The 57,671-nt window shown below is 48.9% G+C and carries 55 protein-coding genes and 4 pseudogenes (1 of these 59 cut by a window edge); 29 read left to right on the forward strand and 30 right to left on the reverse strand.

Going from position 1 to position 57,671, the window contains the following annotated elements; genetic code table 11:
- The first annotated feature begins 63 nt into the window (after window positions 1-63).
- A complete protein-coding gene (locus NA330_RS05435) occupies window positions 64-258 on the forward strand; it encodes a hypothetical protein (RefSeq protein ID WP_000525382.1) in 195 nt (64 codons plus the stop codon).
- Between the two features lie 157 nt (window positions 259-415).
- On the opposite strand, the gene NA330_RS05440 is transcribed toward NA330_RS05435, so the two are convergent.
- The 4 genes and pseudogenes from NA330_RS05440 to yqhD form a co-directional block, all read right to left on the reverse strand.
- The gene (locus NA330_RS05440) at window positions 416-871 is read right to left on the reverse strand and encodes an HIT family protein (protein ID WP_023242511.1); all 456 of its coding nucleotides are present in this window, start codon (window positions 869-871) and stop codon (window positions 416-418) included.
- A 43-nt stretch (window positions 872-914) separates the two neighbouring features.
- Window positions 915-2,379, reverse strand: a pseudogene (locus tag NA330_RS05445) (DASS family sodium-coupled anion symporter).
- Between the two features lie 186 nt (window positions 2,380-2,565).
- Entirely contained in the window at window positions 2,566-3,393 is an 828-nt protein-coding gene (gene dkgA / locus NA330_RS05450) for a 2,5-didehydrogluconate reductase DkgA (RefSeq protein ID WP_000013100.1), read from the reverse strand.
- 105 nt (window positions 3,394-3,498) lie between these two features.
- Complete coding sequence (gene yqhD / locus NA330_RS05455) at window positions 3,499-4,662, reverse strand: alcohol dehydrogenase (protein WP_052894778.1); 1,164 nt, start codon at window positions 4,660-4,662, stop codon at window positions 3,499-3,501.
- Between the two features lie 192 nt (window positions 4,663-4,854).
- On the opposite strand from yqhD, the gene NA330_RS05460 reads away from it, so the two are divergent.
- Complete coding sequence (locus NA330_RS05460; protein ID WP_001078198.1) at window positions 4,855-5,754, forward strand: AraC family transcriptional regulator; 900 nt, start codon at window positions 4,855-4,857, stop codon at window positions 5,752-5,754.
- Window positions 5,755-5,817: 63 nt separating this feature from the next.
- On the opposite strand, the gene yghB is transcribed toward NA330_RS05460, so the two are convergent.
- Complete coding sequence (gene yghB / locus NA330_RS05465; protein WP_000268444.1) at window positions 5,818-6,477, reverse strand: DedA family general envelope maintenance protein YghB; 660 nt, start codon at window positions 6,475-6,477, stop codon at window positions 5,818-5,820.
- A gap of 139 nt (window positions 6,478-6,616) precedes the next feature.
- Window positions 6,617-7,804 (reverse strand): cystathionine beta-lyase, encoded by a 1,188-nt coding sequence (gene metC, locus NA330_RS05470; RefSeq protein ID WP_000130270.1) that lies wholly within the window; start codon window positions 7,802-7,804, stop codon window positions 6,617-6,619.
- Window positions 7,805-8,055: 251 nt separating this feature from the next.
- Here metC and exbB point away from each other — a divergent pair, with 251 nt between their 5' ends.
- Entirely contained in the window at window positions 8,056-8,790 is a 735-nt protein-coding gene (gene exbB / locus NA330_RS05475) for a tol-pal system-associated acyl-CoA thioesterase (protein WP_000527859.1), read from the forward strand.
- A 6-nt stretch (window positions 8,791-8,796) separates the two neighbouring features.
- On the forward strand, window positions 8,797-9,222 hold the full coding sequence (gene exbD / locus NA330_RS05480) for a TonB system transport protein ExbD (RefSeq protein WP_001251476.1): 426 nt from the start codon (window positions 8,797-8,799) through the stop codon (window positions 9,220-9,222).
- Between the two features lie 111 nt (window positions 9,223-9,333).
- On the opposite strand, the gene NA330_RS05485 is transcribed toward exbD, so the two are convergent.
- The 3 genes from NA330_RS05485 to NA330_RS05495 form a co-directional block, all read right to left on the reverse strand.
- Complete coding sequence (locus NA330_RS05485) at window positions 9,334-10,218, reverse strand: SDR family oxidoreductase (protein ID WP_000019032.1); 885 nt, start codon at window positions 10,216-10,218, stop codon at window positions 9,334-9,336.
- A 123-nt stretch (window positions 10,219-10,341) separates the two neighbouring features.
- Window positions 10,342-10,746 carry a hypothetical protein gene (locus tag NA330_RS05490; protein ID WP_000665656.1) on the reverse strand — a complete coding sequence of 135 codons (405 nt, stop codon included), beginning with the start codon at window positions 10,744-10,746 and terminating at the stop codon, window positions 10,342-10,344.
- Window positions 10,733-11,143 carry a hypothetical protein gene (locus NA330_RS05495; protein ID WP_000936447.1) on the reverse strand — a complete coding sequence of 137 codons (411 nt, stop codon included), beginning with the start codon at window positions 11,141-11,143 and terminating at the stop codon, window positions 10,733-10,735. The genes NA330_RS05490 and NA330_RS05495 overlap by 14 nt, the downstream gene beginning before the upstream one ends.
- A 103-nt stretch (window positions 11,144-11,246) precedes the next feature.
- On the opposite strand from NA330_RS05495, the gene NA330_RS05500 reads away from it, so the two are divergent.
- The 14 genes from NA330_RS05500 (at window position 11,247) to NA330_RS05565 (ending at window position 23,433) form a co-directional block, all read left to right on the forward strand.
- Window positions 11,247-11,750, forward strand: a complete 504-nt coding sequence (locus NA330_RS05500) for an ESA_00282 family adhesion-associated protein (protein WP_001534190.1) — start codon at window positions 11,247-11,249, stop codon at window positions 11,748-11,750.
- Window positions 11,751-12,028: 278 nt separating this feature from the next.
- A complete protein-coding gene (locus NA330_RS05505; RefSeq protein WP_000439335.1) occupies window positions 12,029-12,523 on the forward strand; it encodes a TIGR00645 family protein in 495 nt (164 codons plus the stop codon).
- Between the two features lie 306 nt (window positions 12,524-12,829).
- A complete protein-coding gene (locus tag NA330_RS05510; protein WP_001238430.1) occupies window positions 12,830-14,473 on the forward strand; it encodes a methyl-accepting chemotaxis protein in 1,644 nt (547 codons plus the stop codon).
- Window positions 14,474-14,557: 84 nt separating this feature from the next.
- On the forward strand, window positions 14,558-14,845 hold the full coding sequence (locus tag NA330_RS05515) for a DUF2623 family protein (protein WP_001059119.1): 288 nt from the start codon (window positions 14,558-14,560) through the stop codon (window positions 14,843-14,845).
- Window positions 14,846-15,034: 189 nt separating this feature from the next.
- Window positions 15,035-16,153, forward strand: a complete 1,119-nt coding sequence (gene hybO, locus NA330_RS05520) for a hydrogenase 2 small subunit (RefSeq protein ID WP_000145429.1) — start codon at window positions 15,035-15,037, stop codon at window positions 16,151-16,153.
- Between the two features lie 2 nt (window positions 16,154-16,155).
- Window positions 16,156-17,142: a hydrogenase 2 operon protein HybA gene (hybA, locus tag NA330_RS05525; protein WP_001081721.1), complete on the forward strand. Its 987-nt coding sequence runs from the start codon at window positions 16,156-16,158 to the stop codon at window positions 17,140-17,142.
- Window positions 17,132-18,310 (forward strand): Ni/Fe-hydrogenase cytochrome b subunit, encoded by a 1,179-nt coding sequence (gene hybB / locus NA330_RS05530; protein ID WP_000017678.1) that lies wholly within the window; start codon window positions 17,132-17,134, stop codon window positions 18,308-18,310. Before hybA ends, hybB begins: the two co-directional genes overlap by 11 nt.
- Window positions 18,307-20,010: a hydrogenase 2 large subunit gene (hybC, locus tag NA330_RS05535; protein ID WP_000083045.1), complete on the forward strand. Its 1,704-nt coding sequence runs from the start codon at window positions 18,307-18,309 to the stop codon at window positions 20,008-20,010. The genes hybB and hybC overlap by 4 nt, the downstream gene beginning before the upstream one ends.
- On the forward strand, window positions 20,010-20,504 hold the full coding sequence (locus NA330_RS05540) for a HyaD/HybD family hydrogenase maturation endopeptidase (protein ID WP_001221960.1): 495 nt from the start codon (window positions 20,010-20,012) through the stop codon (window positions 20,502-20,504). Before hybC ends, NA330_RS05540 begins: the two co-directional genes overlap by 1 nt.
- Window positions 20,497-20,985, forward strand: coding sequence for a hydrogenase-2 assembly chaperone (hybE, locus tag NA330_RS05545; RefSeq protein ID WP_023203800.1), 489 nt, complete (start codon window positions 20,497-20,499; stop codon window positions 20,983-20,985). Before NA330_RS05540 ends, hybE begins: the two co-directional genes overlap by 8 nt.
- Complete coding sequence (gene hypA, locus NA330_RS05550) at window positions 20,978-21,319, forward strand: hydrogenase maturation nickel metallochaperone HypA (RefSeq protein ID WP_000544945.1); 342 nt, start codon at window positions 20,978-20,980, stop codon at window positions 21,317-21,319. Before hybE ends, hypA begins: the two co-directional genes overlap by 8 nt.
- Before the next feature lie 27 nt (window positions 21,320-21,346).
- Window positions 21,347-21,595, forward strand: a complete 249-nt coding sequence (hybG, locus tag NA330_RS05555) for a hydrogenase maturation factor HybG (RefSeq protein ID WP_000334887.1) — start codon at window positions 21,347-21,349, stop codon at window positions 21,593-21,595.
- A gap of 75 nt (window positions 21,596-21,670) precedes the next feature.
- On the forward strand, window positions 21,671-22,723 hold the full coding sequence (locus NA330_RS05560) for an ABC transporter substrate-binding protein (RefSeq protein ID WP_001650699.1): 1,053 nt from the start codon (window positions 21,671-21,673) through the stop codon (window positions 22,721-22,723).
- The gene (locus NA330_RS05565; protein WP_023241588.1) at window positions 22,723-23,433 is read left to right on the forward strand and encodes a molybdate ABC transporter substrate-binding protein; all 711 of its coding nucleotides are present in this window, start codon (window positions 22,723-22,725) and stop codon (window positions 23,431-23,433) included. Before NA330_RS05560 ends, NA330_RS05565 begins: the two co-directional genes overlap by 1 nt.
- Window positions 23,434-23,500: 67 nt before the next feature.
- Here the strand turns inward: NA330_RS05565 and yghU are convergent, their stop codons facing one another.
- Complete coding sequence (yghU, locus tag NA330_RS05570) at window positions 23,501-24,367, reverse strand: glutathione-dependent disulfide-bond oxidoreductase (RefSeq protein ID WP_000774852.1); 867 nt, start codon at window positions 24,365-24,367, stop codon at window positions 23,501-23,503.
- A gap of 226 nt (window positions 24,368-24,593) precedes the next feature.
- Here yghU and gss point away from each other — a divergent pair, with 226 nt between their 5' ends.
- Window positions 24,594-26,450: a bifunctional glutathionylspermidine amidase/synthase gene (gene gss, locus NA330_RS05575; RefSeq protein WP_000033690.1), complete on the forward strand. Its 1,857-nt coding sequence runs from the start codon at window positions 24,594-24,596 to the stop codon at window positions 26,448-26,450.
- A gap of 669 nt (window positions 26,451-27,119) precedes the next feature.
- The gene (locus NA330_RS05580; protein ID WP_000475254.1) at window positions 27,120-28,175 is read left to right on the forward strand and encodes a methyl-accepting chemotaxis protein; all 1,056 of its coding nucleotides are present in this window, start codon (window positions 27,120-27,122) and stop codon (window positions 28,173-28,175) included.
- A 299-nt stretch (window positions 28,176-28,474) separates the two neighbouring features.
- On the opposite strand, the gene uxaC is transcribed toward NA330_RS05580, so the two are convergent.
- The 3 genes from uxaC to uxuA all read right to left on the reverse strand — a co-directional run bounded on the left by uxaC (window position 28,475) and on the right by uxuA (window position 32,666).
- Entirely contained in the window at window positions 28,475-29,887 is a 1,413-nt protein-coding gene (gene uxaC / locus NA330_RS05585; RefSeq protein ID WP_023241587.1) for a glucuronate isomerase, read from the reverse strand.
- Window positions 29,888-29,898: 11 nt separating this feature from the next.
- Window positions 29,899-31,371, reverse strand: coding sequence for a fructuronate reductase (locus tag NA330_RS05590; RefSeq protein ID WP_000437132.1), 1,473 nt, complete (start codon window positions 31,369-31,371; stop codon window positions 29,899-29,901).
- 110 nt (window positions 31,372-31,481) lie between these two features.
- The gene (gene uxuA / locus NA330_RS05595) at window positions 31,482-32,666 is read right to left on the reverse strand and encodes a mannonate dehydratase (protein ID WP_000815487.1); all 1,185 of its coding nucleotides are present in this window, start codon (window positions 32,664-32,666) and stop codon (window positions 31,482-31,484) included.
- A gap of 404 nt (window positions 32,667-33,070) precedes the next feature.
- Between uxuA and NA330_RS05600 the strand changes: the two genes are divergently transcribed.
- The 5 genes from NA330_RS05600 to iraD all read left to right on the forward strand — a co-directional run bounded on the left by NA330_RS05600 (window position 33,071) and on the right by iraD (window position 38,211).
- A complete protein-coding gene (locus tag NA330_RS05600; protein WP_000784371.1) occupies window positions 33,071-34,375 on the forward strand; it encodes an MFS transporter in 1,305 nt (434 codons plus the stop codon).
- 404 nt (window positions 34,376-34,779) lie between these two features.
- Window positions 34,780-35,658 (forward strand): carbon-nitrogen hydrolase family protein, encoded by an 879-nt coding sequence (locus NA330_RS05605; protein ID WP_000089254.1) that lies wholly within the window; start codon window positions 34,780-34,782, stop codon window positions 35,656-35,658.
- Between the two features lie 38 nt (window positions 35,659-35,696).
- The gene (locus NA330_RS05610; protein WP_000540892.1) at window positions 35,697-36,620 is read left to right on the forward strand and encodes a polysaccharide deacetylase family protein; all 924 of its coding nucleotides are present in this window, start codon (window positions 35,697-35,699) and stop codon (window positions 36,618-36,620) included.
- Window positions 36,621-37,345: 725 nt separating this feature from the next.
- On the forward strand, window positions 37,346-37,831 hold the full coding sequence (locus NA330_RS05615) for an Hcp family type VI secretion system effector (protein ID WP_000338745.1): 486 nt from the start codon (window positions 37,346-37,348) through the stop codon (window positions 37,829-37,831).
- A complete protein-coding gene (gene iraD, locus NA330_RS05620; RefSeq protein ID WP_023205443.1) occupies window positions 37,831-38,211 on the forward strand; it encodes an anti-adapter protein IraD in 381 nt (126 codons plus the stop codon). The genes NA330_RS05615 and iraD overlap by 1 nt, the downstream gene beginning before the upstream one ends.
- Window positions 38,212-38,346: 135 nt before the next feature.
- On the opposite strand, the gene NA330_RS05625 is transcribed toward iraD, so the two are convergent.
- The gene (locus NA330_RS05625) at window positions 38,347-39,831 is read right to left on the reverse strand and encodes an NAD-dependent phenylacetaldehyde dehydrogenase (RefSeq protein WP_023241585.1); all 1,485 of its coding nucleotides are present in this window, start codon (window positions 39,829-39,831) and stop codon (window positions 38,347-38,349) included.
- Between the two features lie 161 nt (window positions 39,832-39,992).
- Between NA330_RS05625 and NA330_RS05630 the strand changes: the two genes are divergently transcribed.
- The 4 genes from NA330_RS05630 to NA330_RS05645 all read left to right on the forward strand — a co-directional run bounded on the left by NA330_RS05630 (window position 39,993) and on the right by NA330_RS05645 (window position 43,926).
- Window positions 39,993-41,294 carry an NAD(P)/FAD-dependent oxidoreductase gene (locus tag NA330_RS05630; protein WP_001092825.1) on the forward strand — a complete coding sequence of 434 codons (1,302 nt, stop codon included), beginning with the start codon at window positions 39,993-39,995 and terminating at the stop codon, window positions 41,292-41,294.
- Between the two features lie 14 nt (window positions 41,295-41,308).
- Window positions 41,309-41,683: a cupin domain-containing protein gene (locus NA330_RS05635; protein WP_000542984.1), complete on the forward strand. Its 375-nt coding sequence runs from the start codon at window positions 41,309-41,311 to the stop codon at window positions 41,681-41,683.
- 208 nt (window positions 41,684-41,891) lie between these two features.
- Window positions 41,892-43,391, forward strand: coding sequence for an APC family permease (locus tag NA330_RS05640; protein WP_023241584.1), 1,500 nt, complete (start codon window positions 41,892-41,894; stop codon window positions 43,389-43,391).
- Window positions 43,369-43,926: a DUF3156 family protein gene (locus tag NA330_RS05645; RefSeq protein ID WP_023194454.1), complete on the forward strand. Its 558-nt coding sequence runs from the start codon at window positions 43,369-43,371 to the stop codon at window positions 43,924-43,926. Before NA330_RS05640 ends, NA330_RS05645 begins: the two co-directional genes overlap by 23 nt.
- A gap of 104 nt (window positions 43,927-44,030) precedes the next feature.
- On the opposite strand, the gene NA330_RS05650 is transcribed toward NA330_RS05645, so the two are convergent.
- The 16 genes and pseudogenes from NA330_RS05650 to NA330_RS05725 all read right to left on the reverse strand — a co-directional run.
- On the reverse strand, window positions 44,031-44,714 hold the full coding sequence (locus NA330_RS05650; protein ID WP_001275358.1) for a helix-turn-helix transcriptional regulator: 684 nt from the start codon (window positions 44,712-44,714) through the stop codon (window positions 44,031-44,033).
- Between the two features lie 1,433 nt (window positions 44,715-46,147).
- Entirely contained in the window at window positions 46,148-46,792 is a 645-nt protein-coding gene (locus NA330_RS05655) for a hypothetical protein (RefSeq protein ID WP_023194456.1), read from the reverse strand.
- Window positions 46,770-47,294 (reverse strand): DUF943 family protein, encoded by a 525-nt coding sequence (locus NA330_RS05660; protein ID WP_023205439.1) that lies wholly within the window; start codon window positions 47,292-47,294, stop codon window positions 46,770-46,772. The genes NA330_RS05655 and NA330_RS05660 overlap by 23 nt, the downstream gene beginning before the upstream one ends.
- A 202-nt stretch (window positions 47,295-47,496) precedes the next feature.
- Window positions 47,497-47,730, reverse strand: a complete 234-nt coding sequence (locus NA330_RS05665; RefSeq protein ID WP_371063964.1) for a DUF3289 family protein — start codon at window positions 47,728-47,730, stop codon at window positions 47,497-47,499.
- Between the two features lie 210 nt (window positions 47,731-47,940).
- Window positions 47,941-48,444 carry a hypothetical protein gene (locus NA330_RS05670; RefSeq protein ID WP_001151810.1) on the reverse strand — a complete coding sequence of 168 codons (504 nt, stop codon included), beginning with the start codon at window positions 48,442-48,444 and terminating at the stop codon, window positions 47,941-47,943.
- Window positions 48,445-48,576: 132 nt separating this feature from the next.
- Window positions 48,577-48,861 carry a type VI secretion system PAAR protein gene (locus NA330_RS05675; RefSeq protein WP_024134298.1) on the reverse strand — a complete coding sequence of 95 codons (285 nt, stop codon included), beginning with the start codon at window positions 48,859-48,861 and terminating at the stop codon, window positions 48,577-48,579.
- Window positions 48,862-49,117: 256 nt separating this feature from the next.
- The gene (locus NA330_RS05680; RefSeq protein ID WP_001662987.1) at window positions 49,118-49,510 is read right to left on the reverse strand and encodes a hypothetical protein; all 393 of its coding nucleotides are present in this window, start codon (window positions 49,508-49,510) and stop codon (window positions 49,118-49,120) included.
- Between the two features lie 384 nt (window positions 49,511-49,894).
- Window positions 49,895-50,173, reverse strand: coding sequence for a bacteriocin immunity protein (locus tag NA330_RS05685; protein WP_000421096.1), 279 nt, complete (start codon window positions 50,171-50,173; stop codon window positions 49,895-49,897).
- Window positions 50,174-50,187: 14 nt separating this feature from the next.
- A pseudogene (locus NA330_RS05690) lies at window positions 50,188-50,394 on the reverse strand (type VI secretion system tube protein TssD); the annotation flags it as partial.
- A 21-nt stretch (window positions 50,395-50,415) separates the two neighbouring features.
- Window positions 50,416-50,682 (reverse strand): STY3281 family bacteriocin immunity protein, encoded by a 267-nt coding sequence (locus tag NA330_RS05695; RefSeq protein WP_001650677.1) that lies wholly within the window; start codon window positions 50,680-50,682, stop codon window positions 50,416-50,418.
- Window positions 50,679-50,996 carry a PAAR domain-containing protein gene (locus NA330_RS05700; RefSeq protein WP_023202715.1) on the reverse strand — a complete coding sequence of 106 codons (318 nt, stop codon included), beginning with the start codon at window positions 50,994-50,996 and terminating at the stop codon, window positions 50,679-50,681. The genes NA330_RS05695 and NA330_RS05700 overlap by 4 nt, the downstream gene beginning before the upstream one ends.
- Before the next feature lie 355 nt (window positions 50,997-51,351).
- Window positions 51,352-51,543 carry a T6SS immunity protein Tdi1 domain-containing protein gene (locus NA330_RS05705; protein ID WP_000342571.1) on the reverse strand — a complete coding sequence of 64 codons (192 nt, stop codon included), beginning with the start codon at window positions 51,541-51,543 and terminating at the stop codon, window positions 51,352-51,354.
- Window positions 51,544-52,094: 551 nt separating this feature from the next.
- Window positions 52,095-52,235: pseudogene (locus NA330_RS05710) on the reverse strand (type VI secretion system tube protein Hcp); the annotation flags it as partial.
- A gap of 1 nt (window position 52,236) precedes the next feature.
- Window positions 52,237-52,897, reverse strand: a pseudogene (locus NA330_RS05715) (tyrosine-type recombinase/integrase); the annotation flags it as partial.
- A gap of 373 nt (window positions 52,898-53,270) precedes the next feature.
- The gene (locus NA330_RS05720; protein ID WP_001650670.1) at window positions 53,271-55,499 is read right to left on the reverse strand and encodes a hypothetical protein; all 2,229 of its coding nucleotides are present in this window, start codon (window positions 55,497-55,499) and stop codon (window positions 53,271-53,273) included.
- Window positions 55,496-57,671 carry the 3' portion of a hypothetical protein gene (locus NA330_RS05725; protein WP_024149218.1) on the reverse strand. It continues 2,540 nt past the right edge of the window, so 2,176 of the gene's 4,716 nt are visible here — the last part of the coding sequence; its start codon lies off the right edge, out of view; the stop codon is at window positions 55,496-55,498. The genes NA330_RS05720 and NA330_RS05725 overlap by 4 nt, the downstream gene beginning before the upstream one ends.

Here is a 57,671-nt window from a genome sequence, read left to right on the forward strand (position 1 = left end):
ATTATATATTACCTTAATGATTAAGGCATGATGCTTGTATACAGCCCCAGAGGAGGGGATATCATGGGTATGATTATTATTCCCTGTTTTATCGTAATTGCTATAATAGCTGTTGTTATATTCATAATGGCTATTAAAGCATGTAATATGGAAAAACGTGAAGACAGGCAAATGACTCTTGCAGGGATAATTTTAATGGGTGTTATTGCCGCTATTCCTGGATGGTTTTTGTACGAAATATTTAGCCACGCGCCGTAATATTTAACCTACCAGGGTCGATATATTAAAATAGATAAGAAGTATATAATCTAAGGTATAATGCCTGATGGCGCTGCGCTTATCAGGTCTATGAATAGCACAGTTTTGTAGGCCGGATAAGGTGCTTACACCGCCATCCGGCAGAAGTGCTCCGTATTTATGCCGCACGAATTCTGGCCGCCAGCGCGGCCAGTTTTTCATCATCAGCCCGTTCATGATCGTGCGACGACAGATATCCTTCATACTGTTCGAAAAATTTATTCTGCCGCGATTCAATCGGTTTCCAGTGGGTTAAATCGCCAGTACCGTGCATGGGGCTTAATTTACTGTGCACATGGTCTACGCCGAAACCTTCGAAGAACATTCCCGTACGACTGACATCCGGGAAAGCCTTATCCAGTTTCTTAGCCACTTTTTGGGTCGCCAGCATCAGGTCCGCTAACGCCTGCGGCGGTAGATCGAACGCGTAGCTGGGGTAATGTTTTTTCGGGATCACTACGGTAAACCCATCGGTATTCGGAAAAATCGACAAAAAAGCCAGGTGATGCTCATCTTCCCAAACTTTATGACAAGGTGCTTTATCTTCAACTATTTGACAGAAAATGCAGGTCATTCCATTTCTCCGTTAACCGAGGGCTTATCGATGCGTTAAGCGTTTAATACAACCCTAACACTTTCCACCATGCGAGGCCGACTGTCAAAAAGACCGCCTGATTAAAGAGGCTGATAATAAATCCCGTTCGCCACCAGACGCCCGTCGGTACATAGCCGGCGCCAAAAAGAATGGGGCCGCGTGCGTGGGTATACTGCGTAAGAGAGCAGTACAGGCTGCTGGTAAACGCCAGCATAAGCGCCATCGGCGCTGCCGGTATATTCAGATGCAGACCGACACCCAGAAATACCGCATACAGCGCGGCGATTTGCGCGTTGCCGCTGGCGAAAAAATAGTGGGTATAAAAATAGGCTGCGTTAAGCAGCAGCAGGATGATTATCCAACTGGTTCCATGCATCGTACTGCCGATGCTGTCGCCAATCAGGTTGCCAAACCAGCTGGTGAATCCTAGTTTCTTCAACTGGTTAGCCATCATCAGCAGCGCGGCAAACCAAATCAACGTATCCCAGGCGCCTTTTTCGCTTTTAACGTCTTCCCAGGTGAGTACGCCGCTCAGTAATAAAATCGAGAGACCGACAAAAGAGGCCGTCGTGGCATCCACGCCGAGCGAGCTGCCAAAAATCCATAGCACCAGCAACACGCCGACGGTCGCCAGCATGAGCCACTCGCCGCGCGTCATACTGCCCATTTGCGCCAGCTCTTTGCGCGCCAAATCCGGCGCATCCGGCGTATGTTTAATTTCCGGACGCGTCAGCCAGTAGACCAGCAGCGGGACGATAAGAAAAGAGACCAGGCAAGGCAGGAGCGCGGCGATAAACCAGCTTCCCCAGCTCAACGTAACGCCGGCGTTCGCCGCCAGTTTTACCGCCAGCAGGTTACCCGTATAACCGGTCATAAACAGTGCGGCGGTGACGTCGTTAACATTGCCAATACAGGTGATCAGAAAGGTGCCGATTTTGCTGCGAGACTCATCTTCCGGATGTGAATCAAAGCTGCGCGCCAGCGAGTCGGCGATCGGGTAAATCACGCCGCCGCAGCGCGCGGTGTTACTGGGCATCGCGGGGGAGAGGATCAGATCGGCAAACGCCAGGCCATAAGCCAGGCCCAGCGTTCGTTTACCTAACAGACGGATCATTTGTAGGGCGATACGCCGACCCAGCCCGGTTTTGATAAACCCACGAGCAATCATAAAGGCGACGACGATAAGCCAGATCAGTGAACTGTTCAGCTCGCTCAAGGCCGTGGTAATCGCGCCGCTGGCCGTTTTGTCGCCGGCAGCATAGGCGAGCGCAAAGACGGTGATGCCGATAATACCGACCGCGCCAATAGGCAGCACTTTCGCCACGATAGAGGCGATCGTCGCGACAAAAATAATCGCGGAATGCCAGGCCGGCGCGCTTAACCCGGAAGGAGGCGTTAGCTGCCACAGTCCGGCGGCGATAACCAGAATAAGAATAAATGGGAGCCATTTGACGCCCTGAGATTTTTTTTCCGCCACAATCACACATCCATAAATATTTTATATACGTTAAGTAAATTGATAATAATCATGAATAAATATTCATAAAATCAGAATAATTCTGCGCTTGTGTGTGGGGGAAATATACTGTTAAATGCGCGTAATTGTTTCTTAATATTTCGAAATGAAAAAAAGCCCGACGACATCGTCGGGCATGGCGTGCGATAAATCCGGCTTAACCGCCGAACTGATCCGGATCGGGGCCGAGGCGTTTTCCTTGATCCAGTTTTGCGATCTCGCCTAATTCATCTTTATCGAGACGGAAATCCCAGACAGCAAAGTTTTCCGCGATACGGGAAGGGGTGACGGATTTCGGAATGACGACCAGCCCGCAGTCCAGATGCCAGCGAATAACAATCTGGGCGGGCGTTTTGCCGTATTTATCCGCCAGTTCGCGAATCACTTTCTGATCGAATACGCCTTCGCCGCCCTGCGCCAGCGGGCTCCAGGACTCGGTCTGGATTTTATGCGTCGCATTCCACGCATGTAGCTGGCGCTGTTGCATCAAGGGGTGAAGCTCGATCTGGTTGATCACAGGGGTAACGCCGGTTTCATCGATCAGACGCTGGAGGTGATGGATCTGAAAGTTACAGACCCCGATACTCTTTACCAGCCCCTCTTTTTGCAGCGCGATCATGCCTTTCCAGGCGTCGACATAGTGATCGATAGCCGGTACGGGCCAGTGCATCAGATAGAGATCGAGATAATCAAGCTGCAGTTTTTTCAGGCTCTCCTGCAGGGCTTCGCGGGGACGTTTTTGATCGTCATTCCACAACTTGGTGGTGATAAACAGCTCTTCCCGCGCTACGCTCGCTGCTTTTAGCGCTTTGCCGACGCCTTCTTCATTCTGATATGCTGTGGCGGTATCAATCGATCGATAGCCCACCTCCAGCGCTTTATGAATCGCCGCGATCACCTCTTCATTGCTTGCTTTCCAGACTCCCAGCCCAAGTTGTGGCATTACGTTGCCATCCTGTAGCCTGATAATGGTTGGATTAGCCATGATGTGTTCCTCTTTTAATTGGCTCGCCGGAGTCGGGTCCGGCGAGACTAAGTGACTTAAGTCTGGACGAAATGGCCAAAAACGAAAGTCAGAGGCGAAAAAACCTTAGCGCGCCGCTTCATAAATCCGACGGCTGACATCCAGCGTAATATCCTGATTTTCACCTAAATTTGTGCATCCATGCGCCTCAAGTTTAGCCAGTAGCGCCGGAATAGTGCTGCCATCCAGACCGTAATCGGACAGACGGGTAGGCACGCCCATCTGTTCAAAGAAACGGCGGGTGGCGGCAATGGCGGCATCAATACGCTCGTCGTCGGAACCGTCGGTGATATTCCATACACGTTCAGCATATTGCAGGAGTTTTGCACGTTTAACGTCTCGTTTTTCGTTCCATAGCGCAGGCAGAATGATAGCCAGCGTTTGGGCATGATCGAGACCGTGCATCGCGGTAAGCTCATGGCCCAGCATATGCGTCGCCCAGTCCTGCGGAACCCCAGCGCCAATCAGGCCATTTAACGCCTGAGTAGCGGCCCACATCACGTTAGCGCGGACGTCATAGTTTTCAGTCACTTGCAGCGCTTTGGGACCTTCTTCGATCAGTGTGAGTAAAATGCCTTCGGCGAAACGATCCTGAATTTTGCCGTTAACCGGGTAAGTGACGTACTGCTCAACGGTATGGACGAAAGCATCCACGACGCCGTTCGCAACCTGGCGCGGCGGCAATGTATAGGTGTAGACCGGATCCAGTACGGCAAACACCGGTTGCACGAACGAGGAGTGGAAGGCCTGTTTGTCGCCAGTGGTTTTACGGGAAATGACTGCGCCGGCGTTCGATTCTGAGCCGGTTGCCGGTAGGGTCAGCACAGACCCCATCGGGATTGCGCCACGAATCTCAGTACCGCCGGTTTCCAGAATGTGCCACGGATCGACGCCGTCCGTATACTGCGCCGCTGCGGCGATAAATTTGGTGCCGTCCAGTACGGAACCGCCGCCAACGGCCAGCAGGAAGGTAATATTTTCGTCGCGCACAAGCTGCACGGCCTTCATCAGCGTTTCATAGGACGGGTTCGGTTCAATACCGCCAAACTCCCGAACATCCAGTCCTTTTAACGCTTCCTGAACTTGCGCCAGTACGCCGGTCTTTTTCACGCTACCGCCGCCATAGGTAATCAGCACGCGGGCGTCCTGCGGGATTTGATCGCGAAGATCGACGATAGCGCCTTTACCAAACAGAATGCGGGTAGGGGTATGTAATTTGAAATTGTTCATTGCTCATTCCCTTATGTGGGTAAAAAGAGGGCAGGCGGCTGTCTGCCTGATGGTCATCATTGTGGTCTTGTGAGGGATGTCTCTCAATGCACATTTCTGCCAATGTTTTGCCTATTTCTCCAGAATGCTGGAGAAAATCGCTAAAAATGCGCACAATCCAGCGGAGTGGATTTGATGAAAAAATGGCGCGTTATGAATCGTGAAGCAATTTGCTTACAGTTGGCTGATAAAATTAATCATTTAAAAAATAATGATAAAATAATCAGCGAGCGGCTGGCGGGCATTCGTCTGTTGTATGGTGTTGAACCGGGGCCGCGCACGCCGGTCATGTATCAGCCTGGCATCATATTTCTCTTTTCCGGCCATAAAATTGGCTATATTAACAAGCGCAAGTTTCGTTATGACGCTAATGAATATCTCTTACTGACCGTGCCGCTCCCTTTTGAATGCGAGACCTGGGCGACGCCGGAGGTACCGCTGGCCGGTATTCGGCTCGATATTGATGTGCTGCAACTGCAAGAGTTGCTCATGGACATTGGCGAAGATGAGCGTTTCCAGTTGCCGATGGCGGCCAGTGGGATTAACTCCGCCACGCTGTCGGACGAGATTTTATGTGCAGTGGAAAGATTGCTGGATGTGATGGAGCGCCCGCTGGATGCGCGGATTCTGGGAAAACAGATTATTCGCGAAATTCTTTATCATGTGCTGATGGGGCCGCGCGGCGGGGCGCTGCTTGCACTGGTTAGTCGCCAGACGCACTTTAGCCTGATCAGTCGCGTACTTAAACAGATCGAAATGAAATACACCGAGAACCTGAATGTTGAGCAACTGGCGGCAGAAGCGAACATGAGCGTGTCGGCGTTTCACCATAATTTTAAGGCGGTCACCAGCACCTCGCCGTTGCAGTATTTAAAAAGCTACCGACTGCATAAAGCGCGAATGATGATGATTCACGACGGTATGAAGGCCAGCGCCGCGGCGATGCGGGTCGGCTATGAGAGCGCATCGCAGTTTAGCCGGGAGTTTAAACGTTATTTTGGCGTTACGCCGGGCGAAGATGCGGCAAGAATGCGGACAATGCAAGGGAGCTAAGTGGGGCATCCCGCCACGGGTCAACGAAGCGTAACCGGGCCATCCTGGCCGATTATGGATACGTCAGGCGTTACAGTATTTCTTTTTAATCACCACGACCAGCGTACCTAACAGTCCGGCGACCAGTAGCGCGACGGGAAGGATCATTAAAAATGTCATTACCTGGTCTTCATGGCGCTTAACAAACGGGATCATACTGAGCGCGTAGCCGAAGCTGGTCACGACAGTCACCCACAACAGGCCGCTTAACCAGTTAAAAAACTGAAACCGGCGGTTGGACAGGCCGGAAATACCCGCCATTGTTGGCAGCAGAGTGCGGACAAACGCCAGAAAGCGCCCGGCAAGCAACGCTAACAAACCGTGGCGGTCAAACATGCAGGTGGCGCGCTGATGATATTTTGCCGGAAGCTGCGCCAGCCAGCCTTTGACGGTACGCGTATTACCGAGCCAGCGTCCCTGGATATAACTTAGCCAGCAGCCGAGACTGGCCGCGGTGGTGAGAATGCCAATCGTCGGCAAAAAATGCATCACATCCTGGGCGATCAACGCGCCTGCCAGTAGCAGCAGACTATCGCCAGGTAAGAATGACGCTGGCAGCAGACCGTTTTCTAAAAATAGCGTGGCGAACATGACAAAGTAGACGACGCTAACAACGTGTGGATTCGCCAGCGCGGCAAAATCATGTTGCCAGAGCGCAGCGATAATATCTTGAATGACAGCCATGAACTTTCCTGTGGAACAGCATTTATGCTTTTATTCGCCTATTGTACTCCTGAATCGTCCGGGATGCCTTGATCCCGGACGCAACAAACGCAGACTTTTCCACGGAAATTGTCTGCATATGTGTCCATCCCCGGCAACTTTACACAATTCTGGCGAAGCCGGCGGCTAAATCAGCGATCAAATCATCAACACTCTCTAAACCAATATGCACCCGAACCAGCGTACCGGTAAAATCTACGCCGCCTGCGGGACGAATCGCGGCGATCTGTTCCGGCTGATTAGCAATAATCAGCGATTCGTAGCCTCCCCAGGAGTAGGCCATACTGAACAGCGAAAAGTTATCCAGATAGGCTGATAATTCTGCCTCGGTCAGCTTTTTATTGAGCACAAAGGAGAACAGGCCGCTGCTGCCTGTAAAGTCTCGTTTCCAGAACGCATGACCTTTGCTACCCGGCAGGGCCGGATGATTAACGCGTGCGACCTGAGGATGGTTCGCCAGCCACGCGGCGATTTTGAGGCTGCTTTCTTGATGCTGGCGCAGTCGGACGCCGAGCGTGCGCAGCCCGCGGCTGGTCATATAAGCCGTGTCGGCGTCGAGCATTTGCCCCATCAGATAGGCGTTTTCCCGCAATTGTTCCCAGCAGCGCGCATTTGCAACGGCAGTCCCGACCATCGCATCAGAATGACCAATCAGATACTTAGTGCCCGCCTGGATAGAGATATCAATATCGAATTCCAGAGCTTTGAACAGAACGCCAGCCGCCCAGGTATTATCAATCATGATGACGGCTTCTGGCGCGACGCGTCTGACCGCACTGACAATGGTCGGAATATCATGTACTTCCATGGTAATAGAACCGGGGGATTCCAGAAATACGACTTTCGTGTTCGGCTGAATATGTTGCGTGATATCAGCGCCGATGAGCGGGTCGAACCAGCTTGTCGTCACGCCCAGTTTGCCGAGAATTTTGCTGCAGAAATCCTGGCTGGGTTCATAGGCTGTGTTGGTCATCAGGATGTGGTCGCCCTGCTCAACGAATGCCAGAATGGTGTTGGCGACCGCCGCCGCGCCGCACGGGAAGAGCGCGCATCCGGCGCCGCCTTCCAGTTCACACATGGCTTCCTGGAGCGAAAAGTGGGTCAGCGTTCCCCGGCGTCCGTAAAATAATTCGCCGTTGGCGCGATTGCGGGTAGCGTGTTTTTTGGCCTCGACGGTGTCAAACACCAGTGAAGAAGCGCGTTGAATCACACTATTCACTGAGCCAAGCGTGTATTTTTTGCTGCGTCCTGCGTTTACCAGTTTGGTATCCAACTGTTTATCCGTCATGTTGCGTTTCCTGATTTTAACCGTCTGGATGTCTAAACTAGCATGAATATAACCATCTGCACCCTGGCGACGTGTGATACAGATGAAAATTTTGCCAAAATAAAAACAGGTGGCTTTTTTAATGCGTAAGCGCAAAGAAAAAGCAGTAAAGGTGCGGCAGTATGTAAATAGTAATGAGAACGACTATCAATTCGACGTTGTTTTGATATTATTATGCTCAGATTTTGTGATTTGCGTCCTGGAGATACAGAGTGGGTAATAATTTGATGCAGACGGATCTTTCCGTCTGGGGCATGTATCAGCACGCCGATATTGTCGTGAAGTGCGTGATGATTGGTTTGATTCTGGCGTCAGTCGTCACCTGGGCTATCTTCTTCAGTAAAAGCGTTGAATTTTTCACGCAAAAGCGCCGCTTAAAGCGCGAACAACTGCAATTAGCCGATGCGCGCTCCTTAGATCAGGCTTCCGACATTGCGGCAGGTTTCAGCGCAAAAAGCCTCAGCGCACAGCTCATCAATGAAGCGCAGAATGAACTGGAACTCTCTCAGGGCAGCGAAGATAACGAAGGGATTAAAGAACGTACCGGCTTCCGTCTGGAACGTCGCGTCGCGGCAGTTGGCCGCTACATGGGACGAGGCAACGGTTATCTGGCGACGATCGGCGCCATTTCCCCCTTCGTCGGGTTGTTTGGCACCGTATGGGGCATTATGAATAGCTTCATCGGTATTGCGCAAACGCAGACCACCAACCTGGCGGTGGTTGCTCCTGGTATTGCGGAAGCGCTGCTGGCGACGGCGATTGGGCTGGTGGCTGCGATCCCGGCGGTTGTCATTTACAACATCTTCGCACGTCAGATAGGCAGTTACAAAGCGACGCTGGGCGACGTGGCGGCGCAGGTATTGCTGCTGCAAAGCCGCGATCTCGATCTGAATGCGAGCGCCAGTGCGCAGCCGGTACGCGCCGCGCAGAAATTACGGGTAGGGTAATGCGTCATGGCAATGCGTCTTAACGAGAACCTGGATGACAACGGCGAAATGCATGAAATCAACGTGACGCCGTTTATCGATGTCATGTTGGTTCTGCTGATTATCTTTATGGTGGCTGCGCCGCTGGCGACGGTAGACGTCAAGGTGAATCTGCCCGCTTCTACCAGTACGCCACAGCCGCGTCCGGAAAAACCGGTTTATCTGTCGGTGAAAGCGGATAACACCATGTTTATCGGTAACGATCCGGTGACGGATGATACGATGATTGCCGAGCTAACGGCCCTGACGGAAGGGAAAAAGGATACTACGATTTTCTTCCGCGCGGATAAAACCGTAGAGTATGAAACCCTGATGAAAGTGATGGATATGCTGCATCAGGCGGGCTATCTCAAGATTGGTTTGGTCGGCGAAGAGACCGCGAAAGCGAAATAAATATTCTGCTGATGCTGTAGGCCGGGTAAGGCGAAGTCGCCACCCGGCTTTTTTATTGCCTAAGATGGCGCCTTGCTTAACAGAAGTGCGCCATCGTAATCGACTTCATCGTTAGCCTAAATGTTCCCCGCCGCACACGCCGTGCACTTCTGCGGTAACGTAACTGGATTCCTGGCTTGCCAGATAGACATACACCGGCGCCAGCTCTGCCGGTTGGCCGGCCCGCTTCATTGGCGTCTGCTGACCAAACTGCGGAATTTTATCCTGGGTTTGACCGCCGGAAATTTGCAGCGCTGTCCAGATAGGGCCAGGCGCGACAATATTCACGCGAATTCCTTTTTCCGCCACCTGTTTCGCCAGGCCACGGCTGTAATTGAGGATTGCCGCCTTGGTTGCCGCATAATCCAGCAGGTGCGGACTGGGCTGATACGCCTGGATAGACGACGTCGTGATAATACTGGCGCCTTTTGGCAGCAGCGGAATCGCTTCCTGGGTTATCCAGAAGAGGGCAAAAACGTTAACGGCGAAGGTTTGCTGAAATTGCTCGCTGGTCAGATCTTTTATCTCCGGGATTGCCGTCTGTTTACCGGCCACCAGCGCCAGAATGTCCAGCCCGCCTAGCGCTTCACGCGCCTTATGGACCAGCGAACGGGCGAAAGATTCGTCGCTAAGATCGCCTGGCAATAACACCGCTTTACGGCCGCACTCCTCAATCAGCGCTTTAACCTGCTGGGCGTCCTCTTCTTCCGCTGGCAGATAGTTGATCGCGACATCGGCGCCTTCACGCGCGTAAGCGATAGCGGCAGCGCGCCCAATCCCGGAGTCGCCCCCTGTCACCAGCGCCTTACGATCTTTAAGGCGACCACTGCCGACATAACTTTTTTCACCACAGTCAGGAACAGGCGTCATTTTCGCCTGGACGCCGGGCGCCGGCTGTTTTTGCTTAGGATACTCGCCGGTGTAATACTGCGTGGTAGGGTCGTATAGATGAGACATTGAGCTTCTCCCTTCAGGTTGAACACCCTTTAAGCGTAGACACTTTTACTACCGTAAGAGGGAGAATCAGAACGATCCTTATGCTTCGCCCGTATTCACAACAGAGTTAACTAGCCATGAAGGTTATTTTTCTTGCCGTGCGACGGTGGTGACGTTGCGCGTCCGGTAGTCGCCATCGGAAAGCTTACGCATCAGACGTAAGGTTGCCGTCTCGCGAGCCAGCAGATGCTGCCAGTCACTTTCAAGACGAGACATAATTTTGTCTCGTAATTCAGGATGCTGCTCGATAATGGCATTGATGGTCGCGCCATAAATCTCCTCTTTGACCTGTAACGCATACATCTCCCGTCGGTTTTGCCACTTCAGGCGTACTAACGCCGCCGGTATGGATACCACCTCCTGAGTTACCTTTTCCAGGGTGGCATTTTTACTGGCGATTAGCGCTGCAAGATTTTGCTTTAAGATAAATTCATCACTTTTATGGTTGTCTAAAGCCAAATAAACGTTATTGTCTTCAACTTCTTTCATCTTTATCTTCCAGTGAATAAAATAGCGGCATATTGGTTTCGCGAGTGATTAAATTAAGCCAAATGGCATTGCCTTTTTCATTTATCATTGCGGTTTTATCCGCCAGTATTTTACTTAGCGTTTGGGCATCAATATCGCCTTCTGCCTGTAGTGCGTTTATCAGGCGGGCAAACGTTTCAATTTTAGCCACGCAATACAGACGTTCTTTAATATGACGGTCGCGTTCTTCAAATAATACGTTTCTGTGTTGCCCGGCAGCGTTAGCGCTAATTAAAATATCGGGCTCGAAATCGCTGAGTTTTGTCTTTCCCTGAGGCAAATTTTTACTGTTTTCTGTGGCTTCAGGGGGCGGCGATGACAGGCGAAAATGAGAGGAAACCAGATGCTCAGGAAGCATGACTAAATATCCTTTACGATCAGTGGTATACTATTTTTAATAGTGTAGGTTTCGTTGACAATAACATGGTGTAATTTTAAAATCAAAAAAAATGGAGCCTGCTATGAACAGTATTTTTTATTCTGTTATTATATTGCTATTACTGACCGGCGCGATACTCTTCCTGATGTGGGAGGTTAATAAAAAACGTCCTGGTGGAAAAGTCGTAAATTTAAATCAAACTGAACCCATGACAAAGGAAGAGGGCGAAGATCATTTCTCAGTATTAATGAATTCGATAACGCCGGTATGGTACTGGCGCGTTAACCATGAATATATCGATTTCCTTCATGCAACGATAAAACGAATGACAATGACTGAGTTGAATGAAACGCCTGGATTATTTGACGCACAGCGTCGTTGCAGCGACCTTAACTCTGCCGTTTATAAGTATTACGACAATATTAAGAAGCGTTGTCTGAACGGAGAAAAGGTGCCGTATTCGGATTTGGACGTCCTTAATTTACGCCAGTGTTTTCGTGAGTTCAGTCTTGAAGCCTACCCGGCGTTGGTCGCGCTGGTATGGCCGGAATATCAGCGCCCACAGGTTAAACCGGATGAGATTTAGAGCCTATCCCATTAGGGCTATTTTACTTGCCATTTTGGACCTGGGCAGTGCTCGCCAAAACGCGTTAGCGTTTTGAACGCCGCTAGCGGCGGCCCGAAGGGCGAGCGTAGCGAGTCAAACCTCACGTACTACGTGTACGCTCCGGTTTTTGCGCGCTGTCCGTGTCCAAACTGGCTGCGCCAATAACGCCTGGTGGGATAGGCTCTTAACTGCATGTTGATCTGATGTTGCATGGTTGAGATATACTGTTGCTGGTTTTAGTTACCTGACAGGTCCCTATGGAACGCTTTCTTGAAAATGTAATGTATGCGTCTCGCTGGCTGCTCGCGCCGGTGTATTTTGGCCTCTCTTTGGCGCTGATCGCTTTAGCGCTAAAATTTTTCCAGGAAATTCTACACGTTCTACCGAACGTTTTTGCCCTGGCGGAAGCCGATCTGATTCTGGTGCTGTTATCGCTGGTTGATATGACGCTGGTCGGCGGATTGCTGGTAATGGTCATGTTCTCCGGGTATGAGAATTTTGTCTCTCAGCTGGATATCTCTGCGGGCAAGGAGAAGCTGAACTGGCTGGGGAAAATGGATGCGACTTCGCTAAAAAATAAGGTGGCGGCATCGATAGTCGCTATCTCTTCCATTCACCTGTTACGCGTGTTTATGGACGCGAAAAACGTCCCGGATAACAAATTAATGTGGTATGTCATCATCCATCTGACCTTTGTCCTGTCGGCGTTCGTGATGGGCTATCTGGACAGATTGACGCGGCATAACCATTGAGCCGCCGTCAACGGCGGGGCAGTCGGGCAAAGGACGCTGAGCCCGGCTGTAAAACAGCGCTTCTTTAACGGCGGATAACCGCCTCCCTGCAGCCTTACGCAATATTTTTACTACATCTATTCATTTACCCAGTAATAAGACTAAAAGATTTTCTCTGCGTTCACAGATATATAACATCTGCGGGTACGTGAACGGCGATAACTGTAAAAAAATGGAGAATGCATTATATATTCTCCGCGCCTTGCCGATAACGAGAGTGCGTCATCGTCTGATGACTAATCTCTTATATTCAGCAAGGAAATTCATATGCGTTTGCTGCAAAACTTTACTATTCGTATGGTCATGCTGACGATACTGGGACTTTTTTGTCTACTCTGGTCGGGGGTGGGGTTATACAGCGTCCATGCTTTATCCGAAGTTTCGGAAGGAAATGATATTGACCGGCATCTTGTGCGGCAAATGACGGTGCTAAGCCAGGGTAACGATCAATATTTCCGCTTTGTTACCCGCCTTAGCCGCGCGATGGATGTAAAAATCGGCGGCGGCACGCCCGATTTTGCGCCCGCCCGACAGTCGCTCGAGAATATGCGTCAGAAGCTGGAGGAGATGAAAGCGCTATCGCCAGGGCCGATGAACCCTGATATCTCAAGGGAGGTCTTGTCCAACTGGCAGGCCTTGCTGGAGAAAGGCGTCGTTCCTCAAATGCAACTGGCGCAGCAAGGATCGCTGACCGCCTGGAGCGAACATGCCAGTACGGTCACGCCCGCACTCAGTCGCGCGTTCGGCGCCAGCGCGGAACGGTTTAGTCATGAAGCTGGCGCCATGCTGGATAACACACGTGTGATGGTCGATGGTAAAACCTATACCATCCGCATCCTGCTTATCACGGCGGTGATTCTGGGCATTGCTATCCTGATTTTTACCGATCGCTATCTGGTTGCAATGATGGTGAAACCGCTGGAGCGCATCCGTCAGCAATTTCAGCGCATCGCGCAAGGCGATCTTAGCCAGCCGATTGAAGCGTTGGGGCGTAACTGCGTAGGCCGGTTGGTGCCGCTACTGCGCGCGATGCAGGACAGTTTACGCGAAGCCGTGAGTACGATCCGCGCCGGAAGCGACAATATCTGGCGCGGCGCGACGGAAATTTCTACCGGTAATAACGATCTCTCTTCCCGAACGGAAGAACAGGCCGCTGCGCTGGAAGAGACGGCCGCCAGCATGGAACAGCTTACCGCAACGGTGAAAATGAACGCCGAACACGCTCGCCAGGCGAGTCAGCTTGCGGATGCCGCCTCGCTAACGGCAGGAAAAGGCGGTGAACTGGTTTCCGATGTGGTAGAAACAATGAACGGTATTTCCGCCAGTTCGCAGCAGATCGCCGAAATTACTACCGTGATTAATAGTATTGCTTTCCAGACCAATATTCTGGCCTTGAACGCAGCGGTAGAAGCGGCCAGAGCGGGCGAGCAGGGACGCGGCTTCGCAGTGGTCGCCGGTGAGGTACGTAACCTGGCCAGCCGCAGCGCGGGGGCGGCGAAAGAAATTGAAGCTTTAATTGGCGAATCGGTACGTCGCGTAGCGCAGGGCGCGCAGTTGGTCCAGGAGACCGGCGCGACGATGGACGCCATCCTGCGCGGCGTCACGGAAGTGACGACGATTATGAAACAGATCGCGTCCGCCTCCGAAGAACAGAGTAAAGGTATTTCTCAGGTTGGCGTGGCGATCACGCAAATGGATAGCGTTACGCAACAAAACGCCGCGCTGGTTGAGCAGGTTTCCGCGGCGGCGGCGGCGCTGGAACGGCAGACGGAGGATTTGCAACGCTCCGTACAGCAGTTCCGGCTTTCCGCTAGTGAGCCGCAACAATGCGTAACGGCGAAAGCGGCGCCTGGCGTTCAGAGAATGGCGTCGGCTCCCGCACAGTCTACTGATGAATGGGTTTCCTTCTGATGTGAAGCAAAAAAGCGCGTAATGCGCTGGCCTTCATTTAACTAGTCGCTATATAATTTATTATATAGCGACTAAGGAGGTCAGATGAATAATCATTTTGGGAAAGGGTTAATGGCCGGGTTGCACGCGCCTTATGCATATAGCGCGCATCATGCGGTGAATTTCTGTTCTGAGTATAAACGTGGCTTTGTATTGGGTTTTACACACCGTATGTTCGAAAAGACCGGCGATCGTCAACTTAGCGCGTGGGAGGCTGGAATTCTGACGCGTCGCTATGGTCTGGATAAAGAAATGGTGATGGATTTCTTTAAAGAGAATCATTCCGGGATGGCGGTTCGCTTCTTTATGGCCGGTTATCGACTCGAAGGTTGATCCAACAGGGGTATTATCTTGCTTTAATTAATTACACTATCGCCTCTTCCCTTCGTTTTACTGTTCCGTCGAAGTATTATGGCGCACATAACCATAAAAAAAGTGTGGTAAATGGCGTACCGATCGCAATAACTTCTTCGCGAACAGTGCAAAATAAAAGCCAGGTCTTCGTAACGGAATAACTATAAAATGACTGGAGATAATACTCTCATCACTTCTCACGGCATTAACCGTCGTGATTTCATGAAGCTTTGTGCAGCACTGGCCGCTACTATGGGGCTCAGTAGCAAAGCCGCCGCAGAAATGGCAGAATCGGTATCCAATCCACAGCGTCCGCCCGTTATCTGGATTGGCGCTCAGGAGTGTACCGGTTGTACCGAATCACTGCTTCGTGCTACACACCCAACCGTTGAAAACCTCGTTCTGGAGACTATCTCTCTGGAATACCACGAGGTGCTTTCCGCCGCATTCGGTCACCAGGTCGAAGAAAACAAACATAACGCTCTGGAGAAGTATAAAGGGCAATATGTTCTGGTGGTGGATGGTTCTATCCCACTAAAAGATAACGGTATCTACTGCATGGTTGCCGGCGAGCCGATCGTGGATCACATCCGCAAAGCCGCCGACGGCGCAGCCGCGATTATCGCTATCGGTTCCTGCTCGGCATGGGGCGGCGTTGCTGCGGCTGGCGTAAACCCAACCGGCGCTGTCAGTCTGCAGGAAGTCTTACCGGGCAAAACGGTTATCAATATTCCAGGTTGTCCGCCAAACCCGCATAACTTCCTGGCGACCGTCGCGCATATCATCACTTACGGCACGCCGCCGAAGCTAGATGCGAAAAATCGTCCAACCTTTGCCTATGGCCGTCTGATTCATGAGCATTGCGAACGTCGTCCACACTTCGACGCAGGCCGTTTTGCCAAAGAATTTGGCGACGAAGGCCACCGTCAGGGCTGGTGTCTCTACCATCTTGGCTGTAAAGGGCCGGAAACCTGGGGCAACTGTTCTACGTTACAGTTCTGTGACGTTGGCGGCGTCTGGCCAGTGGCGATCGGTCATCCTTGCTATGGCTGTAACGAAGAAGGTATCGGCTTCCATAAGGGCATTCACCAGCTTGCTCATGTCGAAAACCAAACTCCGCGTTCAGAGAAACCTGACGTCAATATGAAAGAAGGCGGCAATATCTCTGCGGGCGCTGTCGGTCTGCTTGGCGGCGTAGTCGGTCTGGTTGCCGGCGTCAGCGTGATGGCGGTACGTGAACTGGGGCGTCAGCAAAAGAAAGATAACGCTGACTCACGGGGAGAATAACCGTGAACAGACGTGACTTTATTAAAGCAGCCTCCGGTGGAGCATTGCTGTTGGGCGCCGCGCCGTCTGTCAGCCATGCGGCTGCAGAAAACCGTCCGCCGATTCCAGGTTCGCTGGGCATGCTGTATGACTCCACTCTGTGCGTGGGCTGTCAGGCCTGCGTCACAAAGTGTCAGGATATCAACTTCCCGGCGCGTAACCCGGAAGGGGAGCAGACCTGGTCGAACAACGACAAACTGTCGCCGTATACCAATAACATTATCCAGGTATGGCGTAGCGGCACGGGCGTGAACAAAGATCAGGAAGAGAACGGCTATGCCTACATCAAAAAACAGTGTATGCACTGCGTCGATCCTAACTGCGTTTCCGTTTGTCCGGTGTCGGCGCTGAAAAAAGATCCGAAAACCGGCATCGTCCACTATGACAAAGATGTCTGCACCGGCTGCCGTTACTGTATGGTCGCCTGTCCGTACAACGTACCTAAGTACGACTACAACAACCCGTTTGGCGCGCTTCACAAGTGTGAGCTGTGTAACCAGAAAGGCGTTGAGCGTCTGGATAAAGGCGGTTTGCCAGGGTGTGTGGAAGTTTGTCCGGCAGGGGCCGTCATTTTCGGTACTCGTGAAGAGCTGATGGCGGAAGCGAAAAAACGTCTGGCCCTCAAACCAGGCAGTGAATATCACTATCCGCGCCAGACGTTGAAAACGGACGACACCTATCTGCATACGGTGCCTAAATACTACCCACACCTCTACGGTGAAAAAGAGGGCGGTGGTACTCAGGTGCTGGTGCTGACAGGCGTTCCTTATGAAGATCTGGATCTGCCGAAGCTGGATGACCTTTCAACCGGAGCGCGCTCCGAGCATGTTCAACACACGCTTTATAAAGGCATGATACTACCCCTGGCTGCGCTGGCGGGCTTAACCGTGCTGGTTCGTCGTAATAGCAAAAACGACCATCACGATGGAGGAGACGATCATGAGTCATGATCCAAAACCGCTGGGCGGAAAAATCATCAGTAAACCGGTCATTATTTTTGGACCGTTAATCGTCCTGTGTATGCTCCTTATCGTGAAGCGTCTGGTCTTCGGGTTGGGCTCCGTTTCCGACCTGAACGGCGGTTTCCCGTGGGGCGTCTGGATTGCCTTTGACCTGTTGATCGGCACCGGCTTTGCCTGCGGCGGTTGGGCGTTGGCATGGGCGGTGTATGTCTTTAACCGTGGGCAATACCATCCGTTGGTGCGCCCGGCGTTGCTGGCAAGCTTGTTTGGTTACTCGCTGGGCGGCCTGTCGATCACTATCGACGTCGGTCGTTACTGGAACCTGCCGTACTTCTACATTCCAGGTCACTTCAACGTGAACTCGGTACTGTTTGAGACGGCGGTCTGTATGACCATCTACATCGGCGTGATGGCGCTGGAGTTTGCGCCTGCCCTGTTTGAACGTCTGGGCTGGAAAGTGTCGCTCAAGCGTCTGAATAAGGTGATGTTCTTTATTATCGCGCTGGGCGCGCTGCTGCCGACGATGCACCAGTCCTCAATGGGGTCATTGATGATCTCGGCGGGCTATAAAGTGCATCCGCTATGGCAAAGCTATGAAATGCTGCCGCTGTTCTCGGTTCTGACCGCGTTTATCATGGGCTTCTCCATTGTCATATTTGAGGGGTCGCTGGTTCAGGCTGGCCTGAAAGGAAACGGTCCGGATGAGAAAAATTTGTTTGTTAAGCTGACGAATACCATCAGCGTGCTGCTGGCGATTTTCGTCGTCCTGCGCTTTGGCGAACTGATTTATCGCGACAAGCTGTCCTATGCGTTTGCCGGCGATTTTTACTCCGCTATGTTCTGGATTGAAGTCGTCCTGATGGTCTTCCCGTTAGTGGTGCTGCGTGTGGCGAAACTGCGTAATGACTCTCGTATGCTGTACCTGTCGGCGCTGAGCGCGCTGTTGGGCTGCGCGACGTGGCGTCTGACCTATTCGCTGGTGGCATTCAACCCGGGTGGCGGCTACCACTACTTCCCAACCTGGGAAGAATTGTTGATTTCTATTGGTTTTGTGGCTATTGAGATTTGTGCATACATCGTACTCATTCGTCTACTGCCGATACTTCCTCCTTTAAAACAAAACGATCATAATCGTCATGAGGCGAGCAAAGCATGAGCCAGAGAATTACTATTGATCCGGTAACCCGTATTGAGGGTCATTTACGCATTGACTGCGAAATTGAGAACGGCGTCGTATCCAAAGCATGGGCGTCCGGCACCATGTGGCGCGGTATGGAAGAGATCGTGAAGAACCGCGATCCGCGCGATGCGTGGATGATTGTGCAGCGTATTTGCGGCGTTTGTACGACAACTCACGCGATCTCCTCCGTTCGTGCGGCAGAAAGCGCGCTGAATATTGATGTTCCCGTCAACGCGCAGTATATCCGTAATATTATTCTGGCGGCGCATACTACCCATGACCATATTGTCCATTTCTACCAGCTCTCTGCGCTGGACTGGGTGGACATTACCTCTGCGCTGAAAGCCGATCCGGAAAAAGCCTCCGCGATGCTGGATGGCGTGTCGAGTTGGCACCTGAACAGCGCGCAAGAGTTCACGAAAGTTCAGAACAAGATCAAGGATCTTGTCGCCAGCGGTCAGTTAGGTATTTTCGCCAATGGCTACTGGGGGCACCCGGCAATGCAGTTACCGCCGGAGGTCAACCTGATTGCGGTCGCCCACTATCTGCAGGCGCTGGAATGTCAGCGTGACGCTAACCGCGTGGTGGCGTTGCTGGGCGGTAAATCGCCGCATATCCAGAACCTGGCGGTCGGTGGGGTGGCGAACCCGATCAATCTCGACAGTATCGGTACGTTGAACCTTGAACGCCTGATGTACATCAAATCGTTTATCGATAAGCTGAGCGATTTTGTCGAGCAGGTGTATAAAGTGGATACCGCAGTCATCGCGGCCTACTATCCGGAATGGCTGGAGCGCGGCAAAGGCGCGGTGAACTACCTGAGCGCGCCGGAATTCCCGACCGACGGTAAAAACGGCAGTTTCCTGTTCCCGGGCGGTTACATTACCAATGCCGATCTGTCGACATACCGTCCGATCACCTCTCACTCCGACGAGTTCCTGATTAAAGGTATTCAGGAGAGCGCGAAGCACGCCTGGTACAAAGATGAAGCGCCGCAGGCGCCGTGGGAAGGCACTACGATCCCGGCTTACGACGGTTGGTCGGATGACGGTAAATACTCGTGGGTCAAGTCGCCGACATTCTACGGCAAAACCGTTGAAGTCGGGCCGCTGGCGAACATGCTGTGTAAACTGGCTGCAGGCCGTGAATCCACGCAGACCAAACTCAATGAAATCATTGCGCTTTATCAGAAGCTGACCGGCAAAACGCTGGAAATGGCGCAACTTCACTCTACGCTGGGTCGTATCATCGGGCGTACCGTTCACTGTTGTGAACTGCAAAACGTATTGCAGGATCAATACAACGCGCTGATTGTAAATATCGGCAAAGGCGATTACACCACGTTTGTGAAGCCGAACATTCCGGCGACGGGCGAGTTCAAAGGCGTGGGCTTCCTGGAGGCGCCGCGCGGTATGCTGTCTCACTGGATGGTGATTAAAGACGGCATTATCAGTAACTATCAGGCGGTGGTGCCATCGACCTGGAACTCAGGTCCGCGTAACTTCAACGATGACGTGGGGCCGTACGAACAGTCGCTGGTCGGTACGCCGATCGCCGATCCGGCGAAGCCGCTGGAAGTGGTACGTACCATCCACTCCTTCGACCCTTGCATGGCGTGCGCGGTGCACGTGGTGGACGCCGATGGCAATGAAGTGGTCTCGGTGAAGGTTTTGTAATGCGGATATTAGTCTTAGGGGTCGGCAATATTTTGCTGACCGATGAAGCCATCGGGGTGCGTATTGTTGAAGCGTTAGAGCAACGATACACCCTGCCGGATTTCGTTGAGATTCTGGATGGCGGTACGGCGGGAATGGAACTTCTTGGCGATATGGCGAATCGTGATCATTTGATCATTGCCGACGCCATCGTGTCGAAAAAGAACGCGCCGGGAACCATTATGGTACTGCGCGACGATGAAGTTCCGGCGCTGTTCACCAACAAAATCTCCCCCCATCAGCTTGGACTGGCCGACGTATTGTCGGCCCTCCGCTTTACCGGCGAGTTTCCGAAGAAACTGACCCTGGTCGGCGTTATTCCACAGTCGCTGGAACCGCACATCGGCTTAACACCAACCGTAGAGGCGATGATTGAACCTGCGCTTGAGCAGGTTCTTGCTGCGCTGCGTGAATCCGGCGTCGAAGCAATTCCTAAGGAGACGGCGCATGTCTGAAACGTTTTCCGGATTCGACACGGCGCCCGTCGCCCGGGTTCAGGCGGCGTTTGAAGAGATAGCCCATCGTTCGATGCACGATCTTTCGTTTCTGCATCCGACTATGCCAGTGCATGTCTCTGATTTTACGTTATTTGAAGGACAATGGACGGGCACGGTAATTACGCCGTGGATGTTAAGCGCATTAATCTTCCCTGGCCCGGACCAGATCTGGCCCGGGCGTACCGTCGGTGAAAAACTCGGTCTGCAACTGCCTTATGGCGCGATGACCTTTACCGTTGGCGAACTGGAAGGCGTTTCGCAATATCTTGCCTGCTCGTTGATGTCGCCGCTTTCCCGTAGCCTGTCGCCGGAAGAGGGCGTCCGGCTGGCGGATGACTGCGCGCGGATGCTGTTATCCCTGCCGGTAAGCAATCCTGATGCGCCGCAGACAAGCCGGCGTGCATTGCTGTTTGGCCGTCGGAGCTGTGAGAATGCATGAGCTGTCTCTTTGCCAAAGCGCCGTTGAAATTATTCAGCAGCAGGCAGAACAGCACGGCGTGGCGCGCGTCACCGGCGTATGGCTGGAGATAGGCGCGCTTTCGTGCGTTGAAGAGCGCGCGGTTCGTTTCAGCTTTGACATCGCCTGCCAGGGGACTTTAGCGCAAGGGTGCGAATTGCACATCGACTACAGACCGGCCCAGGCCTGGTGCTGGGATTGCAGTCAGGTGGTGGAAATTCTCAGGCATGACGCGCAATGTCCGCATTGTCATGGCGATCGTCTGCGGGTGGATACCGGCGATTCGTTGAAAGTAAAAAGTATTGAGGTCGAATAACCCGCATTTTATTTCAGGTGGTTAACTATGTGTATTGGCGTCCCCGGTCAGGTGCTGGCCGTCGGAGATGATATTCACCAGCTTGCGCAGGTGGAAGTGTGTGGCATCAAACGTGATGTCAATATTGCTCTGATTTGTGAAGGTAAGCCAGCCGATCTGATAGGGCAATGGGTATTGGTACACGTTGGTTTTGCGATGAGCATCATTGACGAAGACGAAGCGAAAGCCACGTTAGATGCGCTGCGCCGCATGGAGTACGACATCACCAGCGCGTGATCCCTTAATCACCTCTATTATATCGCTCTATAATCGTTGTATAATTATTTATATATCGATTATGGGGCGAAACCTATGAATAAATTTTTGCGCCAGCTCTCTCTGCTGGCGTTGCTTTTTTGCTGGCCGTTAATGTCACAGGCGGCGCGTACTTTTACCGATCAACTTGGCCGCCAGGTCACGGTTCCCGATACCGTCGACAGAGTGGTGGTGCTCCAGCATCAAACGCTCAATCTCCTTGTACAGATGAATGCCACTGACAAAATCGTTGGGATCATGGCGAACTGGAAACAGCAATTAGGCGACGGCTATGCGCGTCTGGCGCCGGAACTGGCGCAAAAAGCCTCGCTGGGCGATCTAACGCACGTTGATCCTGAAAAACTGGTGGCGCTGCGCCCGCAGGTGGTGTTTGTCACGAATTACGCTCCGCAGGAGATGATCGACAAGATCAGCCGTCTTGGCATTCCGGTGGTGGCGATTTCGCTGCGCCATGATGTTGCTGGCGAGCAGGCTAAAATGAACCCGACCCTGGCCGATGAAGAGCAGGCTTATAATCGCGGGCTGCGTGAAGGAATAACGCTGATTGGCGATATCGTCAATAAACCGCAGGAGGCGAAAGCGCTGATTGAGGCGATGGATAAAGGTCGCAAGATGGTCAGCGACCGTTTGCAGTCGGTTCCTGAAAATGAGCGGGTTCGCGCCTATATGGCGAATCCGGAGTTGACCACCTACGGTTCCGGTAAATATACCGGTCTGATGATGGCCCATGCGGGGGCGCTGAATGTAGCGGCATCCTCGGTGAAAGGCTTTAAGCAGGTGACAATGGAGCAGGTGATCGCCTGGGATCCACAGGTAATCTTTGTCCAGAATCGCTATCCAAAGGTCGTCAATGAGATCCTGCACAATCCCCAGTGGCAGGTCATTGACGCGGTGAAGCATCATCGGGTTTACCTGATGCCGGATTATGCCAAAGCCTGGGGATATCCGATGCCGGAGGCGGTGGGAATCGGCGAACTGTGGATGGCGAAAAAACTCTATCCGGAAAAATTCCACGATATTGACATGCAAAAGGCCGCTAACGACTGGTATCAACGTTTTTACCGTACTGACTATCAGGGCGTACAGTGATGCGAATACTGGCTGCGGGGAGCTTGCGCGTCGTCTGGCCGCAGCTAATGACGGCGTTTCAGGCGGATGCGGTATGTGATTTCGGTCCGGCGGGGCTGTTACGTGAACGCATCGAAGCGGGCGAAGCATGCGACTTTTTTGCTTCGGCGAACCTGGCGCATCCGCAGGCGCTGCTGGAAAGCGGGCGGGCACTGCGGGTCGCGCCTTTTACGACGAACCGTTTGTGTCTGAGCGTGCGGGCACAGGCGATGCGTGAAGGCGAGGACTGGCTGTCGCTATTAACCCGGCGGGATCTGCGGATCGGCACCTCAACAGCAGGTTGCGATCCTTCCGGCGATTATACGCAGCAGCTTTTTTCGCGGATGGGCAAGGAGGGCGAAGCGGTCCGAAAACGCGCGGTAGCGCTGGTTGGCGGCAGACAGACTTTGCCGTTACCGGCGGGCCGGCTGGCGGCGGAATGGCTCATCAATCATGATTACACCGATATCTTTATCGGCTATGCCAGCTATGCTCCCAGGCTACGGCAGGTTAATTCGCTGCGAGTGGTTGATATCCCGGAACCTTATAATCCCGTGGCTGAATATGGCTTTGCCTGCCTGAGCGAGCAGGGAAAAACGCTTGCCGACTTTTTACTATCAGTACGGGCGAGGTTGATTCTCATGCAACATGGGTTTAGTGAAGCGCCGAATATGACACACTCGCAGAACTGATAAGCGAAGCGTCAGCAGGGAATACCATGCCGGATGACGACATTACTACCTCATCCGGCATTATGGTTTAACTTTGACGTTTATCTTCGGTATGGTTTTCGAAGTCGCTGGCGTCATGGCGTTCGTGAAGCTGTTCGTTCAATGGGCCGTTGGTCCGGTTGACAATGCGCCCCCGCTTTACCGCCGGACGTTCGGCTACCTGTTTCGCCCAGCGTTGTACGTTTTGATAACTTCCGGCATCCAGAAACTCCGCTGCATCATAGACATTCCCCAGCACCACGTTGCCGAACCACGGCCAGATGGCCATATCGGCAATAGTGTACTCTTCTCCCGCGACATACGGGTGGTGAGCTAACTGCTTATCCAGCACGTCCAGCAGACGCTTGGCTTCCATGGTGAAGCGATTAATGGCGTACTCAATTTTTACCGGCGCATAATGATAGAAATGACCGAAACCGCCACCGAGGAACGGCGCCGCGCCCTGTAGCCAGAACAACCAGTTAAGGGTTTCTGTGCGCTTAGCCAGATCCTGCGGCAGGAAATGGCCAAACTTATCCGCCAGATAAACAAGAATTGCGCCCGACTCAAAAACCCGAATCGGCGGGTTGTGTGAATTATCGCGCAGCGCCGGGATTTTTGAGTTCGGATTGATGTCAACAAAGCCGCTGGAGAACTGATCGCCCTCGCCGATGCGAATCAACCAGGCGTCATATTCGGCGCCGGTCACGCCCAGCGCCAGGAGTTCTTCCAGCATAATGGTCACTTTCTGGCCGTTAGGCGTCCCCAGCGAATAAAGCTGTAACGGATGTTTGCCGACGGGCAGCGTTTTGTCGTGCGTCGGGCCGGAAACCGGGCGATTAATGTTAGCGAACGCGCCGCCGCCGGATTTATCCCACGTCCAGACTTTTGCGGGTTGATAAGTATTATCTGCCATATTGACCTGCCTTCACAGTGGTGGTGTTGAAGCAGTGTAGCAGCTTGCTAACCGGACATTTAACCGATTGGGACATTCCGGCGAGTGAAATTTTAACCTTCTGGCCTCAGTGTGCCTTATTGAGGTGTATGATTATGTCGACCTCTGTCCGGTTAGTGTCACAGAGCAGACAATCAGAGCGAAATCACGCCAGGCTGCTCAGGCGGTCTTGTTTTGAGGTAAGTGCATGAGCAAAGGAACCACCAGTCAGGATGCCCCCTTCGGGACATTATTGGGTTACGCCCCCGGCGGCGTAGCGATCTACTCTTCAGATTACAATTCCCTCGATCCGTGGGACGACGACGACGCAGCCTTTCGTAGCTACATCGACGATGAATACATGGGGCATAAATGGCAGTGCGTGGAATTTGCCCGTCGTTTTCTCTTTCTGAATTATGGCGTTGTTTTTACTGACGTCGGCATGGCCTGGGAAATCTTCTCGCTGCGTTTTCTGCGCGAGGTCGTGAATGACAATATTTTGCCTTTGCAGGCCTTCCCGAACGGTTCGCCGCGCGCGCCGGAGGCCGGGGCGCTGCTCATCTGGCAAAAGGGCGGCGAGTTTAACGAAACCGGGCACGTTGCGATTATCACCCAGCTCCTGGATAACAAAATTCGTATTGCTGAGCAAAACGTTATCCACACGCCATTGCCGCCAGGGCAGCAGTGGACTCGCGAACTGGAAATGGTCGTAGAAAACGGGTGTTACACCCTGCGCGACACCTTTGATGACACGACGATTTTAGGCTGGATGATCCAGACCGACGACACGCAATACAGTTTGTCACAGCCTGACATCGCGAATCAGTCGCTGGCGATTCGCGGCGCAAGACTGCCAGAGAAAGGTCAGTTTGACGGTCAGTGGCTGGATGAGCGCGATCCGTTACAAAAAGCCTATGTACAGGCGAACGGACACGTTATCAATCAGGACCCGTACCAGTATTTTACCATCACCGAGAGCGCTGAACAGGAGCTTATCAAAGCGACCAATGAGTTGCATTTGATGTACCTGCACGCCACGGACAAAGTTTTAAAAGACGATAATCTGCTGGCGCTATTCGATATCCCCAAAATTCTTTGGCCGCGTCTGCGCCTCTCCTGGCAGCGCCGTCGTCACCATATGATCACCGGTCGTATGGATTTCTGCATGGATGAACGCGGGCTGAAAGTCTATGAATACAATGCCGATTCCGCATCATGCCATACCGAAGCGGGATTAATTCTCGAAAAATGGGCTGAGCAGGGCTATACCGGTAAAGGGCATAACCCGGCGGAGGGCTTAATTAACGAGCTGGCAGGCGCCTGGAAACACAGTAAAGCGCGTCCTTTCGTCCATATCATGCAGGATGATGATATCGAGGAGGACTATCACGCGCAGTTTATGCAGCAGGCGCTGCATCAGGCTGGTTTCGCGAGCAAAATTCTCCGCGGGCTGGGCGAGTTGCGCTGGGATGACGCCGGGCAGTTGATCGATGGCGACGGACGGCTGGTGAATTGTGTCTGGAAAACCTGGGCGTGGGAAACGGCGATGGAGCAGATACGCGAAGTCAGCGAGACGGAGTATGCCGCGGTGCCTATTCGTACCGGGCACCCGGAAAATGAAGTCCGGCTGATTGATGTATTACTGCGCCCGGAAGTGTTGGTGTTTGAACCGCTGTGGACGGTGATCCCGGGTAACAAAGCGATCCTGCCCATCCTGTGGTCGCTCTTCCCGCATCATCGCTATTTGCTCGACACGGATTTTACCGTTAACGATGAGCTGGTGCAGACCGGCTATGCGGTAAAACCGATTGCCGGACGTTGCGGTAGTAATATTGATTTGGTGAGCCATCAGGAAGAGCTCCTGGATAAAACCAGCGGCAAGTTCGCCACGCAGAAAAATATCTATCAGCAGTTGTGGTGCCTGCCGAAGGTCGCCGGGAAGTATATTCAGGTCTGTACGTTTACCGTGGGCGGTAACTACGGCGGTACGTGCCTGCGCGGCGATGATTCATTAGTCATTAAAAAAGAGAGCGATATTGAACCGTTAATCGTCATCAAAGCGTAACGGGGTCATTCTCGTCGGGATATCGGCGTGGGTGCCGATATCCCGCCTGTTGTGTTTACCAACGAACGGCTGTCAGCCTGCCATTTACTGGTAACATATGAGAAATAATATCACAAATTATTCTTAACTTTTCTGACGCAGGCGGTGACGCTCGCCGCGTTGGCGCATCCGTTTCCTGATTTTCGATTAATCGATACTTTTTGCGGCTGGTTACGCCGCCCCTATCCTTTTGGATTTAGGTCATGCCTGTTTGGCTGGTAAACGGACAGCATAATATATTGATGAGTCCAAATGATATTATTGGTCATATAAAAAGTTTACGTTAGGTTATTTTTCTATTGCAAAAGTTTGCGTTTAAACCCTGTCTGCAATCTTCGGGCCGAGATATAGATACACCTAAGTAAATGCAGTTAATTATTATTCAGCTATTATTGTCAGCCTTGTAAATAATATTTCAGTATAAAGCGAAGCGACTTCCATCATGACTATTAATGGTATTGTTGAATAGTTTACTTTGTAATTATTTAAGTTTGGTGGACGTTTTGTCTTATTCTGGTGAACGTATGGTTATGGCAGATGACAGCCGATTTTTCATTATGTTAGCATGAGTTGATAATACTTTATCCAGGCATAGATCAGGATGTCCACATATAATAAGGAGAATGGTATATGTTTAAAAAAGTATTAGGCTTGCGCCACTGGAATAATAATGTTGTAAAAATACCGCCGCCAGCAGAATCTGGCGCTAATGCGTCTGACGTGGTGGTGGATACTCCTGAGCCTTATGAGCGGATACTGTGTCAAAAAATTCTGATGGGGATCTCGACGATCGATATCATTCGTAATGCCATCATTAAGTCCTGTGAGCAGCTCAACATTGAAAAAGAACGCATTAATGAACTTAACGAACAGAATGATAAAGCCAGAAGTTCATTAAAATCGCTCGTGGAATTTATCACCGAAATTGGCACGACTTCATCGGATATTGGCTGTCGTATGGGCGACTTAAATACCTCCTTAACGCAAATTAATGCGTGTATTAAAGAGATACAGAAGATCGCTAACCAGACCAATTTGATTGCGATTAACTCCGCGATCGAGGCCGCGCGCGTAGGGGATGCCGGGCGTGGTTTTAGCGTTATTTCGAAAGAGGTGAAAAACCTGTCCGAAGATGTTAAACACAGTTCGAAAAGCGTCAGTACGTTAACCTCTGTAATCAAAGATAATACGGCCAGAGTGAGTGAGGTGCTGGATAACCAACAGCCGGTTATTGATAATATTACGACTAACATAAATCAAATTGTGGAGTCTATTGGCATCGTCATCGATAAATCGCTGAGCATGAAATCGGTCATGCAGTACATCTCTACGGTGCAGTTTTTGAATATTGTCAAAGTTGACCATGTTATCTGGAAAATGGAAGTCTACAAATTACTCTTAAATAAAGACATAAACAGTAAAATAACGATGCACGATCAGTGTCGGCTGGGGAAATGGTACTACGGTTTTGAAGGGCAGCAGTTTAGCAACTACTACAGTTTCCGTAGTCTGGAAGCGCCGCATAAAGAGGTGCATACCGCTGGTCACTCTGCGCTGAACTATTTTGCCGCAGGCGATATGAATGCGATGTCGCAAGAACTCGACAGAATGGAGCGATCCAGTAATGAGGTGGTTAACCAGCTGGAAATGCTGGCTGTCGATTTATTAAAGGAAACCACAGTGTGAAGTCATGAGTTATTACCGTATAACCAACAGGAGCCATCATCAACAGGACTGATGTATCACACTTTCTGCACTGGAGTTATTCCGGACAGAGAAAAAAAGCATGACGCAAAAGATGGCTGTGTTTGTTTACCCGAATCACTTACCTTAGTAAGTGATTCGGGATTAATCAGCAACCTCTTTGCTTTTTATCGGTGGCCAGTCTTTGGCTGGAAAAATGCGTTACTGCTAAATTTCTCACTCTCTTACCGCCTTCCTGCCCCTTGAAATACCTGAAACCTGTGCTCACAGATTAATAGCGATTATTTAATCGTGAAATAACGCTGGGCATTATTGAAGCAGATATCCTGAACCATACGGCTTAGCATCGCTTCATCATCAGGAATCTCTCCGTCCTGCGCCCACTGTCCCAGCAGGTTACAGAGAATACGACGGAAATATTCATGTCGCGTATAAGAAAGGAAACTGCGGGAGTCGGTCAGCATCCCGACAAACTGACTTAGCAGTCCCATTTGCGACAGTTGCTCCAGTTGGCGCAGCATCCCGTCTTTCTGATCGTTAAACCACCAGCCGGAACCAAACTGCACTTTTCCGGCAATTCCCGGCCCCTGGAAGTTACCGATCATGGTCGCCAGGACTTCGTTATCACGTGGGTTCAGGCAATAGAGGATAGTCTTGGGCAGTTCATTGGTCACATCCATACTGTCGAGCAAACGGGAGAGCGCCCAGCTAATGTTATTATCACCAATGGAGTCAAAGCCGGTATCCGGCCCCAGCAGGCGGAACATCCGGGTATTATTGTTACGGATCGCGCCAATATGTAGCTGCATCACCCAGCCGCGCGCGGCGTACTGACGGCCCAGCCAGACCAGCACCGCCGTGGTAAACTGGGCGATCTCAAGTTCGCTCAGCGTTTCGCCAGCCAGACGTTTGCCCAGAATGGCGTCAAGCTGCGCGTCGTCGGGCACCGGCGCAAATCGCAGCGTTTCAATGCCATGATCGGACGCGCGGCAGCCGCAGGCGGCGAAATGGTCGAGACGGCGAGTGAGCGCCTGACGTAAATCGTCGAAACGGGTAATGCTGACATCTGCCGCCGCTTCCAGTTTCCTCAGGTAATCGACAAAGCCGTCCAGTTCGATTTTGAAAACTTTGTCGGGGCGCCAGCTTGGCGCGACTTCAATATCAATGCTGTCGTCGGCGGCTATCTGGCGGTGATATTCCAGAGAATCTATCGGGTCGTCGGTGGTTCCGACCATCCGCACATTCATCTGCTGCATAATACCGCGCGCGGAAAAGGCCGGCGTCGCCAGTTTCTCATTACACTGCGTCCAGATACTTTCCGCGGTATCCGGTCCGAACAGCGTACCTGTAATGCCAAATGGACGGCGTAGTTCAAGGTGCGTCCAGTGATACAGCGGATTGCCCAGCGTTTTTGGTACGGTATTGGCCCAGGCCATATATTTTTCATAATCGCTGGTCTCTTTGCCGGTGATCAGCGACTCATCCACGCCTGCGCTTCGTAGCGCTCGCCATTTATAGTGGTCGCCTTCCAGCCAGATCTGACCGAGGTTATCGAAACGGCGATCGTCGGCGATTTCCTGCGGACTTAAATGGCAGTGGAAGTCATAAATCGGCATGGGCGTGGCGTATTTATGGTACAGCGTGCGGGCAATGTCGTTTTTAAGTAGAAAATCTTCAGTCATAAACGTAGCCATGATTTATCTCCTTACTTAGCCAGCGCTTCTACCGTGGCTTTCGCGCCATTCTGCAATAGCTGTTGGTAAGCGTCGGTAACGGCTTGCACAAATTCGTGGTTCTTCGGCAGGTCGTTGCCAAAGATAGACTCGATGGCCAGTAGCCCGCGAACGCGTTCTTCCGGCGTCTGATATTGCTGATGAATCGCCTGATACTGCGCGAGCAGCGGATCGACGACATCAATGGTTTTACCTTGCTCATCGACACCGCCGACGTAACGCATCCATCCGGCGACGCCCAGCGTCAGGCGGCGATAGTCATCGCCCTGTTGCAAGTGCAGGCGCACCGGGTCCAACAAACGCTGCGGCAGTTTCTGACTGCCATCCATCGCGATCTGCCAGGTGCGGTGTTTCAACGAGGGGTTAGTGAAACGCGCAATCAACAAATTCGCATACCCTTCCAGATCGGTGCCTTCCGGCATTGACAACGTCGGCGCTTGTTCATCAAGCATCAGCGCCAGCGCCGCGCGCCGGTAAGCCGGGTTGGTCATGGTATCGGCGATAGTGTCATACCCGCCGAGATAACCCAGATAGGCGAGGAAAGAGTGACTGCCGTTAAGCATACGCAGCTTCATCATTTCAAACGGTACGACGTCTGCAACGAATTGCGCGCCGACGGTGTCCCAGTCCGGGCGACCATTCACAAAGTTATCTTCGATGACCCACTGGCGGAAGGGTTCGCAGGCGATAGCGCAAGGATCATAAACCCCTAACTGGTCGGCAACCAGTTGTAGCGTCTCTTCGGTCGCCGCCGGAACAATGCGGTCAACCATGGTGCAGGGGAAGGTCACATTGTCGGCAATCCATGCGGCGAGGGCGGCATCGCGAGCTTTTGCCAGGCCGAGGACGGCAGCCTTCGCGACGTGACCATTCTCGCGTACGTTATCACACGACAGCACGGTAAAAGCTTTCAGTCCTTGCTCCCGGCGCATGTTTAGCGCTTCGACAATATAGCCAATGGCGGATTTAGGCTGCTGTGGATGGGCAAGATCGTTTTGGATCAGCGGGTTATTGACATCAAGCTCGCCGCTGGCGGGGTCGGTGCAGTAGCCTTTTTCGGTCACGGTTAAGGAGACGATGGCGGTTTCCGGGCGCGCCATTGCCGCCAGAATCCCTGCATGGCCGTCGAATTCAGGGTGCAGCGCTTCTTTCATTGAACCGATAATTTTCAGTTCGGTGCTTTCTGCGCCGCGTTCTGCAACGGTGTACAGCAGATTTTGCGCTTTCAGGTTCGCGATCAGCCGCGCGTCGTTACCCGGCATCAGGTTCACTTCACAAATGCCCCAGTCGCTGTCGCTCTTTTCCAGTAGATGATGGGTAAAGAGCGCCTGGTGCGCGCGGTGAAACGCCCCGCAGCCCAGATGCACAATACGGGATACCAGACGTGATTTGTCCCAGTTTGGGCGGGCGACGGAAACCTGGGCGGTGGCGATATTCTGTTCCATTGCAAACTCCTGTCATTCGACGTCTTCGCCCGCGATCTCCGGGGCGAGGCATGTTGCTATTGCATTGAGTAGGGGAAATCGCATGACGCGTCGCGCCATGCGAAAGAAGGTTATTTGCTAAAGAAAGCGCGCTGGATAGCCAGTTCGACGCCGCGGACTTCCGCAAGCCCTTTCAGACGGCCAATGGCGGAATAACCCGGATTCGTTTTCTTCTTCAGATCGTCCAGCATCTGATGACCGTGGTCCGGGCGCATTGGGATCAGATCGTCGCTACCTTCGGCTTTACGACGGTGCTCTTCTTCCACAATCGCTTTAACGACTTCATACATATCCACATCGCCGTGCAAATGGGCGGCCTCGTGGAAGGTCTTCGGATTCTCTTCGCGCAGCGTAGAACGCAGATGCGTAAAGTAGATGCGCGGACCAAATTGCTTGATCATATCAACCAGATCGTTGTCGGCGCGCACGCCGTAAGATCCGGTACACATGGTGAAGCCGTTCGCCATGCTATTAACGGTTTCCACCATCCATTGCATGTCTTCAATGGTAGAGACAATGCGCGGCAGGCCGAGAATAGGGCGCGGCGGATCGTCAGGGTGAACGGCCATACGCACGCCAACCTCGTCGGCAACCGGAATAATGGCTTTCAGGAAATAGGCAAAATGTTCACGCAGTTTTGCTTTATCGATATCTTTATACGTCGCCAGGTGTTGACGGAACTGATCCAGCGTATAGCCTTCTTCCGCGCCAGGTAAACCGGCAATAATGTTGCGGGTCAGACGTGCTTTGTCTTCCTCGCTCATGGTGGCGAAACGCCGCTCTGCCTGAGCAATCTCTTCTGCCGTATAGTCGGCTTCTGCTCCCGGACGCTTCAGGATGTGCAGTTCGAACGCGGCGAATTCAATCTGGTCAAAACGCAACGCTTTTGAACCATCCGGCAATACGTATTCCAGATCCGTACGTGTCCAGTCCAGTACCGGCATAAAGTTATAGCAAACCGTATAGATACCGCATTGCGCCAGGTTACGCAGCGTTTGCTGGTAGTTTTTGATCCATAAATCGTACTGACCGGTGTGGGTTTTGATATCTTCGTGGATAGGTACGCTCTCTACCACAGACCACTCCAGACCCGCCTCTTCAACGATAGCTTTACGTTTCTGGATCTCGTCTACCGACCAAATTTCTCCATTCGGGATATGGTGTAACGCCGTTACCACGCCGGTTGCGCCAGCCTGGCGTACATCTGACAGCGTTACCGGGTCGTTAGGTCCGTACCAGCGCCAGGTTTGTTTCATATCTCGTTTCCTCTTCTTGCGATAACGTCTTCGTGGTTGACCCATTGCCAGCCAACATCGAAACGTGCTTTGTAAACCCGTTCTGCCCCCTAAATTCAACCAAAATTTTTCTCATGTCAACCTTATTGTCTAAATTGGCTAACCAAATCACAAATATCATCATTCACGGTCTGCCAATTTTATTTATTTGATCTGTGTCAATTTTTGCTGGGTGAAAAGCATTCACCATTCAACTTGAAATGAGCTGATGTATTTATTTCAAGAATATTAATGGCGGGAGTTGTCGCCAGATTTTGACCGGTCCGGATGAGAAAATATTGATTGGTCAACCAATTTTTGTGATTTCAGTTTTCCCGCTACAGGTCAGACGGCGCGGAGCTAATGTTTTTTAACGAGGCTTTATCATGAAGATGACAAAATTAAGATGGTGGATTATCGGCCTGGTCTGCGTGGGGACCATCGTAAACTACCTGTCCCGTAGCTCGCTTAGCGTTGCGGCGCCAGCGATGATGAAAGAACTCCATTTTGATGAGCAACAATATTCCTGGGTGGTGAGCGCCTTCCAGCTTTGTTACACCATTGCGCAGCCGATCACCGGCTATTTGATGGATGTCATCGGACTGAAAATCGGCTTCTTTATCTTTGCCTTGTTGTGGTCGCTGATCAACATGGCGCACGCGCTGGCCGGCGGCTGGATAAGTCTGGCATTTCTGCGTGGTCTGATGGGGCTGACCGAAGCGTCAGCGATTCCGGCCGGGATTAAAGCCAGCGCCGAATGGTTCCCGACGAAAGAACGCGGTATTGCGGGGGGCCTGTTTAATATCGGTACTTCGATTGGCGCGATGCTGGCGCCGCCGCTGGTGGTCTGGGCGATGCTGACCTTTGCTGATAGCGGCATCGGTACTGAAATGGCGTTTGTGATTACCGGTGGGATCGGCGTGCTGTTCGCCATCACCTGGTTCCTGATTTATAACTCGCCAAATAAACACCCGTGGATCACCCACAAAGAGCTGCGTTATATCGAAGACGGCCAGGAAAGCTATCTCCAGGACGATAATAAAAAACCGGCCGTTAAAGAGATCGTTAAAAAGCGTAACTTCTGGGCGTTGGCGATTACCCGTTTTCTGGCTGACCCGGCATGGGGAACGCTGAGTTTCTGGATGCCGCTGTATCTGATTAACGTGATGCATCTGCCGTTAAAAGAGATCGCCATGTTTGCCTGGCTGCCGTTCCTGGCGGCGGACTTTGGCTGCGTTGCAGGCGGTTTCCTGGCGAAGTTCTTCATGGAAAAGATGCACATGACCACGATCAATGCGCGTCGTTGTAGCTTTACCATCGGCGCTGTTTTGATGATTTCGATCGGTTTTGTCAGCATTACGACTAACCCGTATGTCGCCATTGCATTGATGAGTATTGGCGGTTTTGCGCACCAGACGCTGTCTACCGTTGTGATTACCATGAGCGCTGACCTGTTCAAGAAAAATGAGGTCGCGACGGTTGCCGGTCTGGCAGGATCTGCGGCGTGGATGGGACAGTTAAGCTTCAACCTGTTTATGGGGGCGTTGGTCGCTATTATCGGTTACGGCCCGTTCTTCATTGCACTCAGTCTGTTCGATATTATCGGCGCCATCATCCTGTGGGTACTGATTAAAGATCCAGAAAAGCACCACCCGCCAATGACGGAACAGCCGCTGGCGTCTCACCGCTAAAGCTGTCTCGGTTTCACTGGCCTGATAAGCGAAGCGCTACCGGGTTCTAACGGCCACCTTCGGGTGGCCGTCTTCATTACCTTTATTACCCTTATCGGTAAAAATACGCGTTGGTTTTATATGAGCGCGTTATCATTTAGTTTGCCTGATTATTTTCAGATGCTGAAAATAATATTGTGGTAAGGGTTATTGTTTTTCGCCTGGATTTTTATCGACTCTCTGTCTCGCTGCGATCATCGATAAAATCCCCTTTATGTAAATAAAGGTTCAATGCTTCTACTCTTTTCTCCATATATTTTGCGCAGCTTCACAAAAAATAACCTGATGTTGTAATGCCCACTCCCTAACATTCTCCATGCGCTATACGTTAATTTAAGTTTAAATTTCATGCCGGGGATATCACAATGTCACGTAATTTTACTGTTTCAGCCTGTCAGTATATTGTTACTGAAATAAACACTTTTGAAGATTTCATAACAAAGGTAAGGATACTTCTTAATAAAAGTCAGGGTGCTGATGTCGTTATCTTCCCGGAGCTATTTACCATTGAGTTATTTACATTATTGAAAAAATGGCAAGAAAGACCCATTTCACACCTAACTTTAATTGATCAGTTTACGGATGCCTATAAGCAGCTTTTTCAACAGGAAGCGAAAGAAAGAGGACAGTTCATTATTGCTGGCTCTCATCTGGAGCAGACTGGAGCAGATCGCTATGAGAATGTTGCGCATATATGGGGACCCGATGGCGAACATTATGCTCACAGTAAGACGCATATCTTCCCGGCTGAACGGGGTTGGTATACTCAGGAAGGCGATAAAATGGCTGTTTTTCAACTGCCATTTGCAAAGGTGGGTTTTAATATTTGTTATGAAGCAGAAATACCGGAGTGTGCTGCGACGCTGGCGGAACAGGGTGCTGAGTTAATTTTAACGCCTTCCGCTACGTTTACTGAACAGGGATTTTGGCGAGTCAGGCATTGTTGCCACGCACGTTGTATTGAAAATCAAATTTATCTTGTTCACTGTTGCCTGGGCGGAAACCCAGGTGGACCACTGCCAGGCTGCTGGGCCCGAAGTTCAATTTTAAGCCCCTGTGATGTCGTGTGGAAAAATCCACAAGGTATTATCGCAGAGGCGCACGTCAATCAAGAGGATGTCATTTCAGGAGAAATTAACCTCGATGTTCTATATGAAAATAGACTTGGGGGGGCAGCAACAACGTTCAAGGACAGACGCAGAAAAGCAGGCATATATAATATCTGGCCATCACACATTAAATAACAGAATGTGTCCCTTCTATGTATTAGCTGGAGGTCGTTATGGGATATTTAAAATTACCTGAGGGTAAAAGGATTGCGGTCAATCTTGGTGTTGATGTAGATGCTCAGTCTTTATGGCTGGGCGGATTTAATCGACCGTCGCCATCCTTTATGTCACGAGGAGAGTTTGGTGCACAAGTTGGCGTACCAAGGCTTCTGAAATTGTTTAAAGAAAATAATATCAAAACCACCTTTTTTATTCCCGGACACACTGTAGACACCTTCCCGGAAATCAGTAAAGCGATTTTTGATGCCGGGCATGAAATCGCTCACCATGGCTACTATCATGAAAATCCGACTCTGGTGAATCGTGATACAGAACGCCGACTTATGGATCTGGCGTTCGCCTGTTATAAAAGACATTTTGGCATACGCCCTGTGGGATACCGTTCTCCCTATTGGGATTATAGCGAGAATACGCTGGATCTTCTGGAGGAAGCCGGTTTTCTCTATGACAGTAGCCTGATGGCGAGAGATCTTGTGCCTTACCATCCTCAACGTTGGCAGGTGAATTGGGAAACGGGAAATATCGCAGGCCCGGCCAGCGCGATTCTGGAAATTCCTGTTAGCTGGTATCTGGATGATTTTCCCGCACTGGCGTATACCGGTAACCAGGAGGGGATGAGCGATACTGACGGTGTTCTGCGACGCTGGAAGGATATTTTTACTTATGCTTATAACCATCAGGAAAACGGTTTATATGCGATGGCCCTTCATCCGCAGATAATCGGTCATGGGCATCATATGATGATGTTGTCACGTTTGATTGAACATATTAAAGGGCATGATGGCGTATGGTTTGCAACCTGTGAAGAGATAGCCAGTGTCTGGGTGGATGACGAAGAGGATCGACAAAAAATGCTCCGTCCTGATGTTCGTGGCGTAGCGCCGGTTCCGGATGATTATGGCTGGCCAGGCAAATGATATCACCTCATGACAATGTTAATATCAGTCGGGTAACGGATTACCCGGGCAGAAGTTACCTGTTTGCCCGCTCGTTAATGCATATTGTCCATCAGAAAGGGAGACTATCCCGGGACGTATAAAATCTTTTTTATTTCGGTCAAAACGTTAATCAACGAGAATAGTGTGTTTTTTGATTTAAATCATTTTTTAGTGTTCACAGGAAAATAATCAAATAACATTTGTAATGTGAGTATTAAGAAAAATAAAATTTCCATAGTGATTAATTTTTATTTAACGCTTTGATTTTTAATGTTTTTGTATGTGTTAATTGATGTAAATCAATTTGGATTTTTTTATTAAATAAGTAAAAATTAAGTTGATATTTGCTTTTTGATGTGTTTTTTATATATAGCTGATTATTATTCTGAAATGTCAATTTTTGAATAACGACGCTGTGATACCGGCACCAGGGATACTTTGCGATAAAAGGGATTGAATATGGCAGAGAGCGTTCAGTATAACCTCAATTGTATTTGGCCACAGCGGGCCAAAACCTTCTATTGCATTGCAACCAGCGGAATAACGTTCATCAGACGTGGGTAAACGTTGGCAAAATCCCTGCAAACCTGGCGTTTTTCACGCTGTGTTTTTTGGTCGTTGCGCTTTTAATAAGAGTCACAAGCGTTGGCCGCTGGTATTCGTCTGGCTGCTGAACTGCCACTTGATCAACAAGGAGATAAATCATGGATGCGATTTTTTTAAAGCTCGACAATATCAAAGGCGAAAGCCAGGTTGAAGGCTTTGAAGATCAGATAGAGATCATGTCTTATAGCCACAATGTGGCAATGCAGGTAAATAATGATATTAGCCTCACCGAGCGGACTTCCGGGCGTGCGCATGTTGGTGAAATGTCGCTCACCAAATTTGTCGACCTCGCCACGCCTGTGCTCAATGAGTACTGCTGTAGCGGGAGGCTAATTAGAACCGCGGTGCTGACGTTGTGCCGCAATGACGACGGCAAAATGCGGTCGCTTATCGTTTATACCCTGACAAACGTGCTGATATCACAACTCAGTGTTAGCGGCGGCGCCGGCGGTAAGCCGGTGGAAACGATGTCGCTGAACTTCACGAAAATCAAATGGCAAATCACTGCCGAGAAATCAGACGGCGCTCAACAGGAGTCCAGAACGTCAGTATGGGATCTGGCGATGGACCAGATAGGGAAATGATGATGACGCCAACCATTCCGGTCGCGCTATTCGACAGGCTCTTGGTTGAGGGGATAAGCCCACATGAATTGGTACGACGCAAGTTAATGTGTTTATTCAACTCTTGCGCCGTGCCTGGTGGCGAGACATTACCGCCGCTGCTCACTCGGGGTATGCCGGAATGGCACGAGGTGAATGTGGGTGACAAACGGGTTCTCAACTGGTTTTGCCGTGAGCTTCGCGCTGCTATTTTACGTTATGAACCGAGCATCAACATGCTGAAAGTCAGTGTAAAAGATGCCTATCATCAGACGCTGGCGTTGTCTTTGGAAGCGATGTTACAGGATGAGTCTGAACCGTTAAGGCTGGAGATAGCCTACTCTAACGGTAGATGGCGCTAGTAATGCAGGAAGGAACGCCGGGCCGGGCGTTTAACATTATCCCAAAAGCAAAAAAACGCAGCGAGCGAACCTGATAATCAGGCAGACAGTCCTCCTTTCGGTATGGTTGATCTGCCTGCATCATTTTCAGGATGGTTAATAACGGACCATGACCGATTTAAGTTCGGTATAGTCATCAATAAACGCGCTGCCAAATTCACGACCAATGCCCGATCCTTTCATCCCTCCAAAGGGTACCGCGGGATCGAGGAAGGTATGCATATTGACCCACACCATGCCAGCATCAATATCTTCAGCGTAGCGTAATGCCTTAGACATATTTTCCGACCACACACTTGCTGCAAGGCCAAATGGCGAAGCGTTGATATGCGAAAGCGCCTCTTTTTCATTCTGATAACCGATAAAGCTACAGACAGGGCCAAAGGTCTCCTCGTGCATCAGCGTACTGTTTTTACTACGCACTTTTACCGCCGTCGGCTGTAAAAAGTACCCTTCGCCGGGTAAAGTTTCACCGCCGTAAACAATAGTATCCCCTTCTTCCTGTGCGCGTTGAATCAGATGCAGCACTTTTTCAAGCTGAACCTGATTCGCCAGCGGGCCCATCACCGTTTTTTCATCTAAAGGCGAGCCGGGCACGATCTCCGATAACCGTTGCCTGAGGAGCGTCATGACCGTATCCAGTTTTTCCTGGGGCAGATAAAAACGCTCTGCGGCAGCACAAATTTGCCCTTGATTCAGATAACCGGCTTCAAGAATACCGTTGACCATGGCTTGTGCTGTGAGATCATTGAGAAACAGCGCCGCATTTTTCCCTCCCAGTTCGAGGGTAACGCGTTTTCCTGACGATGTTGCCGAACGCCGGACTTTCTCACCTGTCGCGACTGACCCGGTGAAACTCACTTTGGCGCAATCTGGATGCGCGATCAGCTGTTGCGCTATCTCACCGCCAGCACCGTTTACCACGTTAATTACGCCATCAGGGAAACCAGCCTCTTTAGCCAGTTCAGCGACTCGCAGCAGTGTCAGCGGGGTATATTCACTTGGTTTAATGACGATGGTGCAGCCACATACCAGCGCTGCGGCCAGCTTCCAGATAGCAATCATAATTGAGAAATTCCACGGCACAATACCGACGACCACGCCAATGGGTTGGCGTTGGGTAAACGCTGTGTATCTCTCTTCTCCCATTGATGGCAGGGAGACATTCAGCGTTTCACCGGTTATTTTTCCTGCCCAACCGGCAAAGTAACGCAGGAAGGCCACTGACTGATCGAGTTCAAGACCGCGCGACAGCATAATCGTTTTACCTGAACAGACGCTTTCCAGTTGAGCTAACTCTTCACGATGAGCGGCAAGAGTATCAGCCAGTTTCAGCAGTAATGCGCCGCGTTGTAACGTTGGCATTTTACGCCAGACATCAAACGCCCGTCTGGCGCTCTGCATGGCCTCTTCTGCCTGCGCAGGGGTTGCCGACACAACGTCGGCGATAATTTTGCCGGTGGCTGGGTTAGTGACCGAAAAGTTCGTGCCGTTTCCGGCCTGACGTTCACCTGCAATAAATTGTCCGTGTCGTTGGTGTAAAAAAGTTGTTACTTCGGCAAGTAATGTCACATCGCTCATCAGAAGTGCCTGTAGGTCAGGAATGTACGTTTTTCCATCCCAACATACTTTTTCGGAACTGAATATCGTTCCAAAGAACGTCATTCTTCCGGACGATATTTTGTAAAACGTTACCGTGCTGTGATAGCGGTCTTAGTCAAGCGTGATGACAAGGTAACGCGATGAATACAAAAATCGATGCGTTGAATTACTACGGCGCGACGAAAAAATACCCGTTGCATTTTCCTGCTCTGCAAGAGGATATTGATGCCGATGTGGTGATCATTGGCGGTGGCTTTTCAGGCATCAATACCGCGCTGGAACTGGCGGAGCAGGGGATCACTAATGTTGTCGTTCTGGAAGCCCGTCATCTTGGGTATGGCGGCACCGGACGAAACGGCGGTCAGGTAATGGCCGGTATAGGTCACGACATCGAAGCCGTTAAAAAATATGTAGGCGCAGCGGGAATGGAGACGCTGTTTAAAATCTCGAACCTCGGCGCAGGTATTATTCGGGAGCGAATTCGTAAATACCATATTGATGCTGATTTTGTCCCCGGATATGGTTATCTGGCCTACAACCAGCGGCAGTTAAAAACGCTGCAACAATGGGAAAAAGAATTCAAAGCCGCTACGCCGGAAGATGATATTGAACTCTATACCGGTAAAGACGTGCAGCAGGTTATCGGTTCCGACGTTTACTGCGGTGTTCTCAAGCATATGGGGGGAGGGCATGTCCACTCGCTGAATTTATTGCTGGGCTCCGCTCAGGCTGCGAATTCGCTGGGGGTGAAGATATTCGAATATTCACCTGTGGTTGAGGTCAGTTACGGTAAAACTGTGCGGGTACGTACTGCGATGGGCAGCGTAAAAGCAGCCAAATTGCTGTGGGCCTGTGATAGTTTTCTCAATAATCTGGAACCAGAAATTTATAAGAAAACGCTGGTTACTTATTCTTATCAGGTCTCTACAGAACCTCTCTCCAGCGAGCTTGTTGAGCGGATCAGTCCCTTGCGCGGGGCTTTTAGCGATATCCGCCCGGTGATAAATTACTACCGTCTCACAAAAGAAAACCGTCTGCTGTTTGGCAGCGCCACAAGGTTTCTTGAATATACCCCGCACGATTTTGCTGCCTGGAACCGCACTCTGTTGACGGAGGTCTTCCCTTATTTGAAAGACGTTAAAATCGATTTTGCCTGGGGCGGACCGATGGCCTGTAGCGCGAATCTGTTTCCGCAGATTGGCACGCTTCGTGAACACAATAATGTTTTTTATGTTCAGGGTTATTCCGGATTTGGCGTCACGCCTTCCCATATTGTATGCAAAATCCTGGCCGAAGGAATAAATGGCGGTTCCGAGCGGTATCGTCTGATGAGTAGCATTCCCCACGCGACAATTTATGGTCGCGACAGTTTACGTCTATTGCTGGTCAGTGCGGGAAAACTGATACATCAAACAGCCGGTTTCTGGAAAGGCCGGAATTAACCAGGAGAACATTAATGCACGCTTTTAAACTCAATCAACCTGTTCCTGAATTACAGCCAGTCGGGAGTGTCAGCCTGTTAGGGGCGTTGCCAACAGAAGGCGATCCCCAGGTCGCCGTTGCGATGATTTACGGTAAACCTGAGGATGTATTTACCTGTGGACTGTTTTCATCGACCCGCGGCGGTTTCACGATGATTTATCCCTTTACCGAGCACGCAACCGTGCTGGAAGGGGAAGTGGAACTCACTGTCGCTGGTCAGGAACCGATACGTTTTTCACCGGGCGATAGTTGGTTTGTTGAACAGGGAACCGAAGTGGCATGGAAAGTTTTAACGCCCCGTTTTGTAAAACATTATCTGGCAAACGTTGAAAGCCACAAACAGGGTTGAATCCTTTAATTGTTCGTCAGTAGCGTTGGCATCACTGGGGAGAATAACGCGCTCCCCACTTGCTATTAGCGCATGCGGGGACGGCGTCACAACGTTATTTACCGTTATCCCTCTTCAGGACGATACCTGTTAGATGCGCTGCCTGCCATAAATAAGCGTTATTCCGGAGCGGTAATTTATTGTTGTAATAATAGTGAAGAGGTTGACCATGTTTAAAAACAGACTTGCCAGCCATCTTGAACGTGGCGTTATTGGTTTCCCCACGACGCTTGCCAGCTCCGTCGGGCTGATTATGGCAAGCCCGGTGATCCTGACCGTGACCAGTGGTTTTGGCTCAGGGGGAGATACCTTTGCCCTTGCGGTATTACTGGCATTTATTATGATGCAAGCGCAGATTACCACCTTTGCCGAAGCGGCAACGCTTATTCCCACGACTGGCTCCGTCTACGACTATCTTTCCTGCGGGATGGGGCGTTTTTTCGCTATCACCGGTGCGCTTTGCGCTTACCTGATCGTACACATTTTTGCCGGCACGGCAGAAACGATTCTCGCTGGCGTCATGGCGCTGGTGAACTTTGAGTCTGTTAGCGAACACGTGGCCATGCAGCACAATACCTGGATGGTTGGCGTCGGCATGGTAGTGGTTTTCGGGTTACTGAATGCCATTGGTGTTGAAGTATTTGGCAAGGTGGAAGTGTTTCTTACATTCGGTATGTGGACTACCCTGACCATCTTCGGTTTATGCGGGATCCTGTTATCCCCGGTCACTCATCATTCCGGGTGGTTTGGCGCACCGCTTGATGTCAGTAATCTTTCTGGTCTGTTTGGTTATATTGGCATGGCGATGTTTATGTTCGTCGGTTGTGAACTGGTAACGCCAATGGCGCCGGAAATTAAAAAAGCGCATCGTACGATTCCCAGAGCGATGGCGCTTGGCCTTTTAGCGGTGGCAGGTTGTATGTTCCTCTATGGCGCTGCGATTAACCGGCAGGTAAATAATGTGGTTGTCGATGCGGCAAACCATATCTTTTTACTGGATACGCCGATGGCTATTCCCGCCTTTGCCAATCGTGTCATGGGACATGTCGGGCAATACTGGCTGGGCGTGGGGTTGTTGTTAGCGGGATGTGCGACGATTAATACGCTGATGGCGGCAGTACCGCGTATTATATACGGCATGGCGCTGGACGGCGCTTTGCCGCGGTTTCTGACCTGGTTGCACCCCCGCTTTAAAACACCGGTCATCGCCATCGCATTTGGTGTTGCGATTCCCTGTTTACATGCCTGGTATCTGAACGGTGATATCGACCACATTGTTCCGCTGATCCTCGCTGCGGTCTGCGCCTGGGGAGTAGCTTATCTGCTGGTAACGTTATCGGTCGTTATCTTACGTATTCGGCGCCCCGATTTGCCACGCGCTTACCGGGCCCCCTGGTTTCCCTTACCTCAGATTATTTCGAGCGTGGGTATTATTATCGCCATTATTAATATCGCGCCTCCTGGAATGAACAGTCGGGATGTACTTATACCATTCGGTATTATGCTTGGATTGACTGCCGCCTATGCCTTATTCTGGACATTATGTGTGCAACGGGTTAATCCTTTCCTCCCGCTTCCGGTAGAAGAGGTCGTGGAACGGGCGATGGGCAATTATGAAAAGCGAAACAATGAAGAGATGACGCCAGATGTCCTCCGTCCCCTGGTTTAAGAACGCATTAATGAATATGGTGTTACGTGATTTGAGCGGCTGGCGTTGTGAAAAATTGACCGAACATAGCGCCGTGCTGCATCTGAATGCATTTACCCAGGTTATCTGCCATGTTCAGCAAAAACGGTTATTCATGGCCAGTATTCACAGTTGTGAATTCAGGGTGAAAGGCACAATCAATTATCCTTTGCAGGGCAAAATTCGCGCTCATCAGCCCGGATGGCTGAAACGTTATCCCGTCATTTTTACTGGCAGTAAAAGTACCGCCGGGCTGATTAACTATCTTAATTGTTTCCCCAATTTACAACAGGCACTGAGTGAACTGGATTATCGTCGGTTTACGCTGGTTTTACATCATAAGGAATGGTATTGCAGCATTGAGCTATGGGCTGCTAGCGAAGTGGTTTGTAAAATGCCGCCGCTGCGCCGTTATCTGCGGCTTGAGCGACACCAGCGTGTTCTTCTGCTTAGTGTGATAAATATGATCAATCAGGCCATGAATCAATGGCTGCAACAGGATACCGACGCCAGATAATATGACATTTTATTGAGGCATCAGATCAGAGAGTGGTATTAATTCAGGCATATATGACACAGGGGGAAAAGACCCGCAATTGACGCGGGTTAAAAAGCACGCTTTCACATATGCTGTGAATGTTGTACCGAGGACATTCTGGTTCGGGAAACCAGTTCCGTGCGATTTATCACTTCTGTTTTAGCAAAAATATTACGTAAATGCGTTTTCACTGTTGAGAGAGAAATATTCAACTGACGGGCAATCAATTTGTTGCTGGCCCCTTCGCAGACCATTCCCACAATTTCACGCTCTTTGGCGGTCAATATTGACGTCAGATTGTTGTCTTCCTGAAGAGAATCATGAATCGCCAGTCCCAGCAATGGTTGTACTGCCTGGGCTCGCAAACGCTCTTCGCTGGAAAAAGGTATATCGCGCATTAATGAAATGCCCGCGATAATACGATGGCCCCGACGAATAAAGATCTCAATCATGTCGCACACATGATTAGGTAGCATAAATTCATGATAATAATGGCGATGTCGGGCACAGATACCGGGCGTCATCGTCGCTACTGTAATAACCTGTTGGCCGAACCGGGAAGGCGATAGCGGGTCTAATGGTTGAAAATGCTCCAGATATTGTTGGTGTGTGCTATTAGAAATGTTATGTAAAACATAGGCTTCTGGCTTTAAATAAGCATTAACACGATAAAAAACCGCCGACGACAGAGGAATGAGTTGCGCAATGCTCTGTAAGCAATGGAGAGTGATCCCGTCATTATGGCCAGTAGTTGATAAGGCTGACATGTTATCTCCTTCCATCCGGATGAGCGCGCCGGGACGCAGTAAAATAGTGGTATGTTGAAACATACAATTTACATTCGGTTAACACAATCATTCACATGTTAATAATGTGACGCGTGTTGCGGTATTTTTTATAACCATTTGAAATAAAACAGTTTTAATTTAAATCCTGTCTGGTTTTCTAAAAAATAATTAAAAATTATTAATATAATTTTTTTCTGTCGCGGTTGACTCATCTCCTGAAAATGCCTTGGGTTCTCGTCCTTCAGGACGATATTCTTTTGAGATGACTGTTCTATGATTTTCTGTAATAGTGCAGGTTAACAGAGACTTAATTTCTGGTTCAGACAGGATTTGCTAAATAACGTTTCAATAGCGTCATGCGCTATGCAGAAAACCGGCGTTTTTACCCACAAAAAGCGGTGGCTGCCAGTATATTTTAATGAACAGTAGTGAACATGGAGAGCGGAGTAACCTGTTGATTTTATAAATAAAAACGGACGCCATAGGGCGTCCGCATCTGAATGGTTGGTGCCCGGACTCGGAGAAGTCCTTTGGGCTAATGGACTGTTAAAGCTATTTTTGACCGTTTATCAAGACCACCACAAAACTAACCCTTACAGAATTATCTACATGATTTTCCCGGTGTGGGTTTGATTCCTGCCACTGTCTGATAATTGTTGAACCAGTTCTTCTGTATAGGGTATCAGCAGGGCAGGCTTTCGAAATTTGACATCCAGTAAGAATCGGTGTGAGACACTCACGGTTTTTTCCTGCCGTCTATTCGTCATTGAAGAATGATAGTATTTTTATGAGAATAAGAGACAAAAATATAGAGGCGCCTATATAAATCCCTCGTTCTGTCCAGGTATCCAGACGAAATAACCAATAGACACATAAAAAAACAAGTAGCCCACCAATAATTGACGCGAGAGCGCTAATGATTTTTTTGAGCATATATTTAAAAGTACCTTCATTATATTTCATGGTTTTTCTTTTTGTGTCGCCATTACCATTATTATGACAGTTAATTTTATGCTGAAGAATAACCCTGCCATTATCTGTTTTCTGGCATATCTTATTAGGCGTAAACGTCAACAGGCGTAGCGCATGATAGTAATTTTCTTGTTTTGAAGGCCAGTTTCTATCAACGATTAAATAATCCACTGTACGTATACTATAACGATGCTGACCTGATAAAAATGATACATATTATCAAGTGGAACAGAAAAATGATAATTGCTCTCACCTGGAATTTCAAGCTACTCGTCTGTGTCAAAGACAGAACTAAAGCGGCATGAACCACTTAAATAACGCAGAGTAACCTCGTCATTAATGATACGCTCATCTCAGTATCCAACATCCAGACTCCTGGAAATTTACTGCATTCCTGTAACTCAAATTATTTAGAGTATATTAATATCGGATATTCTTTTTTAATTAACGCCAATCTCCATACTTTCCAGTGACTTTAATATGTATGGCGTAAAATCAATCAACTGATTATCTATTTTTCTGATTAAACTGCCTGCGCCGCATAAAGCATGTGAGCCATCAATCATACAAAAATAAAATTTCTTTTTTATGTTATCATCTTCGTATATTGTTTTATCCATCTCCGAAATATTCTCATCAATGATTAAGAAACCCTGTGCATTCACTGAACTTATATTATATAAAACTGATGGTTTAAATTTATTATTTGTTTTTGTTGCATCATCATCTATCACCCATATATTTTTATCAAAAACGATGTGCTGTATATGTGAGCCATACTCACCAACATCATACACCTCTCTGCTATATGAACAACTCCATAATGTAATTGGATAAAACTCAGGATCATAAACATGGTTTTTATCATTGAGTTCTTTAATATTTTCATTTAAGAAAAAGTAATCATTAAATTTTACGTTCTTACACTCAGGGGTTTCCACGCGATAGTCAATCCTTGCATCAATGCGAAGCATTCTTACAGAATATTTCGACTCACTTAATTTGTCTGGTAATGATATAGATGGAATAATATTTGCTTTCAAAGGTAAGATAAGAAACAAACTAATGATAGTGATTTTTTTCATGGCTTTTATCCTGGTTGAGCCTGGTGGAGTTATTTGATTCGATAAGCTTATCATCATCTTTTTTCGGTTGATAAAAATAACCAGAACCAGAAAATAAAAACATCCGATAATAATTACCACCAGATTCAGCAGACATATATATATCTTTTTTGATACATTTTGATTCTGATTTTATATCAGGAAAACAATAAAATTCATCCTCGGCATCATAGGGCGATAATTTTTGATAACCGTCACCAAAATCCCATATATATACCGAAAAATCATTTTCAGGGAGATTATATTTTTCCAGAATTTTTCTTTCATTTTCTCTCCACCAATTCAGCTTTCCCCTGTCCGTAATGGGGAAATGCCTGGCAAGAATGTTAATGTCTTTACCTGAATAATAATGGACATCCACGATTTCTACTGGTCTGCCTGACCATAAGTATATAACAACAGAACAAAATAATATGGCGATTGTCACAATATAAATGAATTTTTTCGTTATTACCCATGACACAATCACATTCCTTATGCAAAATATCGGACTATGCTATGTTAACAATACAAACAAATACCTTGCCGACAATACATACCAAATCAGGAGTAATATCCTCTGACACCTGAGATTTTTACGGTGGTATTTATTTCTGTAATATACACTTCATCCTTTAAGCTGCCTCTTTGTTGGCTGCGCTCAGAAACCCCGGTCACATCGTTATCTATGCTCCCGGGGATTTCTTCCCTTGCCGCCGCGATGCATCTTGAATGATTTTGTGTATAAATGGCTTAAACTCATACCCCTCTTTCTCATAATGTTGAAGTACAAACCAAATTTTAAAGACATCCCAATGGCTATAAAGCCAATGTGTTATATCATTACTGTCAAGACTAAAATGATCCTGCATCCTGTAATGCCCGTTTGCTGCGTAGGCATTTTTGATACATTCAATGATATTATGGTAACGTGTGAGGCATACATATCATGAACAGATAATCTCAGCCCGTAGCTATAGGCCCTCCACGATTTTATTTCCCACTGTCGGCAATTGTTCCGCATCTTTTGTTGTTGCCTTTTGCTTCCCTGAAGATGTAGAACCGTTACCCGTGTCGACTGTAGGTACATTTGACGGTACAGGGTGATTTGATTTATTCAACAACCCTTATTATGGTGAAAAATAACTATCTATAGGCATCAAAGCGTTACAGATCTTTCCATCAAATAATTCAAAATCATGGACGTTTACTAAAAATTTATCTTTATATGAGTAATTAGCACCAACTACTGGAATAGTAAAAATCTCGATCTCTTCATTTTTTTTATTTATTATTAACATGCCATCAAAACCATGAAGTATTTGATCGTCACTAAAATTACTCAATGATACTCTAATATTTATTATGGATTTATTATTCCCAGCCAAAAAGGAATTAATTAAAGAATCGGTTATTCCATGAGGATAAGTATCAACATATACTATTCGTATAGAGTTCCCCGCTCTTTCATTCCAACAGGATTTATTGACCGCATATATCCTTTCATCAGCTCTATATTCTTTAAAATATTCCTTCCCTTCTGGGTTACCCCATACGAATAAATAATATCCTCGCTCACCAGCACTGACAGAAAATGTCACAATCCAGATAAAGAGGAATATATATTTAGCCATATCATCTATCTCTTATATTAGATTTTTTTGAACGGATGTAAATTCGCCACCGCAAAGATGTCCGGTTCCTGGCCGTCAGCCTCCAGCGTGGAACGAAGACCTTCCCGGGACATGTCTGCCCTCCCTGAATGTTCAGCCTGTATTTACCGTGCCGCCGCCGATAACCACCCCGTCACAGTCCATCCCATCACCCGTTCTGGCAGCGGGAAGGTCGTCGATAAATGCCGTGGAGGAGCCACCCGCAATTTTACGCGGATGGGGCGGATGCTCCGGTTTGGAGTGTGGCGTCAGCGGGTCGCCCATCCGGGCGACGGGTAATCTGTCGATAAATATCATGAGGGAGCTCGTAATAATCACGGTTTCGTAATAACTGTCGTGCTGGGTGCCTTTATCGTTGAGTCGGGCTGCTGTGGGTATATTTTAGATCCTTATTGTCATCAATGATAATTACATTCGCTTCATTATGGTTATTCGCTAATATTCTGTCTTACCTTTCCATAAATCGGTTATACGAGGTATCCTTAGGCTTTGTTAAATAAATAATCCCATGTTAATATCTCATCGATATCTTTCCTTTGGATGCATAACCGCTATTCTCTCTCGAAACCAAGACTTTGCGTGGCCTGGAAGTATTTCCCCAAGGAAGAATTAATAAAAAATCTCCCGTAACCGATTATTTTTCAACATGTATTGTGAATGTCTTGTGGCTTTCTTTTCCAGAAGACCATCCCGATCCCATCGTGTAACCATCAAGCTCGATAACGATATCTTCCTCAACATTAATATTACCTTTAATTTCGATAGTATTACATCTATGCTCGTCGCCTCCAATACATTTTATATAAATACCATCCCAATTTTCTTTTATATCTCGAGGGTTCTCCAACGCAGGTGAAAATTCTTCTGTCCTAAATACCCCAGCATAACTTGGATGAATAATATAATACAATCTACTGACAAGTCCACCCGTTAGCTCAACTTGTTTGCTGTAAGTTGTGCCAAATTTAGCGGGTGAGAGTTCGTCAGGTTGATACTTTATCGTGTTTCCGGAACATGAAACAATCATGGGAAACACAATGCAAATCAGAGTTAAAAAACATAATTTCATAAATATTCATGGTATTTTTGGAAATACCATTCCTCCATATATATTACCTAAAAGACAATCTTGATTATCGTGCAAAAAAATGTGAATTATTTAGTGCAAAAATAGATTACTTAGTGAGTAGGCCGTAGGATCTTTCCCTACAGCCTCTTACAAACCGTACGTAAAGCTCTCATTTCATACGATTCGCGTCAGACAAATATATCCTCTGGCACTACGGTTCAGTGTAAAAACTCTCAGAATTATGCCTTTGATAGTTGCTCCCTTAACTGACATATTTTTGCCTTTTAACGGTCACTGCATTATCATCCCGGTTCCGGTTGACAAACTCCTCACCACTGATCGCTACTTATTTTCCTTAAAACAGGGGAGTCTCTGAGACTTCCGCCAGCGTTTTAGCTCTTCAATAACTCCTTCAGGACTATCTTCTCGTTCCTCTGATGGATAAAATATCAAATCCCCGCCATCAGGGTGTTGAGTAATTTTATTAAAATGTCGTAGAAGGTTATCAATAAACTTCGATAATTCATCTCCAGTCAACTCTTCAGGAGGCTCAAAGAAATTATTTAAAAACTCGATAAACTCATCTTCTGTATAATCTTCAAGGTTATTTTTTAGTTCCATTTTCACCTCAAACCTTACTTATGCAATCGTATATGATTTTTAGGAGTGTTTATCCTAAGGTTATCAACATCAAACACCATTCCTCCATACTGGATCTTTCCAACGTGATAAATTTCATAAGCCCACCTACCTCCGACTTGTTGCCTTATCAAGGTGTACGGCGCTCGACCTCTTTTTATCAAAGTTTGATTCGATTTACTAAACTGCGCCAGTAACTCTGGGCATTCCCCTACACCTGATTTTCATTTACTTTTCTTAAAACAAGGCAATCCTTGAGATTCTCTCCATTCTTTAATTATGTTCAGAATACCCTCAGGTGTTCCATCACTTTCCGTTTCAGGATAATAGATAAGATCTGTTCCATCTGGGTATTCAGTGATCTTATCAAAATACTCAAGCAATGGATCTAATGTTTCATCTGTATCCGACTCGTTTTCAGAAAATATCACTCTCAAGAAATCAATGAACTCACTTTCCGTATAATCACTAATATTTTCTTTTAATTTCATAAATCGCCTGTGTATGTCAATATGGTGTTCACACGGAGATTGTCTACATTGTAAACATCGCCTCTATTTGCAACTTCATCTATATGATGAAGCTCGAACCTCCGTTTTCCGACTCTGTCAACTTTTCTAACCTTTGATGCCTTACCTGATTTCATTCGAGTCATATTAACCTCCCCGCCACAGTCCACCGCATCACCCATTCTGGCAACGGGCAGGCCGTCAATAAATACCGTGGGGGAACTCGCTATACTCACGGTCTCGTAATAATCGTCGTACTGGGTGCCTTTATCGTTGAGTCGGGCGGCTGTGGGCATTTTTCTCCATAGCTTCATTACTAAATAATAAGTTGTGAGATTATCCTAGAAAATAAGAATAATTATTTATTAGAAGTTAATAAGTGATAGGATTATTGTACTTACTGCAACTCCAATAGAAATAATTAATTCTTTTGATAAAAATCTAAACTCTGAATCTTTTTTATGCGAATCCAGGATATTAATTAATTTATTTTCTCTTCGATTTGATGGCGTTATTCCATCTGGGAATGTATGTATTAGTTTTCTCAACGCACTGCTGATTTTTTTAAAATTTGTTATTAGATAAAGCTTTTCTTTCTTTTTTTATGAATTTGGATATAACATGAGTATTCTGTTTGTGTACTAAATTTTTTTAGTGACCATGACACGGATTCATTATCAATGATAATCTTCCCATCAGAAAATTCAATTTTTTGAATAAAGAAAACTTTTTTATTTCCCCGCCCAAAATGTATGCAGGTTCCAAACCAAACATTTCATTATCAGCTAATGCGCCTAATTTTTTAACTGTGCGATCAAAAAGATAATTATTGTTATCATCCACTAAATCAAATCCTTCCTGACTTGAAGATGCAAGAAAAGATGTAATTTCGCTGTCAAGAATATTTTTTGTTTTATTGATAAACCTATTTTCATTAAAAATGATCTTATTAAGTAAAGGTAAGATGGTAATATTTCCTCCTGTGAACCATGGCCTGATTTAATGCTATCATTGGATGCATCATCTGGTGTTTTTAGTCTTTCACTCTTATTCCAGCTTGCACCTGTTGAACTGTTGATACCTCTGGAGGGTGAAGCTGACGACAGTGGTTGCCGTCGGCGTTAATCCGTCCACATCCAGCGTAAAACGCAGGCCATTTTGTGACATAACCTTGTTCTGGATTTATTGACGAAAAAGGAACCACGGTCCGCTCGTGGCAGTGGCAATGGGGAGGACAGCCGCTTCAGGCACGCTACCGCCAAAGTTTCCGGCATCCACCATCTCCCATATATGAAACGTAACAGACGTAACTCATTGCTGGCACGGGCTTTTTGTCTCCGTTCCCGGACAAAAACAGCATCCCACCATTAAGGCGGAATGCTGTGGATTTACTCTTATGCTTCCAGTGGCGCACGCCAGTCATCAGCACCTGAAGTGCCTGTTGAAACGTGTTCCCACTCAATTTTGTGGTAAGCCAGAGAAACTCTAACCAGATGTGTGAACTCACGTTTGGTGTTGTCCTGGCAGTGCGGCATACCGGAAAGTGTCGATATAGCCCAGCAATTCAGGCAGGCGTTTCAGGGGAAGGGCGGGGTGATGCTGGGTTACAACAGGAGTTACAACGCCATCAAGATCGAATGCCGGATTATATTTAATCGTTCCCTGTTGTACGGCGTGGCGCATAATTTTGGTCAGATACTGGCGTATACGTCCGGCAACAACATGCACACCTTTATCATCAATGTCTCTGACCAGTCGTGCGAGATGTAGGGTTTAAGTCGCCGAAATACCCATTGCGCCGATATCAGGGAAAACGTAGTGTTGGAGGCAGACAGGAATTTTATTGGCGTGACTTTCTGACCAGAGTTTCAGGCAGCCGGTATGCCACAATCTAGCGATGTACTGGAACGTTCTAATTCATTGACAACCTTTTTTCGTCCCGGAGCTGCTGAGAAGGGGTAAAGCCGGATTTTAGTACGCACCGGGTGGCATCGCGTTTTTCGCGGGCAAGGGCGAGTGAAGTTTCGGGATAAGAACCGAATGATACCTTGGACTCTTTTCTCTCAAAACGATATTTGAAATACCAGATACGAAAATCGTTGGGTTTTACCAGAAGATACAGGCCGAGTGTATCAGCGAGTTTGTAGGGTTTATCAGAAGGCTTTGCACTACGTGTTTGTTTGTCGGTTAATGCCATTTGAGGGCACTCCTTTATCTAACCGGACTGAGCACCGAGTTGACCACCAAAAGCCCCTGATTTGGGCGGATAAATAGAAATTCGCTGGGAAGAGTTTTTCCACTAAATCATTGAATTAAAAACACATGGGGATTTTTAAGGAAGTATAAAAAGGGAAGGTGGTGCCGGACTCGGAATCATATCCGCGATTAACGTACTGTTTGTTATTGGTTTTGTTGGTATTTCTCGTAAACAGTGCCCCCATGAAGGCCCCCATAAAAAATCGCTTTGGTTTTGTGATGGTTATCACGAAAAACCGTTATTTAGCGAGTGGGGCTTCGTTATGTGTGGAGTCAGGTCCACACATAACGTGTTAAACACAGCCCCACTTCCCTTAATTCTCCACCATCAACCGGGCAAGCTTGGCAAAAATCGAACTCTTGCTGCTTTCGCCGCTCCTGAGCATATCCAGGGTAAAGCTATTGAGGTGAACGCCAGTTAACGGGTGACTAAATACATCTACGGCTTTGCCTTGGGCGTCCCATATCAGCAGATTTTCCACTAGGTTAGGTCGTGCAATAGTAGGATTTGTAGGCTGAGCATCACTCACCAGAACAAACACCCCGTTTTCATGCGGTTGCAAGTAAATATGGTGATGCCTCATTTTTTGCTCTTTGGTCAGCGAGTCGTATTTCGAACGGCCTGGTGATATCAGATAGGGCAGTACGTTTTGATTCGATTTTGCTGAGCGGGTGATGGTGTACCCGTTAAATTTATCCCCTTTATGCTCCGCCAGCGCTTTTTCTTGCTCCTGATAAGCGTATGAATCGACGATATTAAATTGCGCCGGGCCAATCAGGCGCGGCACGCGGGAGCTGTTGTAGGTGGTAAGCAGTACATCTGCGGCGTGGTCGTAGAGATAGAAGCTTTTGTCGAATAATTTCTTTAATCGTCCCAGAGAGGGATGATCAACAGAGAGATATTCTAATTCACCTTCAGCGATCCCGGTATCAACCACCCTAAGTTGGCCGTGCTCAATTTTTAGTTCAACATGCCCAAGGAGAGAGAGATTGTTTTTCGTTTTGCGTACCGCATAGGCGGTATAGTGCCCGTCCGCCAAATCTGGTAGTGGGATGTGATGCTGATTGAGTAAGCTTTCTTTGAACCATAGTTCGGTTTTCGTTCGGCGTATCTTACTGTTTAGTAAGGTAACTGCTGACTTGAGACGGCTGTGAGGCTTCGTAAGATCGATTTCGTATTGAGCAGGGTCGCTCGCCGAGCGTTCATTAATAAGATCAATCGCATCCAGCAATTTGCAATCAATATTCATACCCTGCAAGACCACAGGTAGCGGTTGCTGATTTAGCCACCCTTGCAAACGATCCAGTTTAAGCTGGGTATAAGTATCCCAATTGAGTTCAGGTTGTTTTCGGGCGTCGGCAAAAGCCGCATAGAAATCATTGTACTCAACAGATTCACTATATTGCTGGCGGATGCTGTTGCTCCGTTCTTCATCTACCGTATTGAGCACCAGAATAGAAGTATTGGCGGGCAGCTCAGAAAAGCCGGTTTGCTGAGAATGTTTAAGCGATGCCAGCGGCCAGAGTTGATATTCGGGGAACTGGATGGCTAATGTGTCAAAGAAATAAGCTTCTTGCGTGGCGCTGAATTCGACGCCGTTATTAACCACCAATAGCGTATTAGCCAGTTGTTGATCGAGGTCGGTAGCGAACTGATTGACCTCGTGGGTGGCCTGAAATGGGATAGGTTGATGGGGGATCCCTAGTTCACTGAGCCGCTCGCAGGCTGCGTTCATGACCACGTTATAGGTATAGGCCTGGCATTCACCATAGCCGCTGCGCTCACGAAAAAAGTCCAGTTTGCTATCCCGGGCATCAAGTTTGCGCCGGGCTTTGAGCCGACGATTATCGATGTTAAACCACACGCAGGTGTCGTCCAGAGAGAGGTGCAATTCATCCTCCGGTTCGACCAGAAATTTTCGTTTGTGCAGGGTAAAGGCGAGTTCGTTATATTCTGATGCATAAATGTCGAGTTCGAATGCCTCCATCACGCCAGTGCTGCTTTTCTGCGTGACGGGCTGACTCAGGCGAGCGTTGAGATAGAACGTAGAGTTGAAGTAGGTTGGCGGTACCGAAAAGCGCTCGCTGGCTTGTTCCAGCATTACCATTTTCAAATGCAGACTGAACAACCCCTGAATCAGGCGAGACAAATCATAATTTTCAGCGGTGAGTCGCTGGCAAAGCGTTTCAATGCGTTCTGCCAAAGTCCGATGCGTTGGGCTGTTTGGTGCAGCAGGTGCCAGGAAGAAAAAGACGTGCTCGTAAGTAGGTAAAAGATGTAGCTCATATTTTACGTCCTGCCTGGCATCCAGTCCAAGTTTCTGCCGCACATAGGATTTTACCTCCTGATGAATACGCGCATAGTAATCAGCGGATTTTTCTTTTCGCTCTTTAGTAAAGCGCTGAACCATAAAATCTATTGTATATATATTAGATACCGGAACCAGTAGACGTTGGATAGTCGTCAGCTGATCTTCTTCAAGCTTGATCAAATTGGTGCGGGCAATTGGGGCGTCTGACAGCTCATTCAGATTAGGGATCATGATACTTTTCCTTTAGTCGGCAACTTTTCTACACCCAGTAGGGTTAGTAACATTGGGTTAATGTCCAATGTCATGCTCAGTTTCGAGTTTTCCTGAGCTCGTCCGCTCTCTCGATTTTTGGGCTGATAGTACTGGTAGTCGGTTTGCAACAGGTTAAGGTAGTGGATCGTGTGATCCACGTTATCTTGCCACATCAGATTATTGGGATTCTGGCTGTAGGCGATGTTCAGATAGACAAATCGAATGCGTTCGTAACGGCCTGCCAGCACCGCCTGAAGCTGTTTCTGCCCCTCTGTATCTGCCTTTTGGCTGGCGATATTGCGGATCTGGCGAATCTTGTTGTCGCTTTTCTCAAGCGTTTCTTCTGCCCGCGTTAAATCGTCCAACTGCGTCGCCCAGCGTTTAACGTCGATGCAGAGCAGGTCGTCACCTACTTCAATAAAGCGGTCAAAAAACTCATATACCAGCGGTTCAAGGCGTTCAAACACCTGTTGGTCGGAGAGTGGGGTAACACCATAACTTTTTAGCACTTTATCGAAGAGATATTCACCGACATTGCCTTTGAGCAACGGAACTAGTCTGGGGTTGGGTGCCCATTTTTTGAATGCCGTTTCCTGGATGTTGTCACATTCACGAATCAACTCGCCGACCAGGTTGCCGGGAGTAAAATCGATATCGTTTCTATACTGCGGAAAGAGCGTGAGTTCTGGCCGGTACTCTCTTGCGCCGCCAGCGAAATCCGACAGGGCGGAATAATCTCTGTGGACAAGTCCATCCGGGCCGCGTTTGTGGCAAAGTAAAATAGTTTGGTTGCCCTGATGGCGGTCGATAAACAGGGTGTGGTGGATAGATTGCATTTGCCGATTGGCGGCATACAAGGAATTAGCCTGAAGTTTTTCCAGCCAACGCAGGGGATCGGTAAAGGAGTCAGAATCGCGGAATAAATTACACAATTCGAGATATTCAAGGTTACCGGCGCGTACCCGATTTATCCAGTCGGTTTTCAGAACTCGCTTATGAACAGCATCGATGCGGAGACCATTTTCTACGATAGCCTGTTCAAACGCATGCCGCTGTTCTGCATCACTAAATGACTGGCTCTGACTCAGCTTTTCGCACTCCTCCATGAGGCGGTGGTTAAGCAAGGACATGCTTTCTGATACTACCTCGTTACCGCTATCTTCACTGAGAGCGGCGAACTGGAATGCAACATTACGGAATACATCGCGGGGTAAAAAGATTTCTGTTTTCAATAGAGTGTCGCGACGCTCGACTCGGCCTACGGCCTGCACGACGACTTTGAATAAGCTCATATCATGTTCGGCCATTAACAGGCGATAGTTTTCGCCATGGGCGAAATTAACGTTGAAATCGGCCAGCTTGTGGACGGTAATATCGTCATCGGCGTAGTGTTTAAGCACGGTAACGTAGTTAGGTAATGTATTGAGGTTGCCGCTGTTGTCCTTTACTTCGCTGTAAAACGAGGAGTTGATGAGCACTAAGCGCTCAAAATCGACATCCAGACGTGATGCATTGATATTATTAATATCGCCGTCATGGTATTTAACAAAGTAGTTGAGGCCAGTGCCCGCACTTTTGTAGCTGCTCATAAATACCAGTACGGTATTGCTGTTCTGGAGATAGGTTTCTTGCCTGATATCTTCGACATTAGCCAGTGGTGAATCGAAAAAGACCAAATGGACGGTGTGACGCCCTTTGAATGGGGTAAAGGTCAGGATCTGGTCATGTTTCTTATCGTTATCCGTTTTTTTATCGCACCGGGAGTGCATACCGTACTGCTGACGCCAGGCTGGCTGATGCGTGCGCCAGGCGCTGATAAAGGCCCGCTTAAATGTCCCTGAAAGTGACAAAATCAGGCTGTTTTTACCTTCGTAGGCGGCAAGCAGTAACGCTTCCAGTTCCCGCTGGCACTGACGCCGTTTATAGGTATTTTTCAGGTCGTATTCCAGCGGTTTCTTCAGCGCGTCGAAAAAGTTGTCATACGTCCTGCGATAGATTTCACAATTTTGGTAGATATCGGTCAATTTTAACTGCTTATCATCGAACACCCTGAAGTCGACGTTGCGGATACTGGCCCTCAACCCGCGTAATGCCTTAAGCGTATCGATATCTGCCTTTTCGCGTTCAACGACCCGGTAGCCAAGGTCGCGG

Source organism: Salmonella sp. NW722 (assembly GCF_051702785.1).
Taxonomy (GTDB): domain Bacteria; phylum Pseudomonadota; class Gammaproteobacteria; order Enterobacterales; family Enterobacteriaceae; genus Salmonella; species Salmonella enterica.

Coding starts and splice junctions, on each gene's coding strand:
- NA330_RS05500 (WP_001534190.1), top strand. CDS start 11,247: ATGAACAGTATTTTTTATTCTGTTATTATATTGCTATTACTGACCGGC.
- hypA (WP_000544945.1), top strand. CDS start 20,978: ATGCATGAGCTGTCTCTTTGCCAAAGCGCCGTTGAAATTATTCAGCAG.
- NA330_RS05610 (WP_000540892.1), top strand. CDS start 35,697: ATGGGATATTTAAAATTACCTGAGGGTAAAAGGATTGCGGTCAATCTT.
- NA330_RS05515 (WP_001059119.1), top strand. CDS start 14,558: ATGAATAATCATTTTGGGAAAGGGTTAATGGCCGGGTTGCACGCGCCT.
- NA330_RS05685 (WP_000421096.1), bottom strand. CDS start 50,173: ATGGAACTAAAAAATAACCTTGAAGATTATACAGAAGATGAGTTTATC.
- NA330_RS05670 (WP_001151810.1), bottom strand. CDS start 48,444: ATGGCTAAATATATATTCCTCTTTATCTGGATTGTGACATTTTCTGTC.
- NA330_RS05640 (WP_023241584.1), top strand. CDS start 41,892: ATGTTTAAAAACAGACTTGCCAGCCATCTTGAACGTGGCGTTATTGGT.
- NA330_RS05485 (WP_000019032.1), bottom strand. CDS start 10,218: ATGTCTCATCTATACGACCCTACCACGCAGTATTACACCGGCGAGTAT.
- NA330_RS05680 (WP_001662987.1), bottom strand. CDS start 49,510: ATGATTGTTTCATGTTCCGGAAACACGATAAAGTATCAACCTGACGAA.
- NA330_RS05435 (WP_000525382.1), top strand. CDS start 64: ATGGGTATGATTATTATTCCCTGTTTTATCGTAATTGCTATAATAGCT.
- NA330_RS05635 (WP_000542984.1), top strand. CDS start 41,309: ATGCACGCTTTTAAACTCAATCAACCTGTTCCTGAATTACAGCCAGTC.
- dkgA (WP_000013100.1), bottom strand. CDS start 3,393: ATGGCTAATCCAACCATTATCAGGCTACAGGATGGCAACGTAATGCCA.
- hybE (WP_023203800.1), top strand. CDS start 20,497: ATGTCTGAAACGTTTTCCGGATTCGACACGGCGCCCGTCGCCCGGGTT.
- NA330_RS05645 (WP_023194454.1), top strand. CDS start 43,369: ATGTCCTCCGTCCCCTGGTTTAAGAACGCATTAATGAATATGGTGTTA.
- NA330_RS05695 (WP_001650677.1), bottom strand. CDS start 50,682: ATGAAATTAAAAGAAAATATTAGTGATTATACGGAAAGTGAGTTCATT.
- gss (WP_000033690.1), top strand. CDS start 24,594: ATGAGCAAAGGAACCACCAGTCAGGATGCCCCCTTCGGGACATTATTG.
- hybB (WP_000017678.1), top strand. CDS start 17,132: ATGAGTCATGATCCAAAACCGCTGGGCGGAAAAATCATCAGTAAACCG.
- NA330_RS05590 (WP_000437132.1), bottom strand. CDS start 31,371: ATGGAACAGAATATCGCCACCGCCCAGGTTTCCGTCGCCCGCCCAAAC.
- NA330_RS05495 (WP_000936447.1), bottom strand. CDS start 11,143: ATGCTTCCTGAGCATCTGGTTTCCTCTCATTTTCGCCTGTCATCGCCG.
- yghB (WP_000268444.1), bottom strand. CDS start 6,477: ATGGCTGTCATTCAAGATATTATCGCTGCGCTCTGGCAACATGATTTT.
- uxuA (WP_000815487.1), bottom strand. CDS start 32,666: ATGAAACAAACCTGGCGCTGGTACGGACCTAACGACCCGGTAACGCTG.
- NA330_RS05440 (WP_023242511.1), bottom strand. CDS start 871: ATGACCTGCATTTTCTGTCAAATAGTTGAAGATAAAGCACCTTGTCAT.
- NA330_RS05650 (WP_001275358.1), bottom strand. CDS start 44,714: ATGTCAGCCTTATCAACTACTGGCCATAATGACGGGATCACTCTCCAT.
- NA330_RS05580 (WP_000475254.1), top strand. CDS start 27,120: ATGTTTAAAAAAGTATTAGGCTTGCGCCACTGGAATAATAATGTTGTA.
- NA330_RS05540 (WP_001221960.1), top strand. CDS start 20,010: ATGCGGATATTAGTCTTAGGGGTCGGCAATATTTTGCTGACCGATGAA.
- NA330_RS05630 (WP_001092825.1), top strand. CDS start 39,993: ATGAATACAAAAATCGATGCGTTGAATTACTACGGCGCGACGAAAAAA.
- NA330_RS05605 (WP_000089254.1), top strand. CDS start 34,780: ATGTCACGTAATTTTACTGTTTCAGCCTGTCAGTATATTGTTACTGAA.
- exbD (WP_001251476.1), top strand. CDS start 8,797: ATGGCAATGCGTCTTAACGAGAACCTGGATGACAACGGCGAAATGCAT.
- metC (WP_000130270.1), bottom strand. CDS start 7,804: ATGACGGATAAACAGTTGGATACCAAACTGGTAAACGCAGGACGCAGC.
- NA330_RS05700 (WP_023202715.1), bottom strand. CDS start 50,996: ATGCCCACAGCCGCCCGACTCAACGATAAAGGCACCCAGTACGACGAT.
- NA330_RS05505 (WP_000439335.1), top strand. CDS start 12,029: ATGGAACGCTTTCTTGAAAATGTAATGTATGCGTCTCGCTGGCTGCTC.
- uxaC (WP_023241587.1), bottom strand. CDS start 29,887: ATGGCTACGTTTATGACTGAAGATTTTCTACTTAAAAACGACATTGCC.
- NA330_RS05565 (WP_023241588.1), top strand. CDS start 22,723: ATGCGAATACTGGCTGCGGGGAGCTTGCGCGTCGTCTGGCCGCAGCTA.
- NA330_RS05655 (WP_023194456.1), bottom strand. CDS start 46,792: ATGAAAAAAATCACTATCATTAGTTTGTTTCTTATCTTACCTTTGAAA.
- NA330_RS05600 (WP_000784371.1), top strand. CDS start 33,071: ATGAAGATGACAAAATTAAGATGGTGGATTATCGGCCTGGTCTGCGTG.
- NA330_RS05490 (WP_000665656.1), bottom strand. CDS start 10,746: ATGAAAGAAGTTGAAGACAATAACGTTTATTTGGCTTTAGACAACCAT.
- NA330_RS05460 (WP_001078198.1), top strand. CDS start 4,855: ATGAATCGTGAAGCAATTTGCTTACAGTTGGCTGATAAAATTAATCAT.
- yqhD (WP_052894778.1), bottom strand. CDS start 4,662: ATGAACAATTTCAAATTACATACCCCTACCCGCATTCTGTTTGGTAAA.
- NA330_RS05560 (WP_001650699.1), top strand. CDS start 21,671: ATGAATAAATTTTTGCGCCAGCTCTCTCTGCTGGCGTTGCTTTTTTGC.
- NA330_RS05720 (WP_001650670.1), bottom strand. CDS start 55,499: ATGATCCCTAATCTGAATGAGCTGTCAGACGCCCCAATTGCCCGCACC.
- yghU (WP_000774852.1), bottom strand. CDS start 24,367: ATGGCAGATAATACTTATCAACCCGCAAAAGTCTGGACGTGGGATAAA.
- NA330_RS05615 (WP_000338745.1), top strand. CDS start 37,346: ATGGATGCGATTTTTTTAAAGCTCGACAATATCAAAGGCGAAAGCCAG.
- iraD (WP_023205443.1), top strand. CDS start 37,831: ATGATGACGCCAACCATTCCGGTCGCGCTATTCGACAGGCTCTTGGTT.
- hybG (WP_000334887.1), top strand. CDS start 21,347: ATGTGTATTGGCGTCCCCGGTCAGGTGCTGGCCGTCGGAGATGATATT.
- NA330_RS05625 (WP_023241585.1), bottom strand. CDS start 39,831: ATGAGCGATGTGACATTACTTGCCGAAGTAACAACTTTTTTACACCAA.
- NA330_RS05510 (WP_001238430.1), top strand. CDS start 12,830: ATGCGTTTGCTGCAAAACTTTACTATTCGTATGGTCATGCTGACGATA.
- hybC (WP_000083045.1), top strand. CDS start 18,307: ATGAGCCAGAGAATTACTATTGATCCGGTAACCCGTATTGAGGGTCAT.
- hybO (WP_000145429.1), top strand. CDS start 15,035: ATGACTGGAGATAATACTCTCATCACTTCTCACGGCATTAACCGTCGT.